At 59.8% G+C, this 56,920-nt stretch carries 53 protein-coding genes, 2 tRNA genes and 1 pseudogene (2 of these 56 running past the window's edge); 22 read left to right on the top strand and 34 right to left on the bottom strand.

Going from position 1 to position 56,920, the window contains the following annotated elements; genetic code table 11:
* On the bottom strand, positions 1-189 hold the 5' end (the start) of the coding sequence (locus B2J77_RS19315; protein ID WP_078479241.1) for a ComF family protein. Its footprint begins 546 nt before the window's first position; the window shows 189 of its 735 coding nt (coding positions 1-189); the start codon lies at positions 187-189; its stop codon lies off the left edge, out of view.
* Positions 190-276: 87 nt separating this feature from the next.
* Between B2J77_RS19315 and bioB the strand changes: the two genes are divergently transcribed.
* The 9 genes from bioB to B2J77_RS19270 all read left to right on the top strand — a co-directional run bounded on the left by bioB (position 277) and on the right by B2J77_RS19270 (position 10,608).
* Positions 277-1,335 carry a biotin synthase BioB gene (gene bioB, locus B2J77_RS19310; RefSeq protein WP_058603006.1) on the top strand — a complete coding sequence of 353 codons (1,059 nt, stop codon included), beginning with the start codon at positions 277-279 and terminating at the stop codon, positions 1,333-1,335.
* A gap of 1 nt (position 1,336) precedes the next feature.
* A complete protein-coding gene (bioF, locus tag B2J77_RS19305; RefSeq protein ID WP_078479240.1) occupies positions 1,337-2,509 on the top strand; it encodes an 8-amino-7-oxononanoate synthase in 1,173 nt (390 codons plus the stop codon).
* On the top strand, positions 2,502-3,233 hold the full coding sequence (locus B2J77_RS19300) for an alpha/beta fold hydrolase (protein ID WP_058639090.1): 732 nt from the start codon (positions 2,502-2,504) through the stop codon (positions 3,231-3,233). Before bioF ends, B2J77_RS19300 begins: the two co-directional genes overlap by 8 nt.
* Entirely contained in the window at positions 3,226-4,044 is an 819-nt protein-coding gene (bioC, locus tag B2J77_RS19295; RefSeq protein ID WP_078479239.1) for a malonyl-ACP O-methyltransferase BioC, read from the top strand. Before B2J77_RS19300 ends, bioC begins: the two co-directional genes overlap by 8 nt.
* 9 nt (positions 4,045-4,053) lie before the next feature.
* Positions 4,054-4,734, top strand: a complete 681-nt coding sequence (gene bioD / locus B2J77_RS19290; protein WP_058639092.1) for a dethiobiotin synthase — start codon at positions 4,054-4,056, stop codon at positions 4,732-4,734.
* A gap of 171 nt (positions 4,735-4,905) precedes the next feature.
* Positions 4,906-5,202 (top strand): pyrroloquinoline quinone biosynthesis protein PqqE, encoded by a 297-nt coding sequence (locus B2J77_RS19285; RefSeq protein ID WP_078479238.1) that lies wholly within the window; start codon positions 4,906-4,908, stop codon positions 5,200-5,202.
* A 263-nt stretch (positions 5,203-5,465) separates the two neighbouring features.
* Positions 5,466-7,271 (top strand): phenylacyl-CoA dehydrogenase, encoded by a 1,806-nt coding sequence (locus B2J77_RS19280; protein ID WP_058639094.1) that lies wholly within the window; start codon positions 5,466-5,468, stop codon positions 7,269-7,271.
* A 152-nt stretch (positions 7,272-7,423) separates the two neighbouring features.
* Positions 7,424-8,707, top strand: a complete 1,284-nt coding sequence (locus B2J77_RS19275) for a sensor domain-containing diguanylate cyclase (RefSeq protein ID WP_078479237.1) — start codon at positions 7,424-7,426, stop codon at positions 8,705-8,707.
* A gap of 122 nt (positions 8,708-8,829) precedes the next feature.
* Positions 8,830-10,608, top strand: coding sequence for an acyl-CoA dehydrogenase C-terminal domain-containing protein (locus B2J77_RS19270; protein ID WP_078479236.1), 1,779 nt, complete (start codon positions 8,830-8,832; stop codon positions 10,606-10,608).
* 309 nt (positions 10,609-10,917) lie between these two features.
* On the opposite strand, the gene B2J77_RS19265 is transcribed toward B2J77_RS19270, so the two are convergent.
* Entirely contained in the window at positions 10,918-11,841 is a 924-nt protein-coding gene (locus B2J77_RS19265) for a LysR family transcriptional regulator (RefSeq protein WP_078479235.1), read from the bottom strand.
* Positions 11,842-12,044: 203 nt separating this feature from the next.
* Between B2J77_RS19265 and B2J77_RS19260 the strand changes: the two genes are divergently transcribed.
* Both B2J77_RS19260 and B2J77_RS19255 read left to right on the top strand, forming a co-directional pair.
* Positions 12,045-13,289 (top strand): aspartate aminotransferase family protein, encoded by a 1,245-nt coding sequence (locus B2J77_RS19260; RefSeq protein WP_078479234.1) that lies wholly within the window; start codon positions 12,045-12,047, stop codon positions 13,287-13,289.
* A gap of 143 nt (positions 13,290-13,432) precedes the next feature.
* Complete coding sequence (locus B2J77_RS19255; protein ID WP_023532725.1) at positions 13,433-13,591, top strand: YqaE/Pmp3 family membrane protein; 159 nt, start codon at positions 13,433-13,435, stop codon at positions 13,589-13,591.
* A gap of 37 nt (positions 13,592-13,628) precedes the next feature.
* Here B2J77_RS19255 and B2J77_RS19250 read toward each other — a convergent pair whose 3' ends face one another.
* The 10 genes from B2J77_RS19250 to B2J77_RS19205 form a co-directional block, all read right to left on the bottom strand.
* Positions 13,629-15,455, bottom strand: coding sequence for a S9 family peptidase (locus B2J77_RS19250; RefSeq protein WP_078479233.1), 1,827 nt, complete (start codon positions 15,453-15,455; stop codon positions 13,629-13,631).
* Entirely contained in the window at positions 15,421-16,581 is a 1,161-nt protein-coding gene (gene pqqE / locus B2J77_RS19245; protein ID WP_078479232.1) for a pyrroloquinoline quinone biosynthesis protein PqqE, read from the bottom strand. Before pqqE ends, B2J77_RS19250 begins: the two co-directional genes overlap by 35 nt.
* Positions 16,553-16,828, bottom strand: coding sequence for a pyrroloquinoline quinone biosynthesis peptide chaperone PqqD (gene pqqD / locus B2J77_RS19240; RefSeq protein WP_058639100.1), 276 nt, complete (start codon positions 16,826-16,828; stop codon positions 16,553-16,555). Before pqqD ends, pqqE begins: the two co-directional genes overlap by 29 nt.
* Positions 16,825-17,580, bottom strand: coding sequence for a pyrroloquinoline-quinone synthase PqqC (pqqC, locus tag B2J77_RS19235; RefSeq protein ID WP_023532576.1), 756 nt, complete (start codon positions 17,578-17,580; stop codon positions 16,825-16,827). Before pqqC ends, pqqD begins: the two co-directional genes overlap by 4 nt.
* Positions 17,581-17,620: 40 nt before the next feature.
* Positions 17,621-18,532 carry a pyrroloquinoline quinone biosynthesis protein PqqB gene (gene pqqB / locus B2J77_RS19230; protein WP_078479231.1) on the bottom strand — a complete coding sequence of 304 codons (912 nt, stop codon included), beginning with the start codon at positions 18,530-18,532 and terminating at the stop codon, positions 17,621-17,623.
* An 84-nt stretch (positions 18,533-18,616) separates the two neighbouring features.
* On the bottom strand, positions 18,617-18,688 hold the full coding sequence (gene pqqA, locus B2J77_RS19225) for a pyrroloquinoline quinone precursor peptide PqqA (RefSeq protein WP_003243383.1): 72 nt from the start codon (positions 18,686-18,688) through the stop codon (positions 18,617-18,619).
* Positions 18,689-18,815: 127 nt separating this feature from the next.
* Complete coding sequence (pqqF, locus tag B2J77_RS19220) at positions 18,816-21,143, bottom strand: pyrroloquinoline quinone biosynthesis protein PqqF (protein ID WP_078479230.1); 2,328 nt, start codon at positions 21,141-21,143, stop codon at positions 18,816-18,818.
* 47 nt (positions 21,144-21,190) lie between these two features.
* Entirely contained in the window at positions 21,191-21,997 is an 807-nt protein-coding gene (locus tag B2J77_RS19215; RefSeq protein WP_078479229.1) for a carbon-nitrogen hydrolase family protein, read from the bottom strand.
* A 13-nt stretch (positions 21,998-22,010) separates the two neighbouring features.
* Positions 22,011-23,693 (bottom strand): flavin monoamine oxidase family protein, encoded by a 1,683-nt coding sequence (locus B2J77_RS19210; protein WP_058639104.1) that lies wholly within the window; start codon positions 23,691-23,693, stop codon positions 22,011-22,013.
* A 184-nt stretch (positions 23,694-23,877) separates the two neighbouring features.
* Positions 23,878-24,339 carry an Lrp/AsnC family transcriptional regulator gene (locus tag B2J77_RS19205; RefSeq protein ID WP_058603024.1) on the bottom strand — a complete coding sequence of 154 codons (462 nt, stop codon included), beginning with the start codon at positions 24,337-24,339 and terminating at the stop codon, positions 23,878-23,880.
* A 597-nt stretch (positions 24,340-24,936) separates the two neighbouring features.
* On the opposite strand from B2J77_RS19205, the gene B2J77_RS19200 reads away from it, so the two are divergent.
* The 3 genes from B2J77_RS19200 (at position 24,937) to B2J77_RS19190 (ending at position 27,451) form a co-directional block, all read left to right on the top strand.
* Positions 24,937-25,893: a tetratricopeptide repeat protein gene (locus tag B2J77_RS19200; RefSeq protein WP_228385154.1), complete on the top strand. Its 957-nt coding sequence runs from the start codon at positions 24,937-24,939 to the stop codon at positions 25,891-25,893.
* Between the two features lie 381 nt (positions 25,894-26,274).
* Positions 26,275-26,523, top strand: a complete 249-nt coding sequence (locus tag B2J77_RS19195; RefSeq protein ID WP_078479227.1) for a helix-turn-helix domain-containing protein — start codon at positions 26,275-26,277, stop codon at positions 26,521-26,523.
* Positions 26,513-27,451 carry a hypothetical protein gene (locus B2J77_RS19190; RefSeq protein ID WP_078479226.1) on the top strand — a complete coding sequence of 313 codons (939 nt, stop codon included), beginning with the start codon at positions 26,513-26,515 and terminating at the stop codon, positions 27,449-27,451. Before B2J77_RS19195 ends, B2J77_RS19190 begins: the two co-directional genes overlap by 11 nt.
* On the opposite strand, the gene B2J77_RS19185 is transcribed toward B2J77_RS19190, so the two are convergent.
* The 3 genes from B2J77_RS19185 to mobC form a co-directional block, all read right to left on the bottom strand.
* Positions 27,444-28,511 carry a DNA methyltransferase gene (locus tag B2J77_RS19185; RefSeq protein WP_078479225.1) on the bottom strand — a complete coding sequence of 356 codons (1,068 nt, stop codon included), beginning with the start codon at positions 28,509-28,511 and terminating at the stop codon, positions 27,444-27,446. The genes B2J77_RS19190 and B2J77_RS19185 overlap by 8 nt on opposite strands.
* Positions 28,512-28,887: 376 nt before the next feature.
* A tRNA-Phe gene (locus tag B2J77_RS19180) sits at positions 28,888-28,963 on the bottom strand.
* Between the two features lie 217 nt (positions 28,964-29,180).
* The gene (gene mobC, locus B2J77_RS21680; RefSeq protein WP_228385153.1) at positions 29,181-29,450 is read right to left on the bottom strand and encodes a plasmid mobilization relaxosome protein MobC; all 270 of its coding nucleotides are present in this window, start codon (positions 29,448-29,450) and stop codon (positions 29,181-29,183) included.
* Positions 29,451-30,126: 676 nt separating this feature from the next.
* Here mobC and virB5 point away from each other — a divergent pair.
* From virB5 to B2J77_RS21550, 5 genes are all read left to right on the top strand, one after another.
* Entirely contained in the window at positions 30,127-30,891 is a 765-nt protein-coding gene (gene virB5, locus B2J77_RS19170) for a P-type DNA transfer protein VirB5 (RefSeq protein WP_078479224.1), read from the top strand.
* A 1-nt stretch (position 30,892) separates the two neighbouring features.
* Positions 30,893-31,384 (top strand): hypothetical protein, encoded by a 492-nt coding sequence (locus B2J77_RS19165; protein ID WP_078479223.1) that lies wholly within the window; start codon positions 30,893-30,895, stop codon positions 31,382-31,384.
* Complete coding sequence (locus B2J77_RS19160) at positions 31,381-31,635, top strand: EexN family lipoprotein (protein ID WP_078479222.1); 255 nt, start codon at positions 31,381-31,383, stop codon at positions 31,633-31,635. Before B2J77_RS19165 ends, B2J77_RS19160 begins: the two co-directional genes overlap by 4 nt.
* Positions 31,632-32,717, top strand: a complete 1,086-nt coding sequence (locus tag B2J77_RS19155; protein ID WP_228385152.1) for a type IV secretion system protein — start codon at positions 31,632-31,634, stop codon at positions 32,715-32,717. The genes B2J77_RS19160 and B2J77_RS19155 overlap by 4 nt, the downstream gene beginning before the upstream one ends.
* Before the next feature lie 290 nt (positions 32,718-33,007).
* Positions 33,008-33,199, top strand: coding sequence for an antitoxin VbhA family protein (locus B2J77_RS21550; RefSeq protein WP_078479221.1), 192 nt, complete (start codon positions 33,008-33,010; stop codon positions 33,197-33,199).
* A gap of 275 nt (positions 33,200-33,474) precedes the next feature.
* On the opposite strand, the gene B2J77_RS19145 is transcribed toward B2J77_RS21550, so the two are convergent.
* The 8 genes and pseudogenes from B2J77_RS19145 to rpsU form a co-directional block, all read right to left on the bottom strand.
* Positions 33,475-34,308: a hypothetical protein gene (locus B2J77_RS19145; protein ID WP_078479220.1), complete on the bottom strand. Its 834-nt coding sequence runs from the start codon at positions 34,306-34,308 to the stop codon at positions 33,475-33,477.
* Complete coding sequence (locus tag B2J77_RS21675; protein ID WP_054573701.1) at positions 34,305-34,541, bottom strand: hypothetical protein; 237 nt, start codon at positions 34,539-34,541, stop codon at positions 34,305-34,307. Before B2J77_RS21675 ends, B2J77_RS19145 begins: the two co-directional genes overlap by 4 nt.
* 238 nt (positions 34,542-34,779) lie before the next feature.
* Positions 34,780-35,844: a tyrosine-type recombinase/integrase gene (locus B2J77_RS19135; RefSeq protein ID WP_004887790.1), complete on the bottom strand. Its 1,065-nt coding sequence runs from the start codon at positions 35,842-35,844 to the stop codon at positions 34,780-34,782.
* A 126-nt stretch (positions 35,845-35,970) separates the two neighbouring features.
* A tRNA-Ile gene (locus B2J77_RS19130) sits at positions 35,971-36,047 on the bottom strand.
* 16 nt (positions 36,048-36,063) lie between these two features.
* Positions 36,064-39,027, bottom strand: a pseudogene (locus B2J77_RS19125) (EAL domain-containing protein); the annotation flags it as partial.
* Positions 39,028-39,360: 333 nt separating this feature from the next.
* Entirely contained in the window at positions 39,361-41,208 is a 1,848-nt protein-coding gene (rpoD, locus tag B2J77_RS19120; protein ID WP_058639614.1) for an RNA polymerase sigma factor RpoD, read from the bottom strand.
* Between the two features lie 67 nt (positions 41,209-41,275).
* The gene (dnaG, locus tag B2J77_RS19115; RefSeq protein ID WP_058639613.1) at positions 41,276-43,252 is read right to left on the bottom strand and encodes a DNA primase; all 1,977 of its coding nucleotides are present in this window, start codon (positions 43,250-43,252) and stop codon (positions 41,276-41,278) included.
* Positions 43,253-43,553: 301 nt separating this feature from the next.
* Entirely contained in the window at positions 43,554-43,769 is a 216-nt protein-coding gene (gene rpsU / locus B2J77_RS19110) for a 30S ribosomal protein S21 (RefSeq protein ID WP_003255575.1), read from the bottom strand.
* Between the two features lie 204 nt (positions 43,770-43,973).
* On the opposite strand from rpsU, the gene tsaD reads away from it, so the two are divergent.
* A complete protein-coding gene (gene tsaD / locus B2J77_RS19105) occupies positions 43,974-44,999 on the top strand; it encodes a tRNA (adenosine(37)-N6)-threonylcarbamoyltransferase complex transferase subunit TsaD (protein ID WP_058603029.1) in 1,026 nt (341 codons plus the stop codon).
* Positions 45,000-45,002: 3 nt separating this feature from the next.
* Here the strand turns inward: tsaD and plsY are convergent, their stop codons facing one another.
* Positions 45,003-45,572, bottom strand: a complete 570-nt coding sequence (plsY, locus tag B2J77_RS19100) for a glycerol-3-phosphate 1-O-acyltransferase PlsY (RefSeq protein ID WP_058603030.1) — start codon at positions 45,570-45,572, stop codon at positions 45,003-45,005.
* A gap of 74 nt (positions 45,573-45,646) precedes the next feature.
* On the opposite strand from plsY, the gene folB reads away from it, so the two are divergent.
* Together folB and folK are read left to right on the top strand one after the other, a co-directional pair.
* Positions 45,647-46,003 (top strand): dihydroneopterin aldolase, encoded by a 357-nt coding sequence (folB, locus tag B2J77_RS19095; RefSeq protein ID WP_027913621.1) that lies wholly within the window; start codon positions 45,647-45,649, stop codon positions 46,001-46,003.
* A complete protein-coding gene (folK, locus tag B2J77_RS19090) occupies positions 45,994-46,503 on the top strand; it encodes a 2-amino-4-hydroxy-6-hydroxymethyldihydropteridine diphosphokinase (protein ID WP_058639612.1) in 510 nt (169 codons plus the stop codon). The genes folB and folK overlap by 10 nt, the downstream gene beginning before the upstream one ends.
* Positions 46,504-46,597: 94 nt before the next feature.
* Here the strand turns inward: folK and B2J77_RS19085 are convergent, their stop codons facing one another.
* From B2J77_RS19085 to surA, 10 genes are all read right to left on the bottom strand, one after another.
* Positions 46,598-47,704, bottom strand: a complete 1,107-nt coding sequence (locus B2J77_RS19085) for a multifunctional CCA addition/repair protein (RefSeq protein ID WP_078479219.1) — start codon at positions 47,702-47,704, stop codon at positions 46,598-46,600.
* Positions 47,705-47,758: 54 nt separating this feature from the next.
* Positions 47,759-49,327: a SpoVR family protein gene (locus B2J77_RS19080; protein ID WP_058639610.1), complete on the bottom strand. Its 1,569-nt coding sequence runs from the start codon at positions 49,325-49,327 to the stop codon at positions 47,759-47,761.
* Complete coding sequence (locus B2J77_RS19075; RefSeq protein WP_058639609.1) at positions 49,324-50,595, bottom strand: YeaH/YhbH family protein; 1,272 nt, start codon at positions 50,593-50,595, stop codon at positions 49,324-49,326. Before B2J77_RS19075 ends, B2J77_RS19080 begins: the two co-directional genes overlap by 4 nt.
* Positions 50,596-50,732: 137 nt before the next feature.
* A complete protein-coding gene (locus B2J77_RS19070; protein WP_058639617.1) occupies positions 50,733-52,655 on the bottom strand; it encodes a PrkA family serine protein kinase in 1,923 nt (640 codons plus the stop codon).
* 282 nt (positions 52,656-52,937) lie between these two features.
* The gene (gene glpE, locus B2J77_RS19065) at positions 52,938-53,267 is read right to left on the bottom strand and encodes a thiosulfate sulfurtransferase GlpE (RefSeq protein WP_058603036.1); all 330 of its coding nucleotides are present in this window, start codon (positions 53,265-53,267) and stop codon (positions 52,938-52,940) included.
* Positions 53,264-54,148: a symmetrical bis(5'-nucleosyl)-tetraphosphatase gene (locus B2J77_RS19060; protein ID WP_058639608.1), complete on the bottom strand. Its 885-nt coding sequence runs from the start codon at positions 54,146-54,148 to the stop codon at positions 53,264-53,266. Before B2J77_RS19060 ends, glpE begins: the two co-directional genes overlap by 4 nt.
* The gene (apaG, locus tag B2J77_RS19055; protein WP_058603038.1) at positions 54,148-54,528 is read right to left on the bottom strand and encodes a Co2+/Mg2+ efflux protein ApaG; all 381 of its coding nucleotides are present in this window, start codon (positions 54,526-54,528) and stop codon (positions 54,148-54,150) included. The genes B2J77_RS19060 and apaG overlap by 1 nt, the downstream gene beginning before the upstream one ends.
* Before the next feature lie 166 nt (positions 54,529-54,694).
* Entirely contained in the window at positions 54,695-55,495 is an 801-nt protein-coding gene (gene rsmA / locus B2J77_RS19050; protein ID WP_078479218.1) for a 16S rRNA (adenine(1518)-N(6)/adenine(1519)-N(6))-dimethyltransferase RsmA, read from the bottom strand.
* Positions 55,492-56,481, bottom strand: coding sequence for a 4-hydroxythreonine-4-phosphate dehydrogenase PdxA (gene pdxA, locus B2J77_RS19045; RefSeq protein WP_078479217.1), 990 nt, complete (start codon positions 56,479-56,481; stop codon positions 55,492-55,494). Before pdxA ends, rsmA begins: the two co-directional genes overlap by 4 nt.
* A protein-coding gene (gene surA / locus B2J77_RS19040) for a peptidylprolyl isomerase SurA (protein WP_088523757.1) crosses the window boundary here: on the bottom strand, positions 56,478-56,920 show its 3' end. 883 nt of this gene lie beyond the right edge of the window; the window shows 443 of its 1,326 coding nt (coding positions 884-1,326); its start codon lies off the right edge, out of view; the stop codon is at positions 56,478-56,480. The genes pdxA and surA overlap by 4 nt, the downstream gene beginning before the upstream one ends.

Genomic DNA, 56,920 nt, shown 5'->3' with positions numbered 1-56,920 from the left:
CTCCATGCCTGCCATGGCCAGAGGCAGGGCGCAGCGTATGCAGTGGTCATCATCCAGCCAGGGCAATTGTTGTTCACATGGCTCGCACAGTGCGTAAGGTTGCAACGCAGGTGCACTGCATAAACCACATGTCTGGTTAATTACTGACCATTTGTAAACCAGTCTTTTAAGCATAAGTTGACAGTTCATGGGCCTTCCCTGACTATTTCGGCTATCCGTGAAGCGCGGGCGTTCTCCTTGCCCGGCGCTTGCTAGAGCCTAAACAAGGAAACGCCGATGAGCGCCAGCACAACTGCAACAACACGTCACGACTGGTCCCTGGCCGAGGTCAAGGCGCTGTTCCAACAGCCGTTCAACGACCTGATCTTCAACGCACAGGCCGTACACCGTGCGCATTTCGATGCCAACCGGGTGCAAGTCTCCACGTTGCTGTCGATCAAGACCGGTGCCTGCCCCGAAGACTGCAAGTACTGCCCGCAGTCCGGCCACTACAACACCGGCCTGGAAAAGCAGAAGCTGATGGAGGTGCAGAAGGTGCTCGAGGAGGCCGCGCGCGCCAAGGCGATCGGTTCTACGCGCTTTTGCATGGGCGCTGCGTGGAAGCACCCTTCGGCCAAGGACATGCCCTATGTGCTGGAGATGGTCAAAGGTGTCAAAGCCATGGGCCTGGAAACCTGCATGACCCTCGGCAAGCTCGACCAGGAGCAGACCCAGGCGCTGGCCCAGGCGGGCCTGGACTATTACAACCACAACCTCGATACCTCCCCCGAGTTCTACGGCAGCATCATCACCACTCGCACCTACGCCGAGCGCTTGCAGACCCTGGCCTATGTGCGCGATGCCGGCATGAAAATCTGCTCTGGCGGCATCCTCGGCATGGGCGAGACACTCGATGACCGCGCAGGCCTGCTGATCCAACTGGCCAACCTGCCCGAGCATCCGGAGTCCGTGCCGATCAACATGTTGGTCAAGGTGGCCGGTACGCCGCTGGCCGATGAGGCCGACGTCGATCCGTTCGACTTCATCCGCATGCTGGCGGTGGCCCGTATCCTCATGCCCAAGTCGCACGTGCGCCTTTCGGCAGGCCGTGAGCAGATGAACGAACAAATGCAGGCCTTGGCCTTCCTGGCCGGTGCCAACTCGATCTTCTACGGTGAAAAGTTGCTGACAACGGCCAACCCCCAGGCCGACAAGGACATGCAGCTGTTCGCACGCCTGGGGATCCAGCCTGAAGCCCGTGAAGAGCACGCCGACGAAGTGCACCAGGCTGCGATCGAGCAGGCGCTGGTCGAGCAGCGCAACGACGCGTTGTTCTACGACGCAGCGTCGGCCTGACATGGCCTTCGACCTGGCCGCGCGGCTGGCCGAACGGCGCGCGGCGGACCTTTACCGACAGCGCCCTTTGCTGGAAGGCCCACAAGGGCCAAGGCTGGTGGTCGATGGCCAGCCGCTGCTGGCCTTCTGCAGCAACGATTACCTGGGCCTGGCGAATCACCCCGACGTGGTCGCTGCCTGGCAGGCGGGTGCCGATCGCTGGGGTGTAGGTGGGGGGGCTTCGCACCTGGTCATAGGCCACACCACGGCACACCACCAACTTGAGGAAGCATTGGCCGAACTAACCGGGCGGCCGCGAGCGCTGCTGTTCTCCACCGGCTACATGGCCAACCTGGGGGTGATCACCGCTTTGGTGGGCAAGGGCGATACGGTGTTGCAGGACCGCCTGAACCATGCCTCGTTGCTCGACGGCGGCCTGCTTAGCGGCGCGCGCTTCAGCCGTTACCTGCACAATGATGTTGGCAGCCTGAGTGACCGTCTGGCCAAGGCTACAGGCAATGCGCTGGTCGTGACCGATGGCGTGTTCAGCATGGACGGTGATGTAGCCGATTTGCCGGCGCTGGCCCAGGCGGCCCGTGCGCGCAACGCCTGGCTGATGGTGGACGATGCCCACGGCCTGGGCACCCTGGGTGCGGGCGGCGGTGGGGTCGTCGAGCACTATGGCCTTGGCGTGGACGATGTCCCGGTACTGGTCGGTACGCTGGGCAAGGCGTGCGGTACGGCGGGTGCGTTCGTGGCAGGCAGTGAAGCGCTGATCGAGGCGCTGATCCAGTTCGCCCGGCCCTACATCTACACCACCAGTCAGCCGCCCGCTTTGGCCTGCGCCACCCTCAAGAGCCTTGAGCTGGTGCGGACACAGGCCTGGCGGCGCGAGCACCTGGCGGCACTGATACAACAATTTCGCGAGGGCGCAGAACAACTGGGCTTGCGCCTGATGGAGAGCCAGACGCCGATCCAGCCGATTGTCATCGGTGACAGCGCTCAAGCGCTTCGCCTGTCGCGGTTACTGCGTGAGCGCGGCCTGTTGGTGACGGCTATCCGGCCACCTACGGTGGCGGTCGGTAGTGCGCGATTGCGCGTTACCTTGAGCGCCGCCCACACGGCAGCCCAGGTGCAGCTATTGTTGAATGCATTGGCAGAGTGTTATCCACAGCTGGAGCGCGCCGATGCGTAACCGACTCGTACTGCTACCAGGCTGGGGCCTGGGAACCGCTTCCCTTGAGCCGCTTGCAGCCAGCCTGCGCGCCCAGGACCCTGGGCTTGAGGTGACGCTGATGCCCTTGCCGGAGCTGGATCACTGTGATGTGCAGGGGTGGGTCGACCACCTGGATCGCAAGGTACCCCACGATGTGTGGCTTGGGGGGTGGTCATTGGGCGGCATGCTGGCCAGTGCCCTGGCCGACAAGCGCGGCGACCACTGCTGCGGCTTGCTCACCCTGGCCAGCAACCCCAGTTTCGTGGCCCGTGCCGATTGGCCTCACGGGATGGCCGAAGACACCTTCGGAACGTTTCTGGATGGTTGTCGCAGCCATCCTTCGGTCACGCTCAAGCGCTTTCGCACCCTGTGCAGCGATGGGGCGATGCAACCGCGCACATTGCTTCGGCAGCTGGGCGTAGGCGTTCCAGACACGGACCCGCTGTACCTGGCTACGGCGCTGCAGGTACTGGCGCAGCTGGATACCCGCGCAGCCCTCGAGGCATTCGCCGGCCCGCAGCTTCACCTTTTTGCCGGCGCAGATGCCTTGGTGCCAGCCGAAGCTGCGCAGGGGTTGAGCGAGCTGTTGCCTGACGTGGAAGTCGGCCTTGTGGAAGACAGTTCCCATGCGTTTGTGCTCGAGTATCCACAAGAACTGGCCAGCGGTATCAAAAGTTTTCTGCATGAGAGTGGCGATGACTGACCTATCCCAGCCAGGTTTGCCTGGCGCCTTGCCCGATAAACGCCAGGTGGCCGCGTCGTTTTCGCGTGCGGCCGCCAGCTATGACAGCGTGGCAGCCCTGCAGCGTGCGGTCGGCATGAACCTGTTGACGATGCTGCCATCTGACCTCGAGCCGTCTCGCTGGCTGGACCTGGGCAGTGGCACGGGCCATTTCAGCCGGGCGCTTGCAGAGCGTTACGGGCCTGCAAGCGGTATCGCCGTGGACATCGCCGAAGGCATGCTGCGCCATGCTCGCGGTCGAGCCGATGACGCCCAGTGCTACATCGTCGGCGATGCCGAGCGCCTGCCGCTGGGCGAGGGTTGCGTCGATCTCGTCTTTTCCAGCCTGGCCGTGCAGTGGTGCAACCATTTCGCCCAAGTGCTGGATGAAGCGTTGCGTATCTTGCGACCGGGCGGTGTCCTGGCCTTCAGCAGCCTGTGCGTGGGTACGCTGGATGAATTGCGCGGCAGTTGGCAGGCCGTGGATGGCCAAGTGCATGTCAACCGCTTCAGGCGCTTCGACGAATACCAACATTCATGTGCAGCCAGCACGCTCGAGACGCTGACCCTGCAACAGTTGCCGCATGTATTGCATTATGCGGACGTGCGCACATTGACCCATGAGCTCAAAGCACTGGGGGCACACAATCTCAACCCGGGTCGTCCCGCCGGGCTCACCGGACGCGCCCGTCTACAGGGTATGCTCCAGGCATACGAAGCCTATCGCCAGCCACAAGGGCTGCCTGCCACTTATCAAGTGGTCTACGGCGTGCTGCGCAAACCTGTGGCATAGGAGTACTTCATGAGTCAGGCGTATTTCATTGCCGGAACTGACACCGATGTCGGCAAGACCACCATTGCCGCCGGTCTTCTGCATGCAGCGAAGTTGCAGGGGTTGAGCACCCTGGGCGCCAAGCCGGTGGCATCGGGCTGCAACATGACAGCCAAGGGCTTGCGCAACAGCGACGCCTTGGCGCTCATCGACGAAAGCACCATCAAGCTCGCCTACGAGCAGGTCAACCCATTCGCCTTCGAGCCAGCCATCGCCCCCCATGTCGCCGCGCGAGAGGCCGGTGTGACGCTGGCGGTGGCGAAGTTGCTGGCAGACATGCACACGGTATTGGAGCAGCAGGCCGATTTCACCTTGATCGAGGGTGCCGGTGGCTGGCGGGTGCCGCTCTCGGGCCTGGAGAACCTGTCGGACCTGGCCGTTGCATTGAAGCTGCCGGTCATCCTGGTGGTAGGGGTAAGATTGGGTTGCATTAGCCACGCGCTGCTCAGTGCCGAAGCCATCGAGCGTGACGGACTACAGCTCGCCGGATGGGTGGCGAACATCATCGAGCCAAGAACGTCGCGGCTCGAAGATAACCTGGCCAGCCTGGCTGAACGGCTGCCAGCGCCTTGTCTGGGCCGTGTGCCCAAGCTCAAGCAAGCCACGGCGGACAAGGTGGCCGAGCATTTGCAGCTGGACCTGCTGGCATAACCTGCGCGTACCTGCGCTGCGGATAGGGTCGAGCGTATGAAGGTTACCCGACGCTGGCATGGTCAAGGTCTATCAAGTGGCACCGAGCCATTAGCGATTTAAACGGGTTTTTTTGTGGCTGGCTTGCTTTAATGGGGCCTCACCGTCATCCAGTGTCGATGGAGTCCTGACATGGAAATCACCGGTAGCTCCGCCTTCTACGCCGGCCTAGGCGCCATTCACACTGGTCAGAATCGCGTCGACCAGGCCGCCAGCCAGATCGCCAATACCACCGCCGAACGTTCCGCCACCAGTCAATCGAGTGATTTTCAGGCCGAGCGGCTGCGTGCCGTCGACAGAAGTCAGCAAATGGACATGGCCACCAGCACCGTGCAAATGGCCTTGGGCAGAACCGAAGTCGAACTTGGCGCCAAAGTCGTCAAGGCATCCGACGAAATGCTCGGTCGTATCATCGACACCTATGCCTGACGGTCAGTAGCGCGTTCTCGCCTGACACGCAACGCTCAGAAGCTTGCACTGCCTCGTTTTCTCTTCTTCGCTCGAAGCGTCCTCGTCCCTGCGGGGACGCGGGCATGTGTGCGGATGGCAGATTCGCCATTTTTCGTGGCGTAAATGGCATCGTGGGGCCTTCTTGACATCCGGCAGCGGTAAACGTAAGTTTCAAACAACTGTTTGATAGACCCTGCCGCGTGTGCCGGTCCCCCACAGAACTCACCTAGAGGTTCATCGCCATGCCTGACTACAAAGCCCCCCTGCGTGATATTCGCTTCGTGCGTGACGAATTGCTCGGCTACGAGGCGCACTATCAAAGCCTGCCAGGCTGTCAGGACGCCACGCCCGACATGGTGGACGCGATCCTCGAGGAAGGTGCGAAGTTCTGTGAGCAGGTACTGTCGCCGCTCAACCGCGTAGGCGATCAGGAAGGTTGCACCTGGAGCGAGTCGGGCGTGAAGACGCCGACCGGTTTCAAGGAAGCCTACCAGCAGTTCGTCGAAGGCGGCTGGCCAAGCCTGGCGCACGATGTGGAGCATGGTGGTCAGGGCCTGCCCGAGTCGCTGGGCCTGGCCCTGAGCGAAATGGTAGGCGGTGCCAACTGGTCCTGGGGCATGTACCCAGGCTTGTCCCACGGCGCGATGAATACGATCTCGGCCCACGGTACTGCCGAGCAGCAGCACACCTACCTGACCAAGCTGGTTTCGGGTGAGTGGACCGGCACCATGTGCCTGACCGAACCCCATTGCGGCACCGACCTGGGCATGCTGCGCACCAAGGCCGAACCCCAGGCCGACGGCAGCTACAAAGTCAGCGGTACCAAGATCTTCATTTCGGCCGGTGAGCACGACATGGCCGAGAACATCGTGCATATCGTGCTGGCACGCCTGCCCGATGCACCGGCTGGTACCAAAGGCATTTCCCTGTTCATCGTGCCGAAGTTCCTGCCTAACGCCGAAGGCGCAGCGGGTGAGCGCAACGGTGTGAGCTGCGGCTCCCTTGAGCACAAGATGGGCATCCATGGCAATGCCACTTGCGTGATGAACTTCGACGCAGCCACTGGTTACCTGATTGGCCCGGCCAACAAAGGCCTGAACTGCATGTTCACCTTCATGAACACGGCACGCCTGGGTACTGCGCTGCAAGGTCTGGCCCATGCCGAAGTGGCCTTCCAGGGGGGCTTGAAGTACGCCCGCGAGCGCCTGCAAATGCGCTCGCTGACCGGGCCCAAGGCGCCTGAGAAGGCCGCCGACCCGATCATCGTCCACCCGGATGTGCGTCGTATGCTCTTGACCATGAAGGCCTTTGCCGAAGGCACCCGTGCGATGGTGTACTTCACCGCCAAGCAGGTGGACATCGTCAAGTACAGCCAGGACGAGGAAGAGCGCAAGAAGGCCGATGCCTTGCTGGCGTTCCTGACCCCAATCGCCAAGGCCTTCATGACCGAAGTAGGCTTCGAGGCTGCCAACCATGGGGTTCAGGTCTACGGTGGGCACGGCTTCATCGCCGAGTGGGGCATGGAGCAGAACGTTCGTGACAGCCGTATTTCCATGCTGTACGAGGGCACCACAGGTATCCAGGCCCTGGACTTGCTGGGCCGCAAGGTGCTGATGACCCAAGGCGAGGCCCTCAAGGGCTTTACCAAGATCGTGCACAAGTTCTGCCAGTCGCAGGAAGGCAACGAAGCCGTCAACGAGTTCGTTCAGCCCCTGGCTGCGTTGAACAAGGAATGGGGTGAGCTGACCATGAAGGTAGGCATGGCCGCCATGAAGGACCGTGAGGAAGTTGGCGCGGCCTCGGTGGACTACCTCATGTACTCCGGCTACGCCTGCCTGGCTTACTTCTGGGCCGACATCGCCCGGTTGGCTGCCGAAAAGCTGGCAGCAGGTACCAGTGAAGCGGCGTTCTACACCGCCAAGCTGCAGACGGCACGCTTCTACTTCCAGCGCATCCTGCCGCGCACCCGCACGCATGTGGCTGCCATGCTGTCCGGTGCGGACAACCTGATGGCCATGGACGAAGAACACTTCGGCCTGGCTTACTGAGTTACCTCAGGTTGTACGCGAACCGTCTGCTCCGGCAGACGGTTTTTTTATGTCTGGCGCAAGCCAATAGCAAAGGTGCTCAAGTGTACGGGTGAATGGCCGATCAACTAAGGGCACAATGCCACTATTGGTCTGCCAGGTTGGAATTGCCTTTGCTTCGCCTTGACGCTGTTCGCGCAATCCACTTCGTACCCTCTCTCGTCTTGCTGGGGGCAGGCTTGGCTGCGGCTTACGTCAAGGACCTCAGCGTTTTCTTCACGTCGCTTTTCAATGTTTTGCCAACCCTCGTGCTGTTGATGGGTGGCGCCTACTGCGCGGTATACAGGCGCCAGCGGGAGCTGTTTCTGATGCTCACGGTGTACATCGCCTATTTCCTGCTCGATACCCAGACCGACTTCTACCGGGACAACGGCCGCGTTCGTGAAGATGCTGCCGTGATCTTTCACCTGGTGTGCCTGCTGCTACCGGCGTTGTATGGCCTTTATGGCATCTGGCAGGAGCGCACGCATCTGCTCCAGGACCTAGTCGCCCGGTGTGCGGTGCTGGTGGCCACGGCCGCGGTGGCGGCAGGCTTCGAGCAAAGCTTTCCCGAGGCGTTGCTGGCCAGCCTGGCGGAAATCCGCTGGCCGGTCCTGCACGGCCAGTGGATGAGCCTGATCCAGCTGGCCTACCCGGTGTTCATGGGCATGCTGGCGTTACTCGTCGTGCAGTACCTGCGTGCGCCCAGGCCCCTGCATGGCGCCTTGATCGTGGGCCAAGTCGGTATTTTCTGGATGCTGCCCAAGACGTTCGTGTTGCCCTTCACGCTTAACATCATGTGCAGTCAGGTCATGCTGATGATTGCCACGGCAGTCGCCCATGAAGCGTACCAGATGGCGTTTCGTGACGAGCTCACCGGGTTGCCGGGCCGTCGCGCGCTCAATGAGCGCCTGCAGCGACTAGGGCGCTCCTATGTGATTGCCATGGCCGACGTGGACCATTTCAAGCGCTTCAACGATACCCACGGGCATGATGTCGGCGACCAGGTATTGCGCCTCGTCGCCAGCCGGCTTGGCAAGGTCAAAGGGGGAGGCCGCGCCTATCGCTACGGCGGCGAAGAGTTCGCCGTGGTGTTCGCGGGCAAGACGGCCGAGCAGTGCGTGCCGCATCTGGAAGCGGTTCGAGAGGCGATCGCCGGCTATGGCATGCACTTGCGTGACCAAAGTGCGCGTCCGCTGGATGACATCACCGGGCGCCAGCGCCGCGCGGGCAGCAGTGGCGACACGGTTACGGTGACCATCAGCCTGGGTGTGGCCGAGCGGCAGGGCGACAACCGTAGCGTTGATGAGGTGCTCAAGGCTGCCGACCAGGCGCTTTACGCTGCCAAGGCCGCAGGGCGCAATTGTTTGATGGTTCACGGCCTGAGAAACCGTCGTGGAGCGGTGCGGGAAGCGTGACCATTGCTGACTCTACAGTCTGTTGATGACCCTATGTGTCGTAAAAGTTGTTCGGTTACACTGGTCCTACTACCCGTGCTGCGGTACTCATCGCCGCCCGTCCTGACCAGCGAGAGGTTGTCATGGCTGAATATAAAGCGCCCCTGCGCGACATGCGCTTCGTACTGAATGAAGTCTTCAACGTAGGCCAGCAGTGGGCGCAGCTGCCGGGCTTGGCCGAGTTGGTCGATGTCGAAACGGCCATGGCGGTGCTTGAAGAGGCGGGCAAGGTCACCGCACGCAGCATCGCACCGCTCAGCCGCGCTGCCGACGAGGAAGGCTGCCGCTGGGACAGTGGCGCGGTGCATACGCCCGCGGGGTTCATCGAAGCCTATGACACCTATGCTCAAGGTGGTTGGGTAGGCGTGGGTGGTGATCCAGCCTTCGGCGGCATGGGCATGCCCAAGGCGGTATCGGCCCAAGTCGAGGAGATGGTCAACGCAGCCAGCCTGTCGTTTGGCTTGTACCCCATGCTCACCGCAGGCGCCTGCCTGTCGATCAACGCGCACGCCGACGAGGCGCTCAAGCACACGTATTTGCCGAACATGTATTCAGGAGTGTGGGCAGGCTCCATGTGCCTGACCGAACCCCATGCGGGCACTGACCTTGGCATGATCCGAACCAAGGCCGAGCCTCAGGCTGACGGCAGCTACCGGGTGACCGGCACCAAGATCTTCATCACCGGTGGCGAGCACGACCTGACCGAGAACATCATCCATCTGGTTCTGGCCAAGCTACCGGGCGCACCGGCCGGCCCCAAGGGGATCTCCCTGTTTCTGGTCCCCAAATTCCTGGTCAACGACGACGGCAGCCTGGGTGCCCGCAACCCGGCGACCTGCGGGTCCATCGAGCACAAGATGGGTATCCAGGCCTCGGCCACCTGCGTGATGAATTTCGACGAGGCGGTCGGCTACATCGTTGGGGAGCCCAACAAGGGCCTGGCCGCGATGTTCACCATGATGAACTACGAGCGGCTTGGCGTTGGTATCCAGGGGCTCGCCTCGGCCGAGCGCTCTTATCAGAATGCTGTCGACTATGCCCGCGAGCGCCTGCAAAGTCGTGCGCCGACTGGGCCGCAAGCCAAGGAAAAGCCTGCTGACCCGATCATCGTGCACCCGGATGTGCGGCGCATGCTGCTGACCATGAAGGCGCTGACCGAGGGCGGGCGGGCGTTTTCCAGCTACGTGGCCATGCAGCTGGACAGCGCCAAATACGCGCAAGACAGTGCCGTACGCAAGCGCAGCGAAGAATTGGTCGCGCTGTTAACCCCTGTGGCCAAGGCATTTCTGACGGACCTGGGCCTTGAGTGCACCCTTCACGGCCAGCAAGTGTTCGGTGGGCACGGGTATATCCGCGAATGGGGGCAGGAGCAGCTGGTGCGCGATGTGCGCATTACCCAAATCTACGAAGGCACCAATGGTATCCAGGCGCTGGACTTGATGGGCCGCAAGGTGGTGGCCAGTGGTGGCGCGTACTACCAGTTGTTCTCCGACGAAGTGCGTCAGTTCATTGCTGGTGCCGGGGCTGACATGGCTGCGTTTACCAGACCCCTAGGCGCCGCACTCGACCAGCTGGACGGTGTGACCGACTGGGTGCTGCAACAAGCCAAGGGCAATCCGAACGAGATCGGGGCAGCGTCGGTTGAATACCTGCATGCCTTCGGCTATGTCGCCTATGCCTACATGTGGGCATTGATGGCCCAGGCTGCCCTGGCAGGCGAGGGTGATGAAGCGTTCTACCAAGGCAAGCTCGGCACGGCACGCTTCTATTTTGCTCGCTTGCTGCCGCGCGTCGACTCGCTCATCGCCTCGGTCAAGGCGGGTAGCGAAACGCTGTACCTGCTGGATGCGGAGCAGTTCTAGGACTGGCGCAGACGTTGATACGGCCGTAGCTAAGGGCGCCCGCTTCAGGGTGGGCGCCACTACAAAGGGTGCAGATAGGAATGATTACCCTTTGTAAGCCTTTTCCTACAGCACGAGGTGACTTTTCACCACTGTTCTCAGATTGGATCCAGGGTTATCTTTATTCCATGGACGTTGCGCAGGAAGCGCATAGGACAGATCACGGAAGACGACGAAGGATTTCCTGCCAGGATGGTGGGGCGATACGGATGTCACAGGGAAACAGTCTGAAGAACCCCGCCTCGGCGGGGTTTTTCTTGTGCGTCACGTTCAGCCCAGTGCATCGAGTGGCGAAGCCGCCGGTCCACGCAAGTCAGTCTCTTCTTCGAGCAGGCCACGCAGAAGTTCTATTGAGGCCTGCTGACGCTGAGCGTCACGGAACACCAGGCCTACCTTCAAGGGCACCCTGGGTTCACTCAACGGCTTCCACAGCAGCCCTTGCTGCGCCTGTTCGGCTTCCTTGGCCCGCCCCGGCAGGATAGTCGCCAGTGAGGTGTGCGACAGGCTGTCGAGAATGCCTGCCATGTTATTCACTTCTGCCTGAACCTGCGGGCGACGACCTTGGCTGGCCAGCTGTGCCTGCCAGATCTGACGCATCTGGAATTCCTCGCCCAGCATCAGCATGGGCAGTTCCGCCGCCTGGCGGATCGACACCTTCTTGAAGTCCTTGAGCGGGTGGGTCGCTGGGATGACCAACTGCAATTCGTCCTCGTACAACAACACGCCATGCAGCCCAGGTTGGCGCGCGGGCAGGTAGCTGATGCCGATGTCCAGCGTGCCGCTGATCAGGCGCTTCTCGATTTCCAACCCCGACAACTCATAGATCTGCACTACCAGGTGCGGCTGGGCCTTGCGCAGTCGTTCCAGAAGCTGCGGTACCAGGCTCGGCCGAACCGTTTGCAAGACGCCGATCGCCAGGGTTCGCAGTGCCTGCCCCTTGAAGTTTCGCATCGCCTCGTGGGCCCTTTGCAAGCCATCGAGCAAGGGCAGGGCATGGTTGTACAAGGTGTGCGCCGCCAGTGTAGGCAGCAGGCGCTTGTTACTGCGCTCGAACAGGCTTAGGTCCAGGCCATGCTCGAGCTGGCGAATCTGCTGAGACAGGGCCGGCTGAGACAATGACAGGCGCTCGGCGGCACGCCCGACATGGCCTTCTTCGTAGACCGCGACGAAATAACGCAGTTGGCGAAAATCCATAAGTTCTACTTATTGAAAATACTGCTAAATCGAAATGTCGGAATCAGCATCCGGCGCCTAGTCTATCGCGGTATAACAACGGGTTACAGGCTTTACGAGGACCTTATCCTTACCACGGTCTGACTCCCTATCCATAGGCACGGCATTTCACTTCAATTAAGGCCGTTCCAGCCCTGCCCATCATCCAAGCGTGCATAACTTCGATGAACCTGTTCAACCTTCGCCGTCCAGCGCGTGCTGTCGGGACTGAAACGTTGCCTGAGCCAGCACGCGCTCGGCCTCGTATTGATGCCAAGGCCCCTGACTCACCTGTTTTCATCAGAGGGCAAGGCGCGTGGCTTTGGGACGACCAAGGCCAAGCCTGTCTGGACTTCAACCAAGGCGACGGGGTCAACACGCTGGGGCACAGCCCCGAGTCGATCGTCAAGGCGGTGGCGAACCAGGCTCAGGCCTTGATCAATCCGGGTGTGGGGCGCTCGCACGAGGGCGTTCTGGCATTGAGCGACCAGCTCTGCCAAGCGACCGGGAGTGAACGTGCCCTGCTTTTCGACAGCGCGGCACAGGCACATGAAGCCGCTATTCGCCTGGCTCGCCACTGGGGTGAACGCCACCGCCACGGCGCGGGCCATATCATCGTTGCCCGCCAGGGCGGGGAAGACGTATACGGTGCGCCTGTGGCCAGCAGTGCAAGCCATAGCAAAACGGAACACGCCCATCTGAGCCATGTGCCGTTCAATGACCTGGCTGCACTGCACGCCGCAGTCGAGTCGCGCACGGTAGCCATCGTGGTGGAACCATTGCAAAGCCAGGGTGCGATCGTTCTTGCAACCGCCGAATACCTCAAGGGCGCTGAGGCCCTTTGCCGCGAGCTGGGCATTCTGCTGATTATTGATGAAGCGCGCACAGGCATGGGCCGCTGCGGTGCATTGCTGGCCGAAACCCTGTACGGCGTGCGAGCCGACATCTTGGTGCTGGGTGCCGGCCTTGGTGGGGGTGTGCCACTTGCCGCTGTGCTGGTGCGCAACAGCGCTTGCTGCTCGCCGTTGGCAGGGCTGCCGGGTGCCCGGTACAGCAATGCGGTGACGGCCGCAGCAGGCCTGGCAGTCCTGAAGACGGTGCTGGATGCAGGCTTCCTTGAGCACGTGCAGGACACTGGCCGTCATCTACGTGAGGGACTTAGCCGCCTGGCGGGCCGCTTTGGCCAGGGCCAGGTCTGCGGGAGTGGGCTGTTGTGGACGTTGCAGCTCAGTGATCCCCTGGCACGGGCGTTGGAGCGTGCGGCATTGCAAGAGTGCCTGCTGGTCGGTGCGCCCCAGGCCGATGTGCTGCGGTTCTCGCCGGCGCTAACGGTGACCCGCGGCAATGTCGACGAAATGCTGTTGAGGCTTTCGCGCGCGTTCGCGCGACTGCACGCTGTCCAGGCCTCGGGACGAAAGATGCCCGCCTAGTCCACCCACGTAAAACCGAACCGTCTGGCGTTTCTGCGCACCGCCCCGGGCCTGTCACATTCGGCCCTGGGCGTTTTTTTTGGCTGTGGAACCTCTGCAAGCGGCGGCGAGTCTGTGATGTAACCCCTTACGGAGAGACTCGCATGGACATTATCCGGATTATCATCGCAATCATTCTGCCGCCCTTGGGCGTGTTTCTGCAGGTGGGGTTTGGTGGAGCCTTCTGGCTGAACATTCTGCTGACCTTGCTGGGCTATATCCCAGGCATCGTGCACGCGGTGTACATCATCGCCAGGCGCTGAATTCCGTGCGGCTCACGGATAGCCGTGAGCCGCCGGCTCAATGCTGCTCAAGCACCTTGCAGTAGAATCGCCATTCCTGATCGAGCGCATGCTCCAGGTTACGGGCCTTGCGAAACCCGTGCCGTTCGCCCTCGTAGAAATGTGCCTGGGCTTCGATGCCATTGGCATTGAGCGCTGCGAGCATGGCGCGGGTCTGCTCTGGCACCACGACCGCATCCAGTTCCCCTTGAAAGAACACCACCGGCACCTTGATTCGCTCGGCGTGCAGCAGCGGCGTGCGCTGCCGGTAGCGCTCGGCATCCTGGACCGGATCACCGATCAGCCAGTCCAGGTAGTCACCCTCGAACTTGTGCGTGGCACGCGCCAGTGCCACCGGGTCGCTGACGCCATACAGGCTCGCGCCTGCCCGGAATACGTCCGTGAACGCCAGTGCGCAAAGAGCGGTGTAGCCGCCGGCGCTGCCGCCCCGGATGAACACCTGGGTCCTGTCGATCAGGCCATCGGCAGCCAGACGCTCGACGGCTGAGCAGGCATCTTCTACATCGCTTTGGCCCCAACGCAGGTGCAGGGCATGGCGGTACTCACGGCCATAGCCACTACTGCCGCGGTAGTTGAGGTCGGCAACGGCGAAGCCTCGGTGGGTCCAGAACTGGATTCTCGGGTCGAGCACGGGATAGCAGGCCGAGGTCGGGCCGCCGTGAACGAAGACGATCAGCGGCGATGGCGTGATACTGCCGGCAGCCGGATAGAAAAAGCCATGGGCCAGCGCCTCTCCAGCCCCGCAATGAAATGACTGGGGCAAGCTGATCCGATGCGCCGGTAATACCTCGGCGCCACCGGCCAGTACGTTCACTTCATGGGTGTCACGGGCAATCGCAATGACCGCCGCAGGGCTGATAGGCGAGGCGGCGATGGCATACACGCAGGTGGCGTCCATGGCCAGGTGGCGGAAGCGGGTATAGGCGCTGGCGAACCGCTCGCTGCGACCATCGGGCGTGCGCAGGCCCAGTTGCCCGAAACCTGCTTCGAACCAAGTGGCCAGGTAATGCTGTGGCCCGAGTGCCAGCCAGGTACTGGCGCCCAGTTGCCACGGTGCTGCGGCATGGTCGGCAGGCTCGCTTGCCAGCGCTTGCCAGCTGCCATCAAGCTCACCCCACGGCTGCCAGAAACTGTTGCGATCGGACAGGCAGTACAGGCGGTTAGCCGTATCGAAGCGAGGTTGCTGCAGCGATTCATCGCCCGCTGCTACCGTTTGCGCTGCCCCCCATTGGCCGCTGGCCTCGCGACGGCAGGTCATCAGCCGCGTTACCGTCCACGGCTGCGCCGGGCGGTCCCATTCGATCCAGGCCAGGCGCTGCCCGTCCGGGCTGACCGTGGGCGAGGCGTAGAAATCGGCGCCTTCGGCCAGCACCTGACGCGTCCCCTCGGCCAAAGCCACCAGGCGGTGCTCCACGGTTTCGCCATGGCGCTCCTCCACAGCCAGAGCCTGCCCGTCATGCCATTGCACATCGCCATAGCGGCAGGCGGGGTCCTGGGTAAGGGGGCGCGGCGGCGTGTTGTCCAAGGGCTGGGTGTAAACCTGCTGGTCCTTCTCGTTGACGAACACGAGGCCGTCCCCGCCCAGGCAGAAACTGCCCCCACCATATTCGTAGACACGGCTGCGTACACTGAAGCCGTCCGGGGTCAGGCAACGTGCCTGGTGATGATGCCAGTGCCAGATGCGGCAAGCGTCGTCGGCCGGCCGAAATTCAACCCAGAACAGGCCGGCATCACCGACCTTGAGTTCGGCGAAATCGGTGCCGGCGGCGACGGCCTGGGCGGCGGTGAATTCAGCCTCGGGCGATGACACGGGAGTTTCGTTCATTTCGGAAAGTCATCTGATCTATGGCGAGGTCGGCGCTTTGCGCCTGCTCGCGGGCCTTGAGGATCAAGCCGTGGTCGGGCGACTTGGCACATACCGGGTCGGCATTGCTGGCATCACCGGTGAGCATGAAGGCCTGACAGCGGCAGCCACCAAAATCCTTCTCCTTTTCATCGCAGGAGCGGCAGGGTTCCGGCATCCATTGGTAGCCACGGAAGCGGTTGAAACCGAACGACTCATACCAGATGTGTCGCAGGTCATGCTCACGCACGTTGGGGAACTGCACCGGCAACTGACGGGCCCCATGGCACGGCAGGGCGGTGCCGTCGGGGGTGATGGTCAGGAACAGGTTGCCCCAGCCGTTCATGCAGGCCTTGGGCCGCTCTTCGTAGTAGTCCGGCGTGACGAAGATCAGCTTGCACGGGTTGCCTTCGGTCTTGAGCTTGTCGCGATACTCGTTGGTAATCCGCTCGGCCCGCTCCAGCTGATCACGGGTGGGCAACAGCCCAACCCGGTTAAGGTGCGCCCAACCGTAGAACTGGCACGTGGCCAGTTCGACGAAATCCGCATCCAGGGCGATGCACAACTCGATGATGCGGTCGATCTTGTCGATGTTGTGCCGGTGGGTGACGAAGTTGAGCACCATGGGGTAACCATGGGCCTTCACGGCGCGGGCCATTTCCAACTTCTGTGCGAACGCCTTTCGGGAACCGGCCAGCAGGTTGTTCACCTGCTCGTCGCTGGCCTGGAAGCTGATCTGGATATGGTCCAGGCCGGCCTGCTTGAAGGCGGCGATGCGCGCCTCGGTCAAGCCGATACCCGAGGTAATCAGGTTGGTGTAGTACCCCAGCCGGCGGGCCTCGGCGATCAGCTCGGCGAGGTCCTGGCGAACCAGCGGCTCGCCCCCGGAAAACCCAATCTGCGCGGCGCCCATCTCGCGGGCCTGGGCCATGACCTTGAACCACTGCGCAGTGCTCAACTCCTGGCCCTGGGCTGCGAAATCCAGGGGGTTGGAGCAATAGGGGCACTGCAGCGGGCAGCGGTAGGTCAACTCGGCCAGCAGCCACAGCGGCAGGCCGACCTCGGGCGTGGGCGGTAGCTCAGGCAAGCTCGATCCAGTGTTCGGCACGGGCTACCTCCATGAACTGCTCGATATCGTCGGCCACTTCCGGCACATCGGGGAATTGCTGCTGGAGTGCGTCGATGATGGCTGCCACATTGCGCTGGCCGTCGATCAACCCACCGATCAGGCTGGCGCTTTCGTTGAGCTTGATCATGCCTTCAGGGTAGAGCAGTACATGGCCTTTCTGGGCAGGCTCGTACTGGAAGCGGTAACCCTGGCGCCACCTGGGCACTTGCTGACGATCGAATTTCATAGAGTGATTCCTTTATGCCACACCCGCTCCTGGGTGACGGAGTGATAGGGCGGCCGGTTCAGCTCATAGGCCATGCTCATGGCATCGAGCATGCTCCACAGGATGTCCAGCTTGAACTGGAGGATTTCCAGCATACGCTGCTGCCCAGCCCAGGTGGTGTAGTGCTGCAAGGTAATGGCTAGGCCATGCTCAACATCGCGGCGAGCCTGGCCAAGGCGCGTGCGGAAATACGCGTAGCCTGCCGGGTCGATCCAGGGGTAGTGCTGCGGCCAGCTGTCCAGGCGTGATTGGTGGATCTGCGGGGCGAAGAGTTCGGTCAGCGAGCTGCTGGCCGCTTCCTGCCAGCTGGCGCGACGGGCAAAATTCACGTAGGCATCCACGGCAAAGCGCACCCCCGGCAATACCAATTCCTGTGAGCGCAACTGCTCAGGGTCAAGGCCAACCGCCTGGCCCAGGCGCAGCCAGGCTTCGATGCCGCCGTCTTCACCAGGTGCGCCATCATGGTCGAGCAAGCGCTGTATCCACTCCCGGCGTACCTCGCGATCCGGGCAATTGGCCAGGATGGCGGCGTCCTTCATCGGGATGTTGACCTGGTAATAGAAGCGGTTGGCTACCCAACCCTGGATCTGTTCGCGGGTAGCACGGCCTTCATACATGGCTACGTGGTAGGGATGGTGAATGTGGTAGTAGGCGCCCTTGGCGCGCAGGGCCTGCTCGAACTCGGCAGGGGACATTGGCAGTGCATCGCTCATTCGGCTGGCTCCTGGAAGGCTGGGGTGGCGGGCAGGCCCGTTACAACTCGATGCTCATGCCGTCGAAGGCTACTTCCACACCGCGGCGCAGCACTTCGGCGCGCTCGGGTGAGTCTTCGTCGAGAATCGGGTTGGTGTTGTTGATGTGGATGAGCACTTTGCGCTGGCGCGCAAAGCCGTCGAGTACTTCGAGCATGCCGCCGGCGCCGTTCTGGGCCAGGTGCCCCATTTCACGGCCGGTACGCGTGCCCACCCCGCGGCGCTGCATCTCGTCGTCCTCCCACAAGGTGCCATCGACCAGCAGACAATCGGCGCCTTGCATCATCTCCAGCAACTGCTCGTCCACCTGGCCAAGGCCCGGGGCATAGAACAGCTTGCCACCGGTGCGGGTATCCTCCACCAGCAGGCCAAGGTTGTCGCCTGGGTGCGGGTCGAAGCGGTGTGGGGAATAGGGCGGTGCCGCACTGCGCAGCGGGAAAGGGGTGAAGCGCAGGTTAGGGCAGGCCTGGATGACGAAACTGCCTTCAAGCTCGATTCGGTTCCATTGCAGGCCGCCGTTCCAGTGGCTGAGCATGGTGAACAGCGGAAAGCCGGTGGTCAGGTCCTGGTGGACCATGTCCGTGCACCAGACCGGGTGCGGGCAACCTTCGCGCAGGCTGAGCAGGCCAGTGGTGTGATCGATCTGGCTGTCTAGCAGGATGATGGCGTCTATGCCGGTATCGCGCAGACCTCGGGCAGGCTGCATGGGCGCGAAGGCCTGGAGCTGTGCACGAATGTCTGGCGAAGCGTTGCACAACACCCAATGCACACCGTCGTCTGACAGGGCGATGGATGACTGGGTGCGGGCAGTGGCCCGCAGGGTACCGTCCCTGAAGCCCTTGCAGTTGTCGCAGTTGCAGTTCCACTGCGGAAACCCGCCACCGGCGGCCGAGCCGAGAACCTGGATATACATGGGTGCTCTCTATGCTGTGCGGAAAGTCATGTCCAAAAAACGAAAACGCCCCGGCAGGCCGAGGCGTCGTACCCTAAGCCGTGCTTAGCGGTTGGCGAAGTACATGGTGACTTCGAAGCCGATACGCAGGTCAGTGTATGCAGGTTTGGTCCACATGGGATTACTCCTTCCGAATGGGTTTGAGGAACGCTTGACTACTACTTGGGTACCGCCATAGGCAGGAGGTTCCCTGAATCAGGGTTGCGCTATCTTACAAGAAAACCGTTCATCCGAAGACTGTGTATCAGGAAAGTAGCGTTGCACCAGGTGCAACAATCTCGCGCTGCTGCGCCTGAAAGTCAGGTGGCGCGGCAGCGTTAGCCAGACAGGTCCAGGGCGCCTGCCCATCGAGCAATGCATCCTGTAGCCTTTCCAGATCATGCTGCCGCACGTTGAGGATAGCCTTGCGTACGTCATCTAGCGTCCGGGGTTGTGTAGCCAGGTGTGTCTGCCAGGCCCACTCCACAACCTCGGCATTGCTCATGACCACTTCATCGAACTGATCAGCCAGCAGTTGCTGCGAGGGAACGTCCAGCGTAACGTGCTCGCGCAATAGCGTGACCACCTGTTCCAGAATCATGTCCGGGCTGGCGTGAGGCGATTGAACGCCGATCATCAGCCCGTGCACCCCCTCCACCTGGCGCAAGGCGCTGAACACCGCATAGCCCAGTTGCAGCTCGACCCGCAGACGTTGATAGACAGGGCCTTGCAGCAGGTGAGCCAGCAGCCTGCCCGCTGCCTCCATGCCCGCTGGCAGAGGGCAGAACACCAGCAAGGCATGTTCGCTGCCGTACCCGCCCACCGTGTACCAACGACGGGTGAGCGGCGGAACGGGAACAGGCGCGCCGCCATGGCCGGGCAGGCCTTGCAGGACGGCTGACAGTGCCTGCTGTGCATCTGCATCGAAACCGACGGCCAGCCCGTGCCAGGTGACCTGCTGCCAGAGCCTGTCGAGTTGGGGCTGGCTCTGTCGTGACCCGGCCACCGCTTGCACGTCGAGGCCTGCCACGGCGTTTGGCAACTGTTCCAGCAATGCCCTGATGGGCATGGGTTCGCTGGATGGTCCAGCACAGTCAGCCCAACAGTCGGCCGGCGGGGCCTTCAACAAGGGCAGGGCAATCCCGATGGCGGTGACCACGGCCGAGGCTACGCCTGCACAGCGCAGCTCCCATCCCTGGCCCGCTCCGCTGAACTGTAGCTGTACCGAGGCGCGCTCACAGCGCGCTTTGAGTGGGGCAAGGGCTTGGTCCAGAACAGCATGCAGTGATTCCTTCAAAGCAAGGGGCACCTGCCAGCGTACAAGCAGGGCGGCGTGCTGACGCGCGGTGGGCAAGGCGTCGCTGATGCTCAGCCCGCCGGGTAACGAACACTCACCGGTTTCAGGCAACCGCGTGTGCAGCAATGGCTCGCTCAAAGGGAACTGCCAACGGCCCAGGTCCGAACGCGGCAAGCTCGCCAGAAGCGCAGTAAAGGCGTGCTGCCCTTGTGTATCAAGCGCGGTGAAGGGAAGCCCTGCGCTGTCCCTGCGTGCCAGTTCCATGGCGCTGGCGCTGTGCTCACGGCGCCTTTGCAAACGCCCGAATTCTCGATTGAGTTGCGCAAAATCCGCGTTCTGCATGTATCCGAACCAGCCGTGCAGCAGGGCCATGGCCTGCCCAGTTGGCATACCGGCGCCCAGCGTCAGGTCAATGTGCCAGAGCAGCTGCCCGGCAAAGGCATAGAGCGTTTCCACCTTGATGGCCTGCAACCCGCAGTGCTGGCGCGCGGCCGCGAGCCACATGCCGGGGCGACTGTCGTTCAGACAACTGATCAGCAGCGCCAGGGCCTGCTCAGCGCCGGCCGGCATCTGCTCATGGGCGAACAGTTGCCGGTTGCAGCTTGTGCCCAATGGGGGTGGAGGGCGCTGTAACGCGCGCGTGCCGCTGGCGAACAGTTGAGCGGGTGGCACGACCAACTGTTCCAGCTCATCCAGGGACTGAGGGCCGCTCACCGCCAGCACCATCTGGCCGCCCTGATAATAGCGTCGGTGAAACTCGCTCAGCGCTCGCTGGAAGGCGGGATCTTGCAGCGGCAAGGTATAACGGTTACCGGCCTGGAAGGCCCGCAACGGATGCCCCGGCGCCACGGATTGCAGCAAGGCATGATGCGCCTGGGCCTGGCGGCTACGCGACCAGGCGATGAATTCGGCGTGGATCACTTCGCGCTCGTCGCGTTGGCGGGCGATGGCCAGGTCCGGCTCGGCCAGCATCTGGCAAAGCCGCATCAAACCGCCCGCCAAGGCCGTGGGCGGGGTTTCGAAGAAGAAGTCCGTCGTTCGCTCGCGAGTGCTGGCATTGACTTGGCCGCCGAGCGCTTGCACGTAGCGCATCAGGCCATCTTCCAGGGGATAACGCGTTGTGCCCAGAAAGAACAGGTGCTCGAGAAAATGCGCCAGCCCAGGCCATTTGGCAGGGGCATCATGGCTGCCCGCGTGCACCCTGAGCGCCGCCGCCGCGCGCTTGAGACGAGGGGCGTGGCGCAGGGTGAGCTGCAGGCCGTTGGCAAGGGTGAGCTGGCGGATGGTGTCAGGCATGGGGGCTCCGTGTGGTCCGACCATGCTAGCCTGCAAGCGGTGCGCTGTCAGTGATCCTGCTGGGGCATTCGTCCGTGTAAGGCCTGACGCAGGTCGGTGAGGTAGGGAAAGGCCCGACGGCCCTGCACCACGGCTTGCTGTTCCAGCTCGGCCAGCAGCAGGCACTCTTCATGGCCTGCCATGCGCAATACGCCGCCATCCGGGCCGACGATGCTGCTTTGTCCGCAATAGGCGATGGCGTCTTCCGCGCCGCAGTAGTTGGCATACACCAGGTAACACTGGTTTTCCTGGGCCCGTGCCCGCACCGTCACCTGGCAAACGAAGTCGTAGGGCTGCATGTTGGCCGTCGGGACCAGGATCAGTTCGGCGCCGGCCAAGGCCAGCCGACGGGCATTTTCCGGGAACTCGATGTCGTAGCAAATCAGCAGGCCGACTTTCCAGCCGTCCAGCTCAACGACCGGAAAGTGATCCGGCCCCTGCTCGAACATCGTGCGATCGAGCTCGCCGAACAGGTGCGTCTTGCGGTAGTTGCAAAGGCGGCGGCCATCGGCAGCGATCAATTGCACACTGTTGAAAACGGCACCGTTCGGATCCCGTTCCGGATAGCCGTAGGCAATGGCGATACCGCAGGTGCGCGCTGTCTGCATGATGTGCTGTGCTGACGGGCCATCGCAGGCTTCGGCCAGTTGCTGCACTTGAGCCGAGCCGATGTTGTAGCCGGTCAGGAACATTTCCGGGCACACCAGCAATGACGCGCCCTGGCCGGCTGCCAACTGCGCCTGATCGCGCAACCGCTGCAGGTTGCCGGGCACATCCAGCGGGCCAGGCAGGGCTTGGAACAAGGCTATGCGCATGACAGCTCCTGGGTCAGTCGGCCAGCGCGATCGGGCCGATCTCGTCGAACACATCGCCCGGCCCCGGGTTCTCGGGGTGGGTGTGTCCGCCGAAGTGATTGATGATACCCCACACCGCATTGAGCGACGTCTGCACGGCGCCCTCTACCCAGGCAGGCGTCCACGACACATCGTCGCCGGCAATGAAGATGCCGCGTTGCTCAGCGGGCATGTTCTTTTGCATGAAGTGGGCGTACATGCGTTGGTTGTAGCGGTAATGACCCGGCAAGGCGCCCTTGAAGGCACCGAGGAAATACGGGTCCGCTTCCCACGAAACGGTGATCGGGTCGCCAATGATGTGGCCGGCGATGTCGGTTTTCGGATAGATCTTCTTCAGCGCGTCCAAGGCCAGCTGCACACGTTTCTCCACCGGGTGCGGCAGCATCTTCAAGGCATCGCTCATCCAGGCATAGGACAGGCAGATGACCCCCGGCTTGTCGTCGCCGTTATCGAACAGGTACGTCCCGCGGGTCAGGCGGTCGGTCAGGGTCATGCTCAGCAGGTCGCGGCCGGTTTCCGGGTCCTTGTCCTTCCAGAACGGCCTGTCGACCATGACGAAGGTTTTCGACGACTGCATGTAGCGGGTACGGTCCAGTGCCATCCACATTTTCTGGGAAAACAGCGATTCTTCGCAGTCGATCTGGGTGGTCAGTAACCACGTCTGGCAGGTGGCGAGCACGGCGCCGTAGTGGCGGGTGTCCCCCCAGTTGTCGGTGACGGCCAGGCGGCCATCGGCAGCGCGCTGGATCCGCTTGACCCCGGTGCGGGGTGCACCGCCATGCAGGGAACGCAAGCTGGTGCCCTCGGGCCAATGGGCGCAGCGCTCGGGCCGATGGCGCCAGATACCTTGCGGTACCTGCTCCACGCCGCCCACGATCAGATGCTGGTGGTCGTCGCAGTTGGTCATGACCACCCGGAAGATCTCCAGCATCGAGTTGGGGAAGTCCGAGTCCCAACCGCCTGTGCCGAAGCCCACTTGGCCGAATACTTCCCGGTGCAGAAAACTGAGCTTGGCGAACGAGCGCGAGGTGGCGACGAAGTCGTAGAAGGTGCGGTCGTCCCACAGCGGTACGAGTTTGTTCCACAGCGCCTTTAGGCGTGGTACATCGCGATCACGGATGGCTTGCTGGATATCGGCGAATTGCGCACCGCTTTCCAACGCGTCAGCCCAGGCATCAGCCACCTCATGGAACAGCTTGGGAAGATCGGCAGGGGTTTCGGCGTAGTAGGTCTGCCCTTCGAGGTCGATCACCGTGCTGCTGGAGGCCGAGCTCAATGGGTTAGGAAAGGGCTTGGTCTGCAACCCCAGTTTGTCCACGTAGTGATAGAACGCCGTGGACGACACCGGAAAGCGCATGCCACCCAACTCGGCGACGATGCCATCGGTGCCATTGAAGGCTTGCGAGCGCAGCCGGCCACCCAGCTTCGAGGCTTCGTACACCACTGGCTTGAGCCCCAGTTTCATGAGCTCGTAGGCGGCCACCAGGCCGGCGATTCCGGCGCCGATGATCGCGACTTCCTCGCCGTGGCGTTGCGCCGGAATCGTGCCCAGGCCCGCCGGATGCTCCAGCCAGTCATCGAAGGCGAATGGGAAGTCAGGGCCGAAAATGGTGATGGGTTTCTTGCCGTCGTCAGGGTGCCGGTTGTTCTTGTTCATTAAAGGACCTTGCCAGAGCGGCTGCGCGATGTGCTGAGCCTGAGTATAGGAGACGTCTGGCGGTCATTTTAGAGAGGGGGCATTTCGTTATTAAGAAGCAGAATGAGGTCGAAATGTCTCCTCTTTGGTCATAGTGGCGTGGTTTGTGAGTATTTTGACGAATTCATGTTTGTGAATACAGGTTTCAAAGCGCCTGACCGCGATCCACCTTGCTGCTGAGGATGATCGACGTGGTGGTTTTTTCGACGCCCTCGACGTTGCCGATCCGGTCCAGCAACTGGTCCAGTAGTTCCGGTGACTCCGTGTGCAGCCAGGCCACGTAGTCGAATTCACCGCTCACCGCGCACAACTGCCGCACAGCGGCCATCGCGCTTAGCCGTTTGACGACCTCTTTGCCCGAGCGTGGCTGCACCTTGATGCCCACATACGCCTGTAGCCCACCGCCCATCACCTGCTGCCCCAAGCGCACGCCGTAACCGGAAATCACCTTGTTCTTCTCCAACCGCTCGAGCCGTGAGTTGACCGTGGTGCGAGCGATGCCCAACTGGCGCGCGAGCATGGCTACGCTTTCGCGGGCATTGATCTGCAACAGGGCGATCAGCTGGCGGTCGATTTCATCCAGGGCAAATGGGCGAAGGTCTGGCATGGCGTGGCTCGGCGAGCGGAAGGGGGAGGTAGCCTAGCTAGCGTGGGTGGGTGGGGGCAAGGAGGAGTGAACGAGTGAACCCAGCCGTTCGTTGCCTTCGCCACGGCTTGGTGTTGTGCTGCGGTGATGTCCTGCTTGGGGTCATGCTTGCCATTTTTCTCCAGCGACGCGCCGGTTTATCAATGAGTGGTATTCACTTGAGCCGATTAACCAGCCTATTCGGCTCATCAAATGAGCCGAATAGGCTGGTTAATCGGCTCATCAATTATTGATCGGACTAGGCTTGGCGCGGATTGCATCACCGTAAATAGCAAAAGCCGCGCGAATGCACGGCTTGGCAAAGGTTGGGCCCATACGGACGCGAACCGTCCACCAAGGGATTAACAGTTGATGGCGATGTCCTCAAGCTAAGTCATTGAAAGCCATGCATAGACTCATTTAGCTTCCTGCTGCTGCGCCCGCTTCGGATCCACGCCGCCGCAGCCTGGGTGTGGCGGGTACGGTTCAAACCTGCCCAGCAGAGCCATTGTCTTGTTGGCTTCCATACACGCCTCTAGAATGGGAGGCCCTCGCAAGGCAGGAAACACTATGTGGTTCATGAACAAGAAAACGCTCAGTGCCGAGCAGGCGACTGCGCTTAATGACCAGGGCTGGGCGGCGTTCCGAGAGCAGGATCTGGACACCGCGCAGGAGTGCTTCGAAAACCTTGCCAAAGCGTGTCCCGACGACCCACGCTGGATGAATGGCGTTGGTGCGGTGAGCCTGGCGCGTGACGATCGCGCCGATGCCCATCGACACTTCCAGAGGGCTGCTGATCGTGACTATCCCGGCAGCCACTACAACCTCGGCATCATGGCCTACCAGGACGGTCATCACGACGTCGCCCGTCGACACTTCCAGAGGGCTGCCGAGCACGATTATCCGGGCAGTCACTACAACCTCGGCAGCATGGCCTTCCAGGAGGGTGATCACGACGCTGCCCGCCAGTACTTCCAGAAAGCCGCCGAGTACGATTGTGCCCGTAGCCACTTCTACCTTGGCAGCATGGCCTATCAGGACGGCGATCACGATACCGCCGTCGAGCACCTCAACGACGCCGTGCGCCACGATCATCCAGAGGCGCTGAACCTGCTCGGCGACGTCCATCTGCATGCCGAACGTTATCCGCAGGCTGAGCAGGCCTACCGGCGCGCTGCCGAGTTGGGCAATGTCGACGGCTACAACAATCTTGGCCTTCTGTATTTGCAGCTCGAAGATTATCAGCAGGCCAAGCAGGCGTTGTTGCAGGCCCTGGAATCCGACCACGTCTACGCCCAGCACAACCTGGCTGTGGCCTATCACCGTTTGGGCGAGCTCGAGGCGGCAGAGCGCTGGTATCTGATCTCGTTCTCTCTGCACGGCAACCTGCAGTCGCTGGAGAACCTTGGGCATGTATATGGCGATGCTGGGCGTGAGGTCGAGGGCCAGGCGCTGGTCGCGGCTTCCGACAAGCTCTACGAGGATCAGCCTCTCGATGATTACGAGCAGGCGTTGATTGACCGGTTGCTGGCCTGAGCCACGATAGGCTTGCTGCTCGCGCTGCCGACCCAAAAAGCCGAAAGCCGCGCTAAGCGCGGCTTTGAGTATGGTGGGCCCACACGGACTCGAACCGTGGACCAAAGGATTATGAGTTGCTGAGCCAACTTGTTTACTGAGGTAGCGGAGAGAAGCTAGGCGTAGTTTAACATGCTTGAAACTAGCGTAGCGCTTGGGTTTAAGCGTAATTCTACGAAATTTACCAAAGTGCGGCTCTGTACTGAATTTGTACCTGAGGTATGGCTCGAGCGTTGTGAGTCGCTATCGCTCCAACGTCAGCCTCTGAGGAGGCTCGGGGTGTGATGTGAAGGGAGGAATAACCCGAAATGGGATATTCGGAAACGGGTTACACAATAAAGAATGGTCAGATCTCTACACACGCCCGCTTATGAAATATTTCGCCGACTACTGGTCGAAGTGCGCGAGCGTCAAGGAATGACGCAGGTTGATCTTGCGAAACGTTTAGGCAGACCTCAGTCGTTCATCTCAAAGTACGAGAATGGTGAGAGACGCTTAGACGTGATTGAGTTTATTTCAATTTGCGATGCCCTTGAGGTAGAGGCAGCGGTACTATTCAAATCCGTCGTCGGAGCTATAAGTGAACACTAAGCAAGTAATTGATATGGCGAGCCAGCATCTCTTTGGAATGTCGGGGCATATTTTTAATGTTTTAGAGTTGAGTAAGCCTATATCTCCCGATGCTGCGGTAGACTTGTCAAAAGTCATATCTAAGCTCTCTCCATTGCTGGGGAATATGATTGAGTTCAATACGTGTGAGTTTCTGAATGATAAGCCCGATTTTCAGGGTTGGGGAAAGTGGAAACGTCAAGATCCGGGATTTCCAGATATTGTTTTTGACGGGGCGGTGTCCCCTACACCTGGCTTCGAAATAAAGGCATGGTTTCCGTTGGCGACCGAGATAACAGGGCGTTTCAAAGACAGTCAGAATCACTTCTTAGATGATCGCACTTATGTTGCGTTGATCGCTTGGCTTCCTGAGTTTGTGATATTCGGGAAACCTAAAATTATCGCTGTTTCGATTGCGTCGGGTGCTTCTGTCGCGCTAGCAAGAGATAGTCACTACCACAATCCACCTGATTATCTTGTCCTAGAGCCAGAAGATACTACCAGGCGGACTCGAAATCTCCAACAAACAAACACTGCAGGTTACAAGTGGCAAGCTAATTCAAACCCTGCGGTGGAGGCGGAAAATCTTCGGACTGCTGCAGAAATTATTGAGTCCTGGGGGGCGGGGGGCAGAGAATATTGCGCTAGTGCGGATTATCAACAGAAGCTGAAAATGTTAACGGGGCGGTTCAACTACCGGCTAGATACGAATTTTGCAAAGCTTGATCGTATTGGGCATGCTGGGATTGAGGATTTCGCTCGCCAAGTTTATGCAATGGAATACCATGGGATGACGATTGGTCAGTGGAATAGCCTGCTGTCAAGTAAAAACGAAGCCGCTATTAAAGCGGCTTTGTCTGAGCGATTCAATATACAAGATCTGGATGCTGATGAAGCGTTGTTCAGCTGAAAAGGTCTGGTTGGGTTTTGAATCTTGTAATGGCAAGTTCGTAATAGTCGCGATCAATCTCGGCGGAAAATGCTTTTCGCCCAGTTTGCTTCGCGGCAAGGCTTGCAGAGAATAGACCTCCGAACGGCTCCCAGATGACGTCTCCTGGATCTGAAGAAGCCTCTATGATTAACTTCATGAGGTCCAGGGGTTTCTGGTTTAAGTGCGCGACCTTCCCGCTTCTATCAGTAACTTTGAGGCGCTCACTACCTTTCAATGGAGGTCGGTCCCAGACGTTCATCCAGCCATGAGGGCAATTAAACTTTGAGCGCATTCTCGACCAGTCTTCAGATGTCATCGGACTGTCTCCATCCATAGAAAAATACGGCCGCCCTTCGGGTTTCCCTTTTTCGTTGGCGTACTGTGCCATTTTTGAAAAGACTTCTGGCGGAGGAAAGTACCACAAATGACCTTGATCTAAGTATTTTCGAGTTGCAGCATCCTTGACGCCGCAAGCTTCATTTGCGGACTTCATGGTTAAGCCAGTACGCTTCCATTCTTTGTGAAGCCAGCGCTGAAGCGGTTGGTCTTCAATTTTTGCTTCAAAGACATATTGGACACAAACTTCTGATACAACTGGAAAGCGGCGAATTTTTGCTGTGTTTACATTCCCAGCAACATGAGCGCGCCCTTTGTTCCAAATATTAGCGTTGACGTATCGCCAGCCGTACTTTTGTAGAATAGGGTGCGCTGCGGCCCAGCCAATCTCTGAGTTCCAAAACCACAGAGTGGTTTGTGCTGACGCTTTTCTGCTCCATGCGGCGATATGTTCTTCATACCATTCTGGAATTCCAAGATGATCAGAAGTGTCGCCTTCAAATCCAAGAATCCCATATGCTCCGTCTGAAACTATTACGGTCGGTTGGTCCCAGTCGTGATAGAAGTCCAAGCTATCACCATGGCTGAGATTGACATAATCGTCGCTGTACGCTGAAGCGCCCCTCACTTCACTGGGTGGTAGAGCTTTGCCTCGGCCTACGGTGCTTGTTCGTGGATTGCGTGGCTTTTCTTGAGGTTTCATGAGGGTATCTAAACCTGGTCAGGGCGTGGCGTGCGGATTTGGCTTGGATTGGTGCCGGCTAAGCGCTAATGCGTGGTGTTCGTAGTGCTCCGGTGCACCATTCTGCTAGCATCCGAGCACCCTCTCTGGGTTGTGCGGAAATGCAAAATCCTTGGTACTTTAGCACCAATGATCGTTAGGTAGGAGAGTGGAAAATGCCACTAATGAATTCAGGGCGACCGCTGTCGTAATCGACGCTTAGGCGTAGGGGCTGAATTCTAGGGATCATAGTAATGCACGGTGATTAGCTATGAGCCATCCGTGAAAATACTTCGATTTGTTGCACGCGAAAGTATTTACTTTCGTGCAGGTGCACTTGTTGAGAGTGCTGGAAGAATGGTGCCCAGAGACGGAGTCGAACCGCCGACACGAGGATTTTCAATCCTCTGCTCTACCGACTGAGCTATCTGGGCAATGCGCGTATTAAGCCAGCGAGGAAGATCGTTGTCAACGCATTTTTGCAGAAAAATTCAGAAAATACCGTAGGTTAGCAGTGTGGGTTGTTGGGCTCCTCCCGTTCGTGGGGCGTAAGCAATCACAGGCTGCCTGCTGACGTATCGTCAGGTTGATAGCGGGACAGCGGCATCCTCGCCTCGCGGTGATGACTGATTTCAGTCGAAATAGAAGTCGTTAATCAAGGCTCCACCGTTCCAAACTAGCCTGGATAGCTCGATTGACCGCCGTGGTATGCCTGTCAATAAGGCGTTTAAGAGAATCTATCCTCTGTATCGTAACTGGTTTGTAATGTCCAATGTTTAAAGCCCTGGCAATCTGATTTAAGTTCTTGCCGAGAGTGAGCAGCTGATAGTTTGACTCGCCAAGCTGGTCGATTTCGGAAATTCCAAATTGTGATGCGTGGGTCAACCCTATACGAATGGCGTCTAAAATCCATCGCCGCATAGAGCACCGCTCGACGTGTGAGCGTTCTTGAATGGCGGCTTTCTCTGAGGAAGTCAAAAGAACTTCGAAATGATGCTTTTTCTCTTTGGATCTCTCTGTCTGGCGATAAATTTTCGGTGTCGGCTTTGTGTTCGCTTTAGCTAGCTGATGCTCAATGGCTTCTTTAAGCGCGACCCCTTGGTGATTGGCCTAGAGCATTGCAATAGGCAATCCAGCGCGCTTTTAGATCTGCGCCCAGGTGAACGTTAATAGCTCGGTTGATCTTTTGAATAATGACCTCTCAAACGCTGCAATTTGCAACCTAGGGGAGACTCTTGCAACCTGTGTGCGCACACTTTGCCGGCGATTAGCCTATCCTGCAGTAGTCCTTCGTAGCAATCGAGATTTCGTCATGACGAAGAATTTGGGATGTATGGCACTTTCAGATAGTGAGCCAAAGTGAGATAATGGATATCGTCAAAGTGCAGTGCTTTGGTCTAATTATATGAACGCTGTAATCGCCTCGCTGATGCTTAGTACATTATGGGCGCGGCCCTTAAAAGACGGGGCCTACACCGGGTAAGACTGGCGCATAGTCACCCCAAGAACGGTACAACCGTGCTGGGTGCGATTCCTAAACAGATCGACAGGCCGGACAGACGGCCCAGTGTTCACCATGTCCAATGGAGAGGTGACTATGGATCTGTTCAAGCGTTTCGCCTTAAAAGGCGTCCGACCATTTAGTTTCGCAACAACGTTCGCATTGATGCTGGGCTCGCAGCAGGGATACGCGCAAATCCCTGTAACCGTTACTACCCAAGTGACGGATTCCCCTATGACTGTCGCAGAGTTCGCAGCTAATACGACTCGCTGGGCCCAACAGGTTCAGCAAATGACATTCCAAATTGATCAGATGAAGCAGCAGTACGGCGCGCTTACTGGGTCGCGTGGGCTTGGGCGAGTATTCGATGACCCACAGCTGCGAGAATATCTGCCGCAAGACTGGCAGGCTGTGTATGACGCAGTGAAGCGTGGCGGCTATTCAGGCCTGAATAGCCGTGCTGGTTCGATCTATTCGGACAACAAGGTGTTCGATGCTTGCGAAAGCCTGGTTCAGGATCAGCAGCGCGATGCTTGCCGAGCACAGGCGGTGAAGCCGTCACAGGATAAAGCTTTTGCTCTGGAGGCCTATGACCAGGCCGAAGCCCGACTGCGCCAGATTGACCAGCTCATGGGGCAGATCAATCAAACGCAAGATCCCAAAGGGATCGCAGAGCTGCAGGGTCGCATCGCTGCAGAGCAAGCGATGATCCAGAACGAGCAGACCAAATTGCAGATGTTCCAAATGGTCGCTGAGGCCGAGGGCAAGATTCAGGAGCAGCGGCAACGGGAACTGAATGCCCAGGTGCTCGACAAGAGAGGCTACAAGAATCGCGAATTGCTGAACCTGGGGGGCAACTGAAATGATCTCGTACGCTCATATCCTCCCCTTGGTCGTGTGCTTCTTCATCCTCACTTCCTTACGGCGATTCTGGATTTGCATTGGCCGGTTCGGGGCTTTGAAAGAGGTGTCACGACGTGCACCTGAGTTGATCCAGAGCGATCTCCTGGCGGCGTCGGCCGCGATCATGCCTTTTGTATTGGCGCTTGCCGATTGGTTGCAGATAGTGCCGCCCCGAGCAACTGGACCAATCTCGTCAACGCTCGCCGTTTTGATCTCATTCGCCTGTGCACTGGGTACGTCGCTATTGATTTCGAGGTCTGAATACCGCATCGCGGGTAGTTGGGCAGGGACAAGGGAAAGCGCGTTGAGAACGCTTGCAGCACTTCAGATTATCAGCGCTGCTGAGCTGGCCTATTCGCTGAAATTTGCTGGGGAATTCCGCACGGAGGCGGAGCATGTGCTGCCCCGTGAAGTGAATCGGGCGGATCGGAATCGGGAGGGCCGGAAATGACAGCCTCTCGTTTCTCAATTGTTGTTTTGTTTCTGCTCACGGGCTGCGGGGCGGATGAACCGGTCCATTCTGTCGATTGGTACAAAGCCCACAGCCCGGAAAGGGATATCCGAATATCGGAGTGCGAGCGACATGCCGGGACTCTGGCCCTTACGCCGAACTGCGTTAATGCCAAGCAGGCCAGGAATGAGCAGCAGCTTGATCAGCGCGGCTATCGGAAGCGCGAAATGCTGAATTTGGAGGGGCAATGACCATGGAGTCCAATTTTTACGAATGGGTAGGTGGCTCAATCGACTCGGTGTTGAACGGCTACGTGCAACTCATGGCACATAGTGTCATTGATAACTCCTCGGGCTTGTTCGTTGCTGGCGGCGGCCTTTTCTTCATGATCCTGGGCCTTCTGTCCGTCGGTGGCTTCATCGAGCATCCTCTCCCGCATGTCTTCAAGCTCATGTTGAAATGGGTATTCATCGGCGCATTGGTACTTAATGCCGATACGTACCTTGGTGGGGTCGTGGAAGCGATTCGCGGCCTGGAGGTTGGCTTGGCAGATGCGTTCTCGCCAAACGGCAAAGGTGTAGCTGCAACGTCGGTGTATCAGGTGATTGATAGAGCCATGACCGACGGATTTGATATCGCTTCCGATCTGATTGCTCGCGCAGGACGTCGTGGCACGACCGAGATAGGCATGATTCTTTATGACTGGCTTATCGCGGGAACGATGCTCATCGCAACATTCCTGATTACGCTACCCGCTGGAGCGATGATTATCACAGCCAAGGTGCTGTTGGCATTTTTGCTGGGGTGCGGCCCGCTATTCATCGCACTACTGCTGTTCGGTCAGATGACCAGCAAATGGTTCGATCAATGGTTCGCCCAGGTGATGACCTACATCATCCAATGCGCCGCGATCACGTCAGTGCTTACGCTGGGGATGAAGTTCTTCTCGACAATGCTGGCTGATGTACAGCCCAGTGCTGGAAACGGTCCAGCGACCGACATGCTGGAGATCCTCGCGTTGAGTGGGATCGTGCTCTACATGGTTTATCAGGCTTACTCATTGGGAGGTCAGCTTGCAGGTGGTCTTTCGTCCAGTGCGATCACATTGCGGCAGATGGCTCAGGCTGCGTTAAACCCAGCCAAGGCGGTCTTCAACACCGTTAACCCGATGTCAACGCGCCGAGACCTGCAGTCGGGCATGATGACCACTGCAAGAGGTTTGAATCATGTGATCGCAGGAAACAGCGTTTGGAACCCAGCCTACCGGCAGCATGTCATGCAGAACCTAGGCAAGAACTGGGGTAGGGGGAGAGGAGGGAAGGTCGGTAGTTAGCGGCCCGATATCAGTATTGTGGACCCCGCTGCGCGCCCTGGCGGGCTTGCCCAAAGGGGCTCTGCCCCTCTGGACTTCCCGCCCTCGCCGGTAGCAGGGGCCGCTGGGAAAGGCATCCAGCAGCCCCCGCATATAGGATTGGAGGTGCGCAGCGTCAAGGGTTCGCTTCGCCGTCATCCTCGCCCGGTCCCGTTTCACGGGCTGCGGCCTCCGGTGACGCCCTTGACACTCGTTTATCTGTTCAGCGCTGAAATTGTCTTGTTTCAGTCACCGATACGAAGGGAAAGCCCGTGAATATTTGGGAGAGTATCATCATCACGAATGCTGATCATGAGCGGCGTCGGAAGGCTGTCGAGTATGCTTGCGTGTCAATCGGGCTCGAGGGCTTTGTATTGAGCGCGGAAGAAAAGCGACGCGCTCAAGCTTTTGTGGACGGGGAACTCACCTTGGCCGAATTTGTTTCAGTCGACATCGACGAATAGCTGGAAGCTGGGTCAAGGGCATCACCGCAAGCCGCAGCGGAGCGCAGCCCAGAGGGCGAGCACCGAACGGGTGAGGATGATGGGCGTAGCCGTCCCCTTGATGCAGCTGTAAGCGTCCAAGCCTAGCGACAGGGGGAGGAACAAGGCGAAGCCGCCGGACCTGCCCCTGCCGCCCGTCCGGCAAGGATAGGACGCGGGATGCAACCGAAGGGGTTGCCCAAGCGGAGCGCGGAGATGAACGGCGAATAATGGCGAGGTTTCACAGCGCTCCGCTCCTACGCTTGTGGCTGCTGATATTTTCTATTCAGAACTGCGGCTATGTGCTTTGGCATGCCGGAGATGTTTGCATCCGCAACCGATCTCGTCTTAATCACCCGTTTCGTTTTGGGGGGCTGGTCTGGCAATGACGAATTTTGCTTATTCGCCATGGCGCGTGCAATCGTGGGTGCGAACTTACCTTCCCTGTAGCGTTTGAGAACTGCTTTAAACCATCTGTTAGGTGCCTTAACTCTACCCGCTTCCAGATTGCCTGCTAGCTCATCAAGAAGCATCTGAGCGGCTTGTTGGTCCACGTCTATCAATAAAGGCTCAATGAGGCTCCGCTCTGTGGCGGCCAGTGTTGGCCACGTGAGCGTATGCTTCGGTGAAATCTCGCTGGTGTTAGGTTTTGTTCTAGTTTCTTTTATATTGGTATGGTTTGTATTGTTTTCTCTTTTTATTGGTATATCCCCCTTGGGGCCAGGGGATGGTTTCCCGGGCAGTGGCTCACCATGGCATGATCGACCATCCCCTGGTTTTTGGGGGGATGGTTCACTGGGGGTATACGTGACAAAATTCTCCCAGATGATCTTCCCTGATTCATTCTGGAATCGCTCCTGCTTGAAGTAGCCTAGCGCCCTTAGCTCCTTACTTGTAGCGCTCCATTGCTGCTCGCTGAGGCCAAATTTTCCACGTATGTGGCCGACTCTAAGCTCCCAGCCTTCGTTCTGACCCAGCATCCAGGACAAGACCACGCGCGCGCGCCAGCTCAGCCTGCTCTCGGTTAGGACGCTTGCTGGAACAATGCAGTAGGGCGGCCTTTTGACTTTGAAGGTTTGATCCGTGCTCATGGGATTGCACTTCCACGCTCTCCGTCGAGCGACAATACCTCCTTGACTTGGAGGGTGCGGAAATAAACTCGCCGGCCGATCTTGAGCATCGTAGGTTTGAGTCTTTTAGAAATTTCGGTGTTTGAGTAAAGGGCCACTCTAACTCCTTCTGGAGATCGGCCTAATATCGCGGCAATGTCTACGATGCTCATTAGTGGGCCAAAGCGCTCAAGCAAATATTGTTCGGTCGTCATTGTCAATCAACCATAGTTGCTAATAGTTAGGCGTATCTTTGGGTAATGATGCTCAGTCGTCAAATAGCTACGCCTCGGTTTTCGACCAAGGCGTATTAGTTTGGATTAAAGACTTTGTTAGTCTGTGGTTGCCAAAATATATAGTTTTGGCTAATTGGCAGGTGTGGAAAAGCTAATGTGTATAGGGCTTTTCCTGAAATCTATTGTTGGCGAATGTGTAATAGAAATTATTTTTTGCCTATTTTTTAGCTTTCAAGCTATCGAGCCTCACTACCAGGTCCTCCGCGCGAAGATGCGTATATCGTTTCAACATCTGCATTGACTTGTGGCCGCTGATGCTAGAAACCTCTTGGTCTGAAAGCCCACCTTCAACCAATCGGCTGACTGCCTCATGGCGGAGGTCGTGGAAGCGGAAATCTGGCATGCCCAGCTTAGATTTGAGCAATCCCCAGATTTTCGTGAAGGCATAAGGGCGCCGCTTTCCGTCCTTTCCAGGTTCACCAAAAAAGATCAAATCGCAATCGATGGGGCGCACAGGGTTTTGAAGCGCTGCTTGGAATGTTGCTGCAGCGAGCTTGCTAAGTGGCACAGTCCGGGCGCTGTCGTTCTTCGTTACCAGAAGGCGTGCTACGCGCTTTTTGACATCGACCTGATGCCGACGTAGCCCTGTGATTTCAGACGACCGCATACCCGTTTCCAAGGCGATGCTGACGATCCATCCGAGCATAGGGTTGCTGTGCTTGTTTACCTCTTTCAGCAAGCGACGTTCCTCGTCTGCTGTAAGCCGACGATTTCGGCCTTCACCTGGGCTCGGTTTCCGAATGTTGAGCACAGGGTTGTATGTGAGTCCGAGGCCCCATTCCTGAATTGCGACAGTGAATAGGTGGCTGAGGAGGGCAAGCTCTAGCCGCACGGTGTTATTGCTGGTGGGTTGGCCGCGGTTGGTCAGGGAGCCCAGGCGTGTATCGCGATAGTTAGCAATAACCTCGGATGACAGAGCCGCCAGCGAGTATTTGCCCAGGTGCTTGATCAACTGCTGAGCCTTGGTTGCCTCAGCCTTCTGCGTGGTGGGCTTTTTGGTAGGGCTGACTTCGCGCAGATATCGCTGCAGCGCATTTTCGAGTGTCAGTCGCTCGGACCCGCTGCGCTGGATATACACACCTCGCACCATTTCATCTTCGGTGCGTCGTGACCAATCTTCGGCGTCGCGCTTGGTGCGGAAGGTTTTGGCGTTGGTCGGCCATCCGGTCTTGCGGATGACGGCCTTCCAAGTGCCGGCAGGGGTTTTGACGATTGTGGCCATCTGAAGGACTCCAAAGGCGTGCAAGCGAAGCCGCACTGTACCTAATTTGTACCTTCGGACCATAGGACTGATCCGGCTGCCACAAACCCAAAAAGCCGAAAGCCGCGTAGTACGCGGCTTCAAGGTTGGTGGGCCCACACGGACTCGAACCGTGGACCAAAGGATTATGAGTCCTCTGCTCTAACCAACTGAGCTATAGGCCCTCAGTAGGAGGCGCGATTATAACGAGGGTTTCGCACCTGTGCCATCCGAAAGATCCGTTAGTGCTATACGAAGAAACCGCGCAGCGAATTCCTCCGGCAGCAAGGGCAGGCTGACGATGTAGCCTTGGATCTGCTCGCAGCCTTCGGTAGCCAGAAAACGCTGCTGGGCCTGGTTCTCGACGCCTTCGGCGATGATGGTCAGTTGCATGCTGCGGCCAAGCGCAATGATGGCGCGTGCGATGGCGGCATCGTGGGGGTCGTCGGGCAGGCCGCGGATGAAGGATTTGTCGATCTTGAGGATGTCCAGCGGCAGCCGCTTGAGGTAGCTCAACGACGAATAACCGGTGCCGAAATCGTCGATCGCCAGTTGCACGCCCAATTTCTTCAACTGGTGCAGCACCGCCAGGGCTTCTTCGGCCTGGCTCATGATGAAGTTCTCGGTGATCTCCAGCTGCAGGTCGCCGGCCTTGAGTTGGTGTTGCCTGAGCAGTACCTCGATGCGCCGTGCGAGGTTGGGTTGGCGCAGTTGCGCGCCGGCCAGGTTGATCGACAGCGGACCAAAGGGTTCGTACCGCTGTTTCCAGGCCTGCATCTGACGGCAGGCCTGTTCCAGTACCCACTCACCCAGTTGCAGGATGGTGCCGTTTTCCTCTGCTAGATGAATGAAATGCTCCGGTGGCACTTCGCCAAACGTCGGGTGGCTCCAGCGGATCAAGGCCTCGGCACCGACCAGAGTCTGGGTTTGCAGGCTGAGCTTGGGCTGGAAGCACAGGCTCATCTCGTTGCGTTCGATGGCCCGGCGCAGTTCGTGCTCCAAGGCGACACGCTCACTGGCCTGGGCGGTCAGGTCGCGGGTATAGACTTCCACCCGGTTGCGCCCCTTGGCCTTGGAGCGATACATGGCGGCATCGGCGTTGCGGATGAGCGTGGCGACATCGCTGCCGTCGTGTGGGTAGAGGCTTATGCCAATGCTGGCGCTGGTGAAGAACTCATGCTCGCCGGCCTGGAAGGGAGCGTTGAAACAGGTCAGCAGCTTGTTGGCGATGGTGCTCGCATCACTGGGCTTGTGCAGGCCAGGCAGCAGGATGATGAACTCGTCGCCCCCCAAGCGCGCCACGGTGTCCACATCGCGCACCTGCTCTTTGAGACGCTGCGCGATACCCTTGAGCAGCAGGTCACCTACCGGATGGCCGAGGCTGTCGTTGATATGCTTGAAACGGTCCAGGTCCAGGAACAGCACGGCGCCCTGGCGGTTGGACAGTTGTCCACAGGTCAGCACGGCCTGGAGGCGGTTTTCGAACAGGGTACGGTTGGGCAGGCCAGTGAGAGGGTCGTGATGTGCCTGGTAGTCCAGTTCGGCTTGGGCATGCTTGATGCTGGAGATGTCGGCGAACACCGCCACGAAGTGCGTGATCTCGCGCTCGGCATTGCGCACGGCACTGATGGTCAGCCAGCTGGGGTACAGCTCGCCGTTCTTGCGTTTATTGTAGATCTCGCCCTGCCAGTGCCCTTCATCGGTCAGTTGATGCCACAAGGCAGCGTAGAAGGCGCTGTCATGCTGGCCCGAGGCGAGCAGGCGAGGGGTTTGGCCCAGCGCTTCGATCTCGCTGTACCCGGTGATTTCGCTGAAAGCACGGTTCACCGCACTGATGCGCTGGTCGATGTCGGTAATCAACACGCCCTCGGCGGTGTTTTCGAACACCGTGGCGGCCAGTTGCAGTTTTTCCTGCATCAGGTGGCGTTCGGTGATGTCCCGGGCGATGGTCAACATGCAGTCGGTGCCGGCGATTGGCAGCGGGCGCGCAGACAATTCGCATAGGCGAATCTGCCCGTCGCTACGGCGGATATGGCAGGTGAAGTCGCGTACGAAGCCCTCTCGGTTGAGCTGGTCGAGCAGGCGCTTGCGTTCGTTGAGGTCTACCCAGATGCCAAGGTCGAGCGACGTCTGGTCCAGGGTGGGGTGCAGGGCGTAGCCGGTAAGGCGGCAAAACCCGTCGTTGACCTCCAGCAGCAAGCCATCGTGCTGACGGGACAGCAACAGGCCGTCTGGGGAGGCATGAAACGCCTTGGCGAACTTTTCCTCGGAAATCTGCAGTTGCTGCTGGGTTTCCTTGAGCTGGCTAATGTCGCGTACGGCGACCACCAGCGCAGGTGTGCCGTCGAGTTCGAAGGTTTCAGCGGACGTAAGCCCTGTAAACACCTGGCCGTTGCTGCGCCTGAAACTCATTTCCAGGTTGCGGATGCCGCCCAGGTGCAGGCGCTCCAGTAGGCGAGGCCCTGAACCCTCGACTGCCCATAGATTGAGCTCGGTCGCCGTCCGGCCGATGACCTGACCAGGCGTCAGGCCTATCTGCTCTTCGAACGCTTCGTTGACCTCCAGCAGGCAGCCGTCGCTGTGGCGAGCGATCAGTAAGATGTCCGGGCACTGCTGGAACACCGAGGCAAACTTCTGCTCGGACAGACGCAGTGCGTCTTCGGTGCGCTTGGTTTCGCTGATATCGATCATCAGGCCGCGCATGACGGGCTGGTGGCCATGCTTGATCATGCTGACGATGTTGCGTACCCACAACGCTTGGCCATCGGCACGAATTACCCGGTAATCCAGGCTGTGGTCGCGCCCGGCAGCAGTTTCGCTTTCGCAGTAGGCCTGGGCCCATAGCGCATCGTCAGGGTGCACGATGCTGCGCCAGAAGCCGGGCTTTAGCCAGTTGCTCAGCGGATAGCCGAGCAGGTCCTCGGCATGGGGCGATACATAGCTGTACGTGAAATCGTTTACGTCCGCTTCCCAGGCGATGGCTGAAAGGCTCTCGACCAGGCCACGGTAATGGTATTCGCTGCTGCGCAGCTCCTGCTCCAATGCGATGCGCCGGGAGATTTCGGAACTCAGGCGCCGGTTGATACGCATGACCGTGGCCAGCACCAGTACCAGCAACAATACGGTGGGCACGCCATACACCACCAGATCGGACCAGAACATGCGCGCAGTGCCGTGTTCTGCGGAGGCTTGCGGGGGGGCGGGTTGCGCCGCGGTCTGGCCGGGTACCGCTACGGCAACGTACTCGGCGATCGGACTTGGTTGTTGCACTTGCGCAACGCCCGTCGTGGTCCACAGGCTCAGGGCCACCAGCAGGATGGCCGGCATCAGGGGCATAGCGGCCTCTCGCATTCAAATGGACTGAGTCGAGTGTAGACGGCCAATTAGCTCTGGGATGGGTGTCAGGGAGATTTTTTCAGGCTTAACAGGGCCTTGGAGACGGATGGCCAGCGGTATACGAAGCCCAGAAAAAACCCCGGCCTGGGCCGGGGTTGGTCATCACTCGTCGAGGAAGGAGCGCAAGTGCTCGCTTCGAGTCGGGTGCCGCAGCTTTCGCAACGCCTTCGCCTCGATCTGACGGATCCGCTCGCGGGTCACGTCGAACTGCTTGCCCACTTCTTCAAGGGTGTGGTCGGTGTTCATGTCGATGCCGAAACGCATGCGCAGCACCTTGGCTTCACGTGCAGTGAGGCCCGACAACACATCGCGGGTCGCTTCCTTGAGGCTTTCGACCGTGGCCACGTCGATCGGGGACTGCATGGTCGAGTCCTCGATGAAGTCACCCAGGTGCGAGTCTTCATCATCACCGATCGGGGTTTCCATGGAGATCGGCTCTTTGGCGATCTTCAGCACCTTGCGGATCTTGTCCTCAGGCATTTCCATGCGCTCGCCCAACTCTTCCGGGGTCGGCTCACGACCCATTTCCTGCAGCATCTGCCGGGAAATGCGGTTGAGCTTGTTGATCGTTTCGATCATGTGCACCGGAATACGAATGGTGCGTGCCTGGTCCGCGATGGAGCGGGTGATCGCCTGACGAATCCACCAGGTGGCATAGGTCGAGAACTTGTAACCGCGACGGTATTCGAACTTGTCCACAGCCTTCATCAAGCCGATGTTGCCTTCCTGGATCAGGTCCAGGAACTGCAGGCCACGGTTGGTGTACTTCTTGGCGATGGAGATCACCAGACGCAGGTTGGCCTCGACCATTTCCTTCTTGGCGCGGCGAGCCTTGGCTTCGCCAATCGACATGCGACGGTTGATCTCCTTGATCTCGGCAACGGTCAGGCCGGTTTCGGTCTCGAGGTCGATCAGTTTCTGCTGGCAGGCAACGATGGCTGCGTCTTTTTCACCCAGGGCCGCAGCCCATTTGGTGTTGCGCTTGGCAAGGTCACCGCTCCAGGTCTGGTCGGTTTCGTTGCTCGGGAACATGCGCAGGAAGTCGGCACGCGGCATACGGGCATCACGCACGCACAGCTGCATGATGGCGCGTTCTTGCTGACGCAGGCGGCTCAATGCGCTGCGAACACGCTCGACCAGCACTTCGAACTGCTTGGGGACCAGCTTGATCGGCATGAACAGATCGGCCAGCGCCTGCAGGGCAGCAACGCTTTCCTTGTGCTCACGACCGTTCTTCTTCAGGACCTTGTTGGTGGCCTGAAGCTGATCCGAGACCGCGCCGAAGCGTTGAGCTGCAACGACAGGGTCCGGACCGCTTTCGGTCTCTTCCTCGTCGTCACTGTCAGACTCTTCTTCCTCGTCCTCGGACTCTTCCTTCGCAGCGGCAGTCTTGGCGCCTGGAATCGGCACTTCATCTGTCGGTGCCGCGATGTTGTCATCGGGATCGATGTAACCACTGAGGACGTCCGACAGACGGCCACCTTCGGTGGTGACGCGGTCGTACTCGCCGAGAATGTAATCCACAGTGCCCGGGAAGTGGGCGATGGCGCCCATGACTTCACGAATGCCTTCTTCGATCCGCTTGGCGATTTCGATCTCGCCTTCACGGGTCAGCAGCTCGACAGTACCCATTTCACGCATGTACATGCGTACCGGGTCGGTCGTGCGGCCGATATCGGTCTCAACTGCCGCCAACGCAGCAGCGGCTTCTTCGGCCGCGGCTTCGTCGGTGTCGGCTTCCGCCAACAGAAGGGCATCCGCATCCGGAGCACTCTCGAATACGTTGATCCCCATGTCGTTGATCATGCGGATGATGTCTTCCACCTGTTCAGGATCTGAAATATCCTCAGGCAGGTGGTCGTTGACCTCCGCGTAAGTCAGGTAGCCCTGCTCACGACCGCGGGTGATCAACTCTTTGATACGAGACTGCTGTTGCGCTTTTCCGGACATAACACCCTATCCACTGAAGGTCTTGGCGGGCAAAAAACAAGCCGAGGATTATACCCGAGCATGGACCTCACGCGCCAGATGAGGTCGGGTTTTGTGCGGGAACATTCCGGCTCAACAAGGCGAGAAGCTGGGTTTTTTCCTCGCTGGTCAATTCGCTTTGACGGGATTTCCTGAGCAGTTGTTCCAGACTTCGCTCACGTTGGCGAGCGGACAAGCTAGTAATGGTGTCGAAAAACTGTTGTTCAAGGTTGTCGGCCACGATCAGCCATTCCTTCTCCGCCAACGCCCGCAGCAGGCGACCTTGTTCGGTGCCATGCCAGCGTGCGATCAACTGCATTGAGCTTAGCCCAGGATTTTTCTGTGCAGCTTCGATCAATGCCACCAGCAGTTGGCTGTAGAGCTGTTCTTCGTCGGCAAAATGGCTGGCGTCTTCCACCTTGCCGGCCAGGAGCGGGTGATGCAACAGCGTGCGCAGCGCCGCCAGCGTAGGCGGTTCGACCGGTGCCGGCACGCGGGGCGGGGGCTCGTCACGCTGCCACTGCTTGCCGCCCTTGCGATGCTTGTCCCAGGGTTTGTCGCTCCAGGCTTTCTTGCCGCCGGCCTTTTTGGGCGTCCAGGCCTGTTCCTGATGAGCGCCAGCATAATCGGGCTGCGGCATGTCGGCGTAATCAGGCGTGTAGCTGACCATGGCATCGTAGTCATAGCCTGGGTCGTAATCTGCGCTGGGCGCCGCGGGGGCCTGTTGCGCCAGTTGCTCAACCTGCTGCGGATCGAGCCCGGTGATTTCCCGCAAGCGGTTGCGCATCAGTTGACGCAGGTTGGCGCCCGGGATTTTTTCGATCAACGGTGCAGCCAGGGTGGCCATGTGCGCCTTGCCTTCGAGCGAGCGAGGGTCTGCCTCGATGCTCAGCTGCTCGAAGAAGTAGTCAGCCAATGGTTGCGCGTGCTGGTTGATGCGGGCCATGAAGGCGTCGGTGCCTTCGGCGCGGACCAAGCTGTCTGGGTCTTCGCCTTCAGGCAGGAACAGAAAACGCGCGCGACGGCCGTCCTGCAGGTTCGACAGGGCGGACTCCAGCGCTCGCCAGGCCGCCTTGCGCCCGGCCTGGTCGCCGTCGAAGCAGAACAGTACGCTCGGTACCACGCGAAACAGGCGCTTGAGGTGCTCTTCGCTGGTGGCGGTGCCCAGGGTGGCCACGGCGTTGCGCAACCCCTGCTGGGCCAGGGCAATCACGTCCATGTAGCCCTCGACCACGATGATTTCGTCGAGGTTGCGGTTGTGCTTGCGGGCCTCGTACAGCCCGTACAGCTCCTGGCCCTTGTGGAACACAGGCGTTTCGGGAGAGTTCAGGTACTTGGGCTTGTCGTCACCTAGCACCCTGCCGCCGAAGGCGATAATGCGGCCACGGCTGTCGCGAATCGGAAACATCACCCGATCGCGGAAGCGGTCGTAGCGTTTGCCGGTTTCGGCATTCTCGATCAGCAGGCCGGCATCGATCATGACCTTCTGCTGTAGCGTGTCGGCACCCAGGTGCTTGAGCAGGTTGTCCCAGCCAGGCGGCGCGAAACCCAGGCCGAAGTCGCGCGCCACTTCGCCGGATAAACCGCGGCCTTTCAGGTACTCCACCGCTGCCTTGCGGGTCGGGTGACTGCGCAGGGCTTGGCGGTAGAACTCCGAGGCGGCATCCAGCAGCGGATACAACGGTGAGTCGGTCGGCTGGCGCGGTTTCTGGTCGCGCCGGCCTTGCTCGCGCGGGACCTCCATGCCTGCCGCTCGTGCCAGTTCCTCGACGGCCTGGGGGAAATCCAGGTTGTCGTGGTCCATGACGAAGCCAAGGGCGTTGCCGCCGGCGCCGCAACCAAAGCAGTAATAGAACTGCTTGTCGGGGCTCACGGTGAAGGAGGGGGTCTTTTCCTTGTGGAACGGGCAACAGGCAGAATAATTCTTGCCGGTTTTTTTCAGTTGGACACGGGAGCTGACCACGTCGACGATGTCGAGGCGGTTGATGAGGTCGTCGATGAAACTCTGGGGAATCAGCCCGGCCATGGCAGTCTCGTCAATCTGGCAACTGGCAAGTCTAATCGCTCACGCGCCGAATGCAGCGGGTGATGCTTGAAGCTATGCGGGGAATAAGTGCCCGTCGCCGGCCCATGAGGCCCGTCAGTCGGACGTGCACGCCTGGCCTACAACACAATGACCAGTTCTGACGTTTCAGGCAGGTTGCCCGCATGCACGGTGCTTGAACATGTGCATGGAGCCTTGAGCAAGCTGCTCAAGTTTGAAGCGACCACTGCCATCGCCCGGTGGTTAACCGGGCAGGGCAGAAGCTTTGCGATGAACGTCTGTATTAGTACAGACGAACGGCGCGGCGCTGTTCGCGCTGAACTTTCTTGGCGTGACGTTTGACAGCGGCAGCTGCCTTACGCTTACGCTCTGCGGTCGGCTTCTCGTAAAACTCGCGGCTACGAACTTCAGCCAGTACACCGGCTTTTTCGCAGGAGCGCTTGAAACGACGCAGAGCTACGTCGAAGGGTTCGTTCTCTTTAACTTTGACGGCTGGCATCCAGGGCTACCTTAATTCATTACCGGGGTAGACGCGCTCCTGGCAAAACAAAGGTGTGCTGGAGAACGTCGGTTTTCAAGGGTTGCGGATGTTAACCCTTAGCAAGCCGGAATGCAAAGCCTCTGATCGAAAACCGCTGGTCGGCACCTTGCACGGGGACTATCATGCGCGCCTTCGAATTCAGCCCCCACAAGGGACGAGCCCATGCTAGTACTGGGATTGGAAACATCCTGCGACGAAACCGGCGTCGCATTATACGACAGTGAACGGGGCCTGCTGGCCGATGCGCTGTTCAGTCAGATCGATCTGCACCGCGTGTTTGGCGGCGTGGTGCCCGAACTCGCGTCGCGCGACCACGTCAAGCGCATGCTGCCGCTGATTCGCCAAGTGCTGGACGAAGCGGGTTGCGTGGCCACCGAAATCGACGCCATCGCGTATACAGCAGGCCCCGGGCTGGTCGGCGCACTCCTGGTCGGTGCCTCCTGCGCCCAGGCCCTGGCCTTTGCCTGGGACATCCCGGCCATCGGTGTACACCACATGGAAGGCCACTTGCTGGCGCCCATGCTGGAAGAAAACCCGCCGGCGTTTCCGTTCGTTGCCTTGTTGGTTTCCGGCGGTCATACCCAGCTGGTACGCGTCGATGGCATTGGTCAGTACGAATTGCTGGGCGAGAGCCTGGACGATGCGGCCGGCGAGGCGTTCGACAAGACCGCCAAGCTCATCGGCCTGAACTACCCTGGTGGGCCGGAAATTGCCCGGCTTGCCGAGCGCGGCACACCGGGCCGGTTTGTGTTCCCTCGGCCGATGACCGATCGGCCAGGCCTGGCAATGAGCTTCAGTGGCCTGAAAACCTTCGCCCTCAATACCTGGCAGCAGTGCCGGGAGGCTGGTGACGACAACGAACAAACCCGTTGCGACGTGTCCCTGGCGTTCCAGCAGGCGGTGGTAGAGACTTTGACCATCAAGTGCAAGCGGGCACTCAAGCAGACGGGCCTCAAGCGGTTGGTCATTGCCGGGGGGGTCAGCGCCAACAAGGCCCTGCGCGCTTCGCTGGAAGACATGCTCGGCAACCTCAAGGGCAATGTCTATTACGCCCGTCCGCAGTTCTGCACCGACAATGGGGCCATGATCGCCTATGCCGGTTGCCAGCGGCTGCTGGCGGGGCAGCAGCAAGACCTGGCGATCAGCGTGCAGGCGCGTTGGCCGATGGAGCAGTTGCCGCCTCTGTAGGGGTCAGAAGTGCCGCTCGCGGCCTGCAAACAGGTCACGCAGGTTACTGCGATGGCGCCATACGATCAGGACGGTCAGTACCGTCATCGGCAGCAGGGCCTCGGGCTGGCGCCAGGCCAGCAATGGCAGGGTCAGCGGTGTAGCGATCAGCGCAGCCAGGGAGCTGGTACGGGTGAGGTACAGGGTCAGCACCCAGGCAACGATGGCCAGCAACGCGGCAGGCAAGTACAGGCCGACCAGCATGCCAGCCGCGGTCGCCACGCCCTTGCCACCGCGAAAGCGAAAGTACACGGGGAACAGGTGGCCCAGCACTGCACAGATACCGATCCAGGCCTGCGCGTGCAGGTCCAGCCCGGCAAGGCGGGCGAGCATTACCGGCAACAGCCCCTTGCACAGGTCGCCAAGCAGGGTCAGGATCGCCATCTTGCGCCCTGCCAGGCGCAGCATGTTGGTAGCGCCGGCATTGCCCGAACCACTGCAACGCGGGTCCGGGCTGCCCGCAAGGCGGCTCAGGACAATGGCGAAGGACAGCGAGCCGAGCAGGTAGGCGAGCAGCGCCAGTAACCAAAACATGCTAACTATTCCGGGCGAGGACGCCCTGATTCTAACGGCGCCAGTCGCCCTTGTCGTGCTGTGGAGAGAAGTGCTTGGACAGAGTGTTCATCGAAGGCCTGGAAGTCGATACCGTGATCGGTGCCTATGACTGGGAGCGGGATATTCGCCAGTGCCTGCGTCTTGACCTGAGCTTCGCCTGGGATAACAGGCCTGCGGCCGCAGGCGACGACCTCGCCCTGGCGCTCGATTACGCGAGCGTTTCGACGCGCATCCAGGGGTTTGCCGAGCAGGCACGCTTCGAGTTGGTCGAAACCTTCGCCGAGCGCTTGGTTGCCGTGTTGATGGACGAGTTCGGCATCCCCTGGGTGCGCTTGAAGCTCACCAAGCCGGGCGCAGTGCCGGCAGCGCGCGGTGGTGTTGGCGTGGAGATCGAGCGCGGATGTCTCTGAGCACGGTATACCTGGGCCTTGGCAGCAACGTCGATCGGCATACCCACCTGTGTGCCGGTCTCGATGCGCTGGCGGCCATTCTGACCGACATGCGTTGCTCGCCCGCGTTCGAAAGCCAGGCGGTGGGCATCAAGAGCGGGCCGTTCATCAATTTTGTGGTGACCGGACAGACGACGCTACCGTTGATCGAACTGGACCGGCGGCTGAAATTCATCGAGGCCGACAATGGCCGGTATGCCCCTGATCGACTCGGCCTGCCGCTGGATATCGACGTGCTGATGTATGACGACCTGCATGGCACTTTCGACGGGCTGGTGCTGCCCCGGGCTGAGATTCTGAAAAATGCCTTCGTGCTGTGGCCGTTGTCGCTACTGGCGCCTGATCTGGTGCACCCGGGTGTAGGCAAAACCATGGCGCAGGTGTGGCAAGAGTCGCAGATCGATCAGGTCCTGGCGCCCGTCGCCTTCGAGTGGCGCGGGTTGCAACTGACGCCTGCCTGAGGCTCATACCGTCGTACACAATGCCCAGCATGCCGGCCATCAGCTGCTGCTGGGGTTGTCGCGCAGGTCGAGCGCGAGCTGCGCGACATTGTAGCTAGCTGCCCTTGTAGGCATCGAGCGTCTGCAAGCGCTCATTTTTCAAGGCCTCACCCAGCGCCTGGCCGGTGAAACCAGCCTGAACCAGCGGCTTTACATCCACGGCCCGGGCAGCGGCCATAGCCCCTTGCAGGTAGTCTGCCTGCCGGTAGTCTGTCTGTCCGTTGCCCTGCGCGATCGCTCGACAGGCTGCTAGAAAGTCCTCGAAACGCTGCGGCCTGCGGTAAACGTCGAACGTTTGCAACAGATCCAACAGCGTCTGGGCAGGCAGCTCTAAGGCCTTGTTGGCCTGCTCCAGGCACTGGCTGGTCAGCATCGACAGATCCTGGCACTCCCGCGGGGTCTTCAGGCGCTGATTGAGCGCCTTGATCGACGCGGTTGGTAAAGGATGCAGCAGACAGGCCCAGCGTACGGGCAACGCAAGCTGATGCCGGGCTGCCTGTTCCAGTGCGACCAGGGTCTGGGGATGAGGCTCCAGTTCCGGCAGCAGCACGTGCAGGGCATTGCATGCTCGCAGGACTTCGAAGAACACCTTGGGGTGCGCCTCCATCAATGCCCGCTCGATTTCCTTCCAGGTGCGTTCTGCCGTTAACGCCAGCAGTTCACCCGAAGCGCTGATGTGCTGCATCAAGCCCAGCGTGTCGTCGGCCACTTTGAAGCCCAACGGCGCATAACGCGCTGCAAAACGAGCGACGCGCAGCACACGCAGTGGATCTTCGGCAAACGCGGGCGAAACGTGGCGAAGCAGGCGCCGATCAAGGTCGGCCTTGCCCTGATAAGGGTCGTAGAGGGTGCCGTCCGCGTCCTCCGCCATCGCGTTAATGGTCAGGTCGCGGCGTATCAGGTCTTGCTCGAGCGTGACGTCCGGGCTTGCGTGAAAGGTGAACCCGCCGTAGCCCCTGCCGCTCTTTCGCTCGGTACGGGCCAACGCATATTCCTGGCCGGTCTTGGGATGCAGAAACACCGGAAAGTCTGCGCCAACCGGGCGGAACCCTTTGGCAAGCATGTCTTCAACCGTGGCGCCTACCACGAGCCAGTCGATATCGGTGACCGGGCGGCCGAGTAGGCGGTCGCGTACTGCGCCCCCCACTTTGTAAATGTGCATAAGTAACTCCCCCTGATTGCCGACAGCATAACCTGCCGACCGCCAGGGGGCGCATCACAGGTGGTGAATGACCGCCATGTCCAGGCGCCCGTAGTCAGAACCTTCGCCGTGCTCGCCACGAGGGGGCATGTGATGGGTTTTCATCACCTGGTCGCCTTGCACGGTTTCCAGGTGAATATCGAACCCCCACAACCGATGCAGGTGCTTGAGTACCTCTTCGGTCGAATCCCCCAAGGGCTTGCGGTTGTGTTGCTGGTGCCGAAGCGTCAGCGACCGATCTCCGCGACGATCGACGCTCCATATCTGAACGTTCGGCTCGCGATTGCCGAGGTTATATTGGGCGGCCAATTGTTCGCGGATGGTGCGATAGCCTGCATCGTCGTGGATGGCAGGCACGTACAGTTCGTCCCGCTGGTCATCGTCCAGGATGCTGAACAGTTTCAGATCACGCATCACCTTGGGCGATAAGTATTGAAGGATGAAGCTTTCGTCCTTGAAGCTGCTCATGGCGAACTTGAGGGTTGAAAGCCAATCGCTGCCGGCAATGTCCGGAAACCAGTGGCGATCTTCCTCGGTGGGTGCCTCACACATGCGCCGAATGTCGGTATACATGGCAAAGCCCAACGCGTAAGGGTTGATGCCGTTGTAATAGGGGCTATCGAAACCAGGCTGGAAGACCACGCTGGTATGGGACTGAAGGAACTCCATCATGAAGCCTTCGGTGATCAGCCCCTCGTCATACAGATCGTTCATCAGCGTGTAGTGCCAGAAGGTCGCCCAGCCTTCGTTCATCACCTGTGTCTGGCGCTGTGGATAGAAATACTGGGCGATCTTGCGCACGATCCGCACCACCTCGCGCTGCCAGGGTTCGAGTAGCGGTGCGTTCTTCTCGATGAAGTAGAGGATGTTTTCCTGAGGTTCGGCGGGGAAGCGCACGTCGTCCCGTTCACTGGTCTTGTCGGCACTTTTGGGAATGGTGCGCCACAGGTCGTTGATCTGCCGTTGGAGGTGTTCCTCCCGATCCTTCTGCCGGCGACGCTCTTCTTCGGCAGAAATGGGATAGGGGCGCTTGTAGCGGTCCACCCCGTAATTCATCAGGGCGTGGCAAGAGTCGATGAGGTCTTCCACCGCATCGATCCCGTGACGCTCCTCGCACTGGGCGATGTACTGCTTGGCAAAGACCAGGTAATCGATGATCGAGCTGGCATCGGTCCAGGTGCGGAACAGGTAGTTGCCCTTGAAGAAACTGTTGTGCCCATAGCACGCATGAGCGATCACTAGGGCCTGCATGCACATGGTGTTCTCTTCCATGAGATAAGCGATGCAGGGGTCGGAGTTGATAACGATTTCGTAAGCAAGCCCCATTTGCCCGCGGCTGTAGGATTTCTCGGTACTGAGGAATTGCTTGCCGTAGGACCAGTGGTGATAACCCAGCGGCATGCCGACCGAAGCGTAGGCGTCCATCATCTGCTCGGCGGTGATTACCTCGATCTGATTGGGGTAGGTGTCCAAGGCGTAACGTTCGGCCAGGCGGCCGATTTCCCGGTCATAGGTTCGGATCAGGTCGAACGTCCACTCTGAGCCGGTGGAGATGGGCTGGCGTCTCTGTGCTCTGGCGGTCATGTGGCTAACCTGCGCTGGAAGAGTTCACGGAAGACCGGGTAGATATCGCCGGCCGATACCAATTGCTGTTGCGCGAACGTATCGGGGAAGGCATCGCCGATACGTTCGTACTCGTACCAGAGCGCCTGATGTTCACGTGGGGTGATTTCCACGTAAGTGTAGTACTGAACGTGCGGCATGATCTGCCGGGTGAGGATGTCGCGGCAGATCGGTGAGTCGTCGTTCCAGTTATCGCCATCCGACGCCTGGGCCGCGTAGATGTTCCAGTCACTTGCTGGGTAGCGTTCGGCCATGATTTCCTGCATCAGCTTCAAGGCACTGGAGACGATGGTGCCGCCGGTTTCGCGACTGTAGAAGAACTCTTCTTCATCCACCTCGCGCGCGCTGGTGTGGTGCCGTATGAACACGACTTCGATCCGGTCGTAGTTACGCTTGAGGAACAAATACAGCAGGATGAAGAAGCGCTTGGCGATGTCCTTGGTGGCCTGGGTCATCGAGCCCGAAACGTCCATCAGGCAGAACATGACAGCCTTGGAACTGGGGTTCGGTTGCTTCACCAGCAGGTTGTATTTGAGGTCGAAGGTGTCGAGGAAGGGCAGCCGATTGATACGCGCCTTCAACCGCTCGATCTCCTGCTCGGTTTCCTGGATGTCCGTAAAGTTGTCAGGCTCCTCGACGCGCAGGCGGGCAAGCTCTTTCTGGGCTTCGCGAAGCAGGGCGCGGCTACTGCCGGTCAATGCGATGCGCCGAGCATGGGCCGAGCGCAGTGTGCGTACGATATTGATACGTGACGGGTTGCCCTCGCTTGCGATACCGGCGCGCACGTTCTTGAACGTGTCTGCACCCGTCAGGTGACGCTTGACCAGGTTGGGCAACTCCAGGTCCTCGAACATGAACTCCAGGAACTCCTCCTGGGTGATCTGGAAAACGAAGTCGTCCATGCCGTCACCGGCATTGCCGGCCTTGCCACGGCCACTGCCGCCGCCACCACCCTGCGGACGGGGGATATGCTCACCTGCGGTGAATTCCTTGTTGCCCGGGTGTACGACGGTCTGCTTGCCGCCACGGCCATGGTGCAGCACTGGCTCGTCGATATCACGGCCTGGGATGCTGATCTGCTCACCGTGCTCCATGTCCGTGATGGAGCGGCGACTAACCGCTTCTTCCACGGCCTTTTTGATGTGATCACGGTACCGGCGCAAAAAGCGCTGGCGGTTGACCGTGCTCTTGTTCTTGCCATTCAGGCGTCGGTCGATAACGTAGCTCATGGTTCCTCCTGCGGGGAGCAGCTGCAAGCCATAAGCTTCAAGCTGCAAGAAAGAGCAGCCGCCGCAGCTGCGGGCACTGGCGCCGAGGGGTGCACGGCGCCGGCCAGCGTGAAGCCTGCGGCTTGTCGCTTGCCGCTTTATTGCGATTTCCTGACCCGCAGGTACCATTCCGACAGCAGACGTACCTGCTTGTCGGTGTAGCCACGCTCCACCATGCGCGTGACGAAGTCGTTGTGTTTCTGTTGATCCTCCTTGCTGGCCTTGGCGTTGAAGCTGATGACAGGCAGCAAGTCTTCGGTGTTGGAGAACATTTTCTTCTCGATCACCACCCGCAGCTTCTCGTAGCTGAGCCAGCTTGGGTTCTTGCCGTTGTTGTTGGCCCGGGCGCGCAGCACGAAGTTGACGATCTCGTTGCGGAAGTCTTTGGGGTTGCTGATACCCGCCGGTTTCTCGATCTTCTCCAGCTCTTCGTTCAGGGCGATGCGGTTGAGAATCTCGCCGGTTTCCGGATCGCGGTACTCCTGATCCTGGATCCAGAAGTCGGCGTACAGCACATAACGGTCGAAGATGTTCTGGCCGTACTCGCTGTAGGACTCCAAGTAAGCTGTCTGGATTTCTTTGCCGATGAACTCGATGTACCGGGGGGCCAGGTATTCCTTCAGGTAGCGCAGGTAGCGTTCGCGCACCTCGGCCGGGAATTGTTCCTGTTCGATCTGCTGCTCGAGCACATACAGCAGGTGCACCGGGTTGGCCGCCACTTCGTGAGGGTCGAAGTTGAACACCTTGGACAGGATCTTGAAGGCGAAGCGGGTCGACAGGCCGTTCATACCTTCATCGACGCCTGCCGAGTCGCGGTATTCCTGGATGGACTTGGCCTTGGGGTCGGTGTCTTTGAGGTTTTCGCCGTCGTACACCCGCATCTTCGAATAGATGTTGGAGTTGTCAGGCTCCTTGAGGCGCGAGAGGACGGTGAACTGGGCCAGCATTTTCAGCGTGTCCGGGGCGCAATGGGCCTTGGACAGCGAGCTGTTGATCAGCAGCTTGTCGTAGATGCGGATCTCGTCGCTGACCCGCAGGCAGTAAGGCACCTTCACGATGTAGATACGGTCAATGAAAGCTTCGTTGTTCTTGTTGTTGCGGAAGGTGTGCCATTCGGACTCGTTGGAGTGCGCCAGCAGGATCCCGGAGTAGGGAATAGCGCCCAGGCCTTCGGTGCTGTTGTAGTTGCCTTCCTGGGTGGCCGTCAGCAGGGGGTGAAGCACCTTGATGGGCGCCTTGAACATCTCGACGAATTCCATCAAGCCCTGGTTGGCTCGGCAAAGCGCGCCTGAATAACTGTAGGCGTCGGCGTCGTTCTGCGGGAATTCTTCAAGCTTGCGGATATCCACCTTGCCCACGAGTGCAGAGATGTCCTGGTTGTTCTCGTCGCCAGGCTCGGTCTTGGCGATGGCAATCTGGTTGAGGATGGAGGGGTAGAGCTTGACCACCTTGAACTTGCTGATATCGCCGCCGAATTCCTGCAAGCGCTTGGTGGCCCACGGCGACATGATGGTGTTCAGGTAGCGCCGCGGGATGCCGTACTCTTCCTCGAGAATGGCCCCGTCTTCGGTGGCGTTGAACAACCCCAGCGGCGACTCGAAGACCGGCGACCCCTTGATGGCGTAGAAGGGCACCCGCTCCATGAGTTGCTTGAGCTTTTCGGCCAGGGAGGATTTACCGCCACCCACCGGGCCAAGCAGGTAAAGAATCTGCTTCTTCTCTTCCAGGCCTTGGGCGGCATGGCGGAAGTACGACACGATCTGGTCGATGCACTCTTCCATGCCATGGAAGTCGGCAAAGGCCGGATAGCGCCGGATCATCTTGTTGGAAAAGATGCGCGACAGCCTAGAGTTGGTAGAGGTGTCGATCAGCTCTGGCTCACCGATGGCCATCAACAGGCGCTCGGATGCCGATGCGTAGGCGCTACGATCCTCCTTGCACAGTTCCAGGTACTCCTGCAGCGAGAGTTCTTCTTGGCGCGTGGACTCGAAGCGTTGTTGGAAGTGGCTAAAAATACTCATGACGTCACCTCGCTCGATACGTTGAGACGACGCCGGATCAGTCAGCTGATGCTGGTATGCAAGCGGCATTGCCGGTTGCCATATACCCCCCAAACACCCTATAGCGCTACCGATGACCCGCACGCCGGTGTACCGGCTCTCCCCTTTTTCCGGATGGCCTGCGCTTAAGGATAGTTAATAATCGGCAAGGTCAAGGGCACGGGTGACGGAAGTTGCTAGCGACCGTTCGTCAGAACGGTCTCCAGCCCGCGCATGGCGCGGGCTGCAGTGACAATGAAAAATTTATTCTTCAATGCCTTGGGCGGTTTCGGCAGGATAGGTCGAGCGCCATAGCTCGAAGCCACCATCGACACTGTACACGTCGGAAAAGCCTTGTCCTACCAGGTAGGCAGCTGCGCTTTGGCTCGAATTGCCGTGGTAGCAGACGACCAGCGTCGGTGCGTCCAGGTCGGCATTGCGAATGAAGTCGGCGACCGAGTGGTTGTCCAGGTGGCGGGCACCAGTGATGTGACCTGCTGCGTAGGCCTGCGGGTCACGAATGTCGACCACGACGGCACCTTGCGCACGCAGGGCCAGGGCCTGTTCGGGAGGGATGCGCTTGAATTCGCTCATGGAGTTGGCTCTGTTCCGGGTTGATCGTTGAAGGTTGGAATTGGCGCCGCAGGGCGCAGGGTGCCGTCATCGGCACAATCGCAATGGTGGTACTGGCCGTCATCGACGTTGTACAGGGTCATGGACCCACCCCATACGCAGCCTGTGTCCAGCGCAATGACTCCGGGTTCCTCGACCTGGCCCTGCAAGGCGGCCCAGTGCCCGAAGATGATCTTCACGTGACGCGAACGCCGACCTTTGTGGGCGAACCAGGGCTTGTACCCTTTGGGGGCGCTGTCCAGCCCTTCTTTGCTCTTGAATTCAAGTTTGCCTTCTGCGGTGCAGAAGCGCATGCGCGTCAGGTAATTGGTAATGACCCTGAGGCGTTCGACACCCGCCAGACGCTTGCTCCACTTGGCGGGCTCGTTGCCGTACATACCGTCCAGATACAGCGGCAGACGGCTGTCATCGCGCAGTACTTCTTCGACTTCGGCAGCCAGCTCCAGGGCTTTGCCCAGTGTCCATTGCGGGGGAATGCCCGCGTGTACCAAGGCGATGCCGCGCGGTTCATCGTAATGCAGCAGCTTTTGCTGGCGCAGCCAGTCGAGCAGCTGGTCGGCGTCAGGGGCCTCGATGATTTCGCGCAACGTGTCGCTCTTCTTGAGACGTTCGACGTTGCGCCAGGCCGCAAGCAGGTGCAGGTCATGGTTGCCCAGCACGCAGGTGAGCGACTGGCGAATCGAATACAAATAGCGCAGCGTCTCGAGCGACTCGGGGCCACGGTTCACCAGGTCGCCGACCAGCCACAACTTGTCCACAGCCGGGTTGAAGCGCACACGTTCAAGCAGGCATTTGAGCGGCTGCAGGCATCCTTGCAAGTCACCGACGGCGTACGTGGCCATCAGTGCAGCGCCCCAGGTACTGCCAGGCGGAACGGCGCGATCTGTGCGTCGAAGCGCTTGCCGTCCTCGGCAAACATTTCGTAGCTGCCCTGCATGGTTCCAACGCGGGTGGTGATGACGGCGCCGCTGCTGTAGGTATGGCTCTGGCCTGGCTCAATCGTAGGTTGTTGACCGACCACGCCAGAGCCTTGCACCTCTTCGACCTCGCCATCACCGTTGGTGATCAGCCAGTGCCGGGACAGCAGCCTGGCCTTGAGCGAGCCATTGTTATGGATCGTGATGGTGTAGGCGAAAGCGAAACGGCTGCTTTCAGGGTCGGATTGCTCTTTGAGGTAACGGGTCACGACGCTGACGTCGATCTGATAGCGAGGGTCGGTCATGCAAGGGCCTTGGGGAACTGACGCAATGATGCAGTCTAGGCCATAGGGAGGGGCGAGGGCCAGCGGCGCGATGGCAGGCTGGCCCGGCAAGCAAGCCCCAAGCATCGGGGCGGCGATCAGCTTGCAAGTGCTGACTGCGGTCAGCGGGGCAGGGGCTGGGGGTCGGTCAGGCCGGTTGATCAGCCAACTGGTCGGCCAGGCGCACGAAAGCCGCCAGATCCAGCTGCTCGGGGCGCAGGCTACCATCCACGCCAGCGGCCTCGATGGCGGCGCTGTCGAGCAAGCCTTTGAGGGTATTACGCAACGTCTTGCGACGCTGGTTGAACGCATCGCGAACCACCCGCTCAAGCAACTGCGGATCCTTAGCCGGGTGGGGCAGCACGTCGTGCGGCACCAGCCGGACGATGGCTGAGTCCACTTTCGGCGGCGGGTTGAAGGCGCCGGGGCCTACGTTGAACAAGTGTTCGACGCGGCAGTGATACTGGACCATGATCGACAGCCGACCCCAATCACCGCCCCCAGGCCCTGCGGCCATACGCTCGACCACTTCCTTCTGCAGCATGAAGTGCATGTCCCGGATGAGGCCGGCGTGGCTGAGCAGGTGGAAGATCAAAGGTGTAGAGATGTTGTAGGGCAGGTTGCCCACCACCTTGAGGCTACGTGCCGGTACGCCGAGCTGGTTGAAGTCGAACTTCAGGGCGTCACCTTGGTGCAGGCGGAAATTGCCATTGCCTGCAAACTTGTGTTGCAGGATCGGCACCAGGTCCTTGTCCAGCTCCACCACATCCAGTTGCGCGCCGCTGCTCAGCAAGCCTTCGGTCAATGCGCCCTGGCCCGGGCCGATTTCAAGCAAGTGTTCGCCTGGCTTGGCATTAATGGCACGCAGGATGCGGTCGATGATGCCTGCATCGTGCAGGAAGTTCTGCCCGAAACGCTTGCGCGCCCGGTGTTGGTATTGCTCGTTCATGGTCGGTTCTCGGCCATCTGGTAGGCGGTGTCCAAGGCAACGCGCAGGCTGCCGGTATCGACTTTGCCGGTGCCGGCCAGGTCCAGGGCCGTGCCATGATCGACCGAGGTACGGATGATCGGCAGGCCCAGCGTGACATTGACCGCAGCGCCGAAGCCCTTGTACTTGAGTACGGGAAGCCCTTGGTCGTGGTACATCGCCAGCACCGCGTCGCAGTGCTCCAGATATTTGGGGGTAAACAGGGTATCGGCCGGCAGTGGCCCGCGCAGGTCCATGCCTTCGGCACGCAGGCGGGTCAGGGTAGGCTCGATGATGTCGATTTCCTCGCGGCCCAGGTGGCCACCTTCTCCCGCATGGGGGTTCAGGCCGCATACCAGGATGCGAGGGTTGGCGATGCCGAATTTGTCGCGCATGTCGGTGTGCAGAATGCGTGTCACGCGCTCGATGCGCTCGGCAGTAATGGCCTCGGCGATGTCACGCAGGGGCAGGTGGGTAGTGACCAGGGCGACGCGCAGGCCATCCGTGGCCAGCATCATCACCACTTGGGCGGTGTGGGTCAGTTCAGCGAGAAACTCGGTATGCCCCGAAAAAGAGATACCGCTTTCGTTGATAACGCCCTTGTGCACGGGCGCTGTGATCATGCCGTCGAAATCGCCGTCCAGGCAGCCTTGTCCGGCACGGGTCAAGGTCTGCAGCACGAACGGCGCATTGGCCTTGTCCAGCTGACCGGCGACCACTGGGGCACACAGCGGCGTGTCCCACACATACAGGCTGCCAGCGGGTGCCGGTTGACTCGGCCATTGACCTGGCATGACAGGCAGCAAGGTGATGTCCAGCCCCAGCTGGGTGGCCCGCTCGGCGAGCAGGTCACGGTTGGAGATGGCAATCAGGGGGTGGGGCTGAGCGTCGGCAGCGAGCAGCAGGCATAGGTCAGGACCTATCCCCGCTGGCTCGCCGGGTGTGACGGCGAAGCGCAGGGGCTTCACTGAGCGGCCTGGTCAGCGCCAGGCAGCTTGATTTCAACGTAGGCTTCGTCGCGAATCTGGCGCAGCCAGGTTTGCAGCTCTTCGTCGTACTTGCGGTTGCGCAGCACGCTCAGGGCTTGCTGTTCACGGGCCTGTTCGGTGCTGTCAGTGGCGCGGCGGCCCAGCACTTCCATCACATGCCAGCCATATTGGGTCTTGAACGGCTTGGTCACCACGCCTTGCTGTGCGTTGGCCATCTGCTCGCGGAACTCCGGCACCAGGGTGTTCGGGTCTACCCAGTTGAGGTCGCCGCCGTTGAGCGCCGAGCCCGGATCTTCCGAGAAGCTCTTGGCCAGGGTGGCAAAGTCTTCACCATTTTCGATGCGCTCGTAGATCTTTTCAGCCAGTTGCTGGGTGGCGGCTTCGCTGCGCACTTCACTTGGCTTGATCAGGATGTGGC

The sequence above is a fragment of the Pseudomonas parafulva genome, from assembly GCF_002021815.1.
In the GTDB taxonomy this organism is placed as follows: Bacteria; Pseudomonadota; Gammaproteobacteria; order Pseudomonadales; family Pseudomonadaceae; genus Aquipseudomonas; species Aquipseudomonas parafulva_B.
The sequence above is the reverse complement of the archived record's forward strand: the minus strand, read 5'-3'. Positions and strand labels throughout refer to the sequence as shown.

Coding starts and splice junctions, on each gene's coding strand:
- bioB (WP_058603006.1), top strand. CDS start 277: ATGAGCGCCAGCACAACTGCAACAACACGTCACGACTGGTCCCTGGCC.
- bioF (WP_078479240.1), top strand. CDS start 1,337: ATGGCCTTCGACCTGGCCGCGCGGCTGGCCGAACGGCGCGCGGCGGAC.
- B2J77_RS19300 (WP_058639090.1), top strand. CDS start 2,502: ATGCGTAACCGACTCGTACTGCTACCAGGCTGGGGCCTGGGAACCGCT.
- bioC (WP_078479239.1), top strand. CDS start 3,226: ATGACTGACCTATCCCAGCCAGGTTTGCCTGGCGCCTTGCCCGATAAA.
- bioD (WP_058639092.1), top strand. CDS start 4,054: ATGAGTCAGGCGTATTTCATTGCCGGAACTGACACCGATGTCGGCAAG.
- B2J77_RS19285 (WP_078479238.1), top strand. CDS start 4,906: ATGGAAATCACCGGTAGCTCCGCCTTCTACGCCGGCCTAGGCGCCATT.
- B2J77_RS19280 (WP_058639094.1), top strand. CDS start 5,466: ATGCCTGACTACAAAGCCCCCCTGCGTGATATTCGCTTCGTGCGTGAC.
- B2J77_RS19270 (WP_078479236.1), top strand. CDS start 8,830: ATGGCTGAATATAAAGCGCCCCTGCGCGACATGCGCTTCGTACTGAAT.
- B2J77_RS19265 (WP_078479235.1), bottom strand. CDS start 11,841: ATGGATTTTCGCCAACTGCGTTATTTCGTCGCGGTCTACGAAGAAGGC.
- B2J77_RS19260 (WP_078479234.1), top strand. CDS start 12,045: ATGAACCTGTTCAACCTTCGCCGTCCAGCGCGTGCTGTCGGGACTGAA.
- B2J77_RS19255 (WP_023532725.1), top strand. CDS start 13,433: ATGGACATTATCCGGATTATCATCGCAATCATTCTGCCGCCCTTGGGC.
- B2J77_RS19250 (WP_078479233.1), bottom strand. CDS start 15,455: ATGAACGAAACTCCCGTGTCATCGCCCGAGGCTGAATTCACCGCCGCC.
- pqqD (WP_058639100.1), bottom strand. CDS start 16,828: ATGAAATTCGATCGTCAGCAAGTGCCCAGGTGGCGCCAGGGTTACCGC.
- pqqC (WP_023532576.1), bottom strand. CDS start 17,580: ATGAGCGATGCACTGCCAATGTCCCCTGCCGAGTTCGAGCAGGCCCTG.
- pqqB (WP_078479231.1), bottom strand. CDS start 18,532: ATGTATATCCAGGTTCTCGGCTCGGCCGCCGGTGGCGGGTTTCCGCAG.
- pqqF (WP_078479230.1), bottom strand. CDS start 21,143: ATGCCTGACACCATCCGCCAGCTCACCCTTGCCAACGGCCTGCAGCTC.
- B2J77_RS19215 (WP_078479229.1), bottom strand. CDS start 21,997: ATGCGCATAGCCTTGTTCCAAGCCCTGCCTGGCCCGCTGGATGTGCCC.
- B2J77_RS19210 (WP_058639104.1), bottom strand. CDS start 23,693: ATGAACAAGAACAACCGGCACCCTGACGACGGCAAGAAACCCATCACC.
- B2J77_RS19205 (WP_058603024.1), bottom strand. CDS start 24,339: ATGCCAGACCTTCGCCCATTTGCCCTGGATGAAATCGACCGCCAGCTG.
- B2J77_RS19200 (WP_228385154.1), top strand. CDS start 24,937: ATGAACAAGAAAACGCTCAGTGCCGAGCAGGCGACTGCGCTTAATGAC.
- B2J77_RS19195 (WP_078479227.1), top strand. CDS start 26,275: ATGGTCAGATCTCTACACACGCCCGCTTATGAAATATTTCGCCGACTA.
- B2J77_RS19185 (WP_078479225.1), bottom strand. CDS start 28,511: ATGAAACCTCAAGAAAAGCCACGCAATCCACGAACAAGCACCGTAGGC.
- mobC (WP_228385153.1), bottom strand. CDS start 29,450: ATGCGGCGATGGATTTTAGACGCCATTCGTATAGGGTTGACCCACGCA.
- virB5 (WP_078479224.1), top strand. CDS start 30,127: ATGGATCTGTTCAAGCGTTTCGCCTTAAAAGGCGTCCGACCATTTAGT.
- B2J77_RS19165 (WP_078479223.1), top strand. CDS start 30,893: ATGATCTCGTACGCTCATATCCTCCCCTTGGTCGTGTGCTTCTTCATC.
- B2J77_RS19160 (WP_078479222.1), top strand. CDS start 31,381: ATGACAGCCTCTCGTTTCTCAATTGTTGTTTTGTTTCTGCTCACGGGC.
- B2J77_RS19155 (WP_228385152.1), top strand. CDS start 31,632: ATGACCATGGAGTCCAATTTTTACGAATGGGTAGGTGGCTCAATCGAC.
- B2J77_RS19145 (WP_078479220.1), bottom strand. CDS start 34,308: ATGAGCACGGATCAAACCTTCAAAGTCAAAAGGCCGCCCTACTGCATT.
- B2J77_RS21675 (WP_054573701.1), bottom strand. CDS start 34,541: ATGACGACCGAACAATATTTGCTTGAGCGCTTTGGCCCACTAATGAGC.
- B2J77_RS19135 (WP_004887790.1), bottom strand. CDS start 35,844: ATGGCCACAATCGTCAAAACCCCTGCCGGCACTTGGAAGGCCGTCATC.
- rpoD (WP_058639614.1), bottom strand. CDS start 41,208: ATGTCCGGAAAAGCGCAACAGCAGTCTCGTATCAAAGAGTTGATCACC.
- dnaG (WP_058639613.1), bottom strand. CDS start 43,252: ATGGCCGGGCTGATTCCCCAGAGTTTCATCGACGACCTCATCAACCGC.
- rpsU (WP_003255575.1), bottom strand. CDS start 43,769: ATGCCAGCCGTCAAAGTTAAAGAGAACGAACCCTTCGACGTAGCTCTG.
- tsaD (WP_058603029.1), top strand. CDS start 43,974: ATGCTAGTACTGGGATTGGAAACATCCTGCGACGAAACCGGCGTCGCA.
- plsY (WP_058603030.1), bottom strand. CDS start 45,572: ATGTTTTGGTTACTGGCGCTGCTCGCCTACCTGCTCGGCTCGCTGTCC.
- folK (WP_058639612.1), top strand. CDS start 45,994: ATGTCTCTGAGCACGGTATACCTGGGCCTTGGCAGCAACGTCGATCGG.
- B2J77_RS19085 (WP_078479219.1), bottom strand. CDS start 47,704: ATGCACATTTACAAAGTGGGGGGCGCAGTACGCGACCGCCTACTCGGC.
- B2J77_RS19080 (WP_058639610.1), bottom strand. CDS start 49,327: ATGACCGCCAGAGCACAGAGACGCCAGCCCATCTCCACCGGCTCAGAG.
- B2J77_RS19075 (WP_058639609.1), bottom strand. CDS start 50,595: ATGAGCTACGTTATCGACCGACGCCTGAATGGCAAGAACAAGAGCACG.
- B2J77_RS19070 (WP_058639617.1), bottom strand. CDS start 52,655: ATGAGTATTTTTAGCCACTTCCAACAACGCTTCGAGTCCACGCGCCAA.
- glpE (WP_058603036.1), bottom strand. CDS start 53,267: ATGAGCGAATTCAAGCGCATCCCTCCCGAACAGGCCCTGGCCCTGCGT.
- B2J77_RS19060 (WP_058639608.1), bottom strand. CDS start 54,148: ATGGCCACGTACGCCGTCGGTGACTTGCAAGGATGCCTGCAGCCGCTC.
- apaG (WP_058603038.1), bottom strand. CDS start 54,528: ATGACCGACCCTCGCTATCAGATCGACGTCAGCGTCGTGACCCGTTAC.
- rsmA (WP_078479218.1), bottom strand. CDS start 55,495: ATGAACGAGCAATACCAACACCGGGCGCGCAAGCGTTTCGGGCAGAAC.